Origin of the sequence: Novosphingobium sp. (genome assembly GCF_024642085.1) — a bacterium.
Lineage (GTDB): Bacteria > Pseudomonadota > Alphaproteobacteria > Sphingomonadales > Sphingomonadaceae > Novosphingobium.
This window is the reverse complement of the sequence record NZ_JAHEBV010000004.1, coordinates 56,459-113,125: the sequence shown is the minus strand read 5'-3', so window position 1 is coordinate 113,125 and position 56,667 is coordinate 56,459. Positions and strand designations below refer to the sequence as shown.

General features: G+C 58.8%; 53 protein-coding genes and 1 pseudogene (2 of these 54 only partly in view). 31 read left to right on the top strand and 23 right to left on the bottom strand.

Annotated features, from left to right (window positions below):
• On the top strand, window positions 1-179 hold the 3' portion of the coding sequence (gene ppdK, locus Q0L62_RS03090) for a pyruvate, phosphate dikinase (RefSeq protein WP_296676249.1). It extends 2,506 nt beyond the left edge of the window; only the last 179 of its 2,685 coding nucleotides appear in the window; its start codon lies beyond the left edge, outside the window; the stop codon is at window positions 177-179.
• Here the strand turns inward: ppdK and Q0L62_RS03085 are convergent.
• Entirely contained in the window at window positions 176-919 is a 744-nt protein-coding gene (locus Q0L62_RS03085) for a methyltransferase domain-containing protein (RefSeq protein ID WP_296676247.1), read from the bottom strand. The two genes, ppdK and Q0L62_RS03085, sit on opposite strands and share 4 nt — an antisense overlap.
• Between Q0L62_RS03085 and Q0L62_RS14425 the strand changes: the two are divergent.
• From Q0L62_RS14425 to Q0L62_RS03060, 6 genes and pseudogenes are all read left to right on the top strand, one after another.
• Window positions 894-1,166, top strand: a pseudogene (locus Q0L62_RS14425) (double zinc ribbon domain-containing protein); the annotation flags it as partial. The gene Q0L62_RS03085 and the pseudogene Q0L62_RS14425 overlap by 26 nt on opposite strands.
• Before the next feature lie 9 nt (window positions 1,167-1,175).
• Entirely contained in the window at window positions 1,176-1,724 is a 549-nt protein-coding gene (locus Q0L62_RS03080) for a ComF family protein (RefSeq protein WP_367183247.1), read from the top strand.
• A gap of 287 nt (window positions 1,725-2,011) precedes the next feature.
• Window positions 2,012-2,386, top strand: coding sequence for a phosphoribosyl-AMP cyclohydrolase (hisI, locus tag Q0L62_RS03075; protein WP_296676330.1), 375 nt, complete (start codon window positions 2,012-2,014; stop codon window positions 2,384-2,386).
• Between the two features lie 33 nt (window positions 2,387-2,419).
• On the top strand, window positions 2,420-2,866 hold the full coding sequence (locus Q0L62_RS03070) for a MerR family DNA-binding transcriptional regulator (protein WP_296676242.1): 447 nt from the start codon (window positions 2,420-2,422) through the stop codon (window positions 2,864-2,866).
• Between the two features lie 27 nt (window positions 2,867-2,893).
• Entirely contained in the window at window positions 2,894-4,696 is a 1,803-nt protein-coding gene (locus Q0L62_RS03065) for an acyl-CoA dehydrogenase C-terminal domain-containing protein (RefSeq protein WP_296676240.1), read from the top strand.
• 146 nt (window positions 4,697-4,842) lie between these two features.
• On the top strand, window positions 4,843-5,130 hold the full coding sequence (locus tag Q0L62_RS03060) for a hypothetical protein (protein ID WP_296676237.1): 288 nt from the start codon (window positions 4,843-4,845) through the stop codon (window positions 5,128-5,130).
• Between the two features lie 77 nt (window positions 5,131-5,207).
• Here Q0L62_RS03060 and cysK read toward each other — a convergent pair whose 3' ends face one another.
• The 4 genes from cysK to tyrS form a co-directional block, all read right to left on the bottom strand.
• Window positions 5,208-6,125, bottom strand: a complete 918-nt coding sequence (cysK, locus tag Q0L62_RS03055) for a cysteine synthase A (protein ID WP_296676234.1) — start codon at window positions 6,123-6,125, stop codon at window positions 5,208-5,210.
• Entirely contained in the window at window positions 6,122-7,393 is a 1,272-nt protein-coding gene (locus tag Q0L62_RS03050; protein WP_296676232.1) for an MFS transporter, read from the bottom strand. The genes cysK and Q0L62_RS03050 overlap by 4 nt, the downstream gene beginning before the upstream one ends.
• A gap of 88 nt (window positions 7,394-7,481) precedes the next feature.
• Window positions 7,482-7,820 (bottom strand): PilZ domain-containing protein, encoded by a 339-nt coding sequence (locus Q0L62_RS03045; protein ID WP_296676229.1) that lies wholly within the window; start codon window positions 7,818-7,820, stop codon window positions 7,482-7,484.
• 90 nt (window positions 7,821-7,910) lie between these two features.
• On the bottom strand, window positions 7,911-9,137 hold the full coding sequence (gene tyrS / locus Q0L62_RS03040; RefSeq protein ID WP_296676227.1) for a tyrosine--tRNA ligase: 1,227 nt from the start codon (window positions 9,135-9,137) through the stop codon (window positions 7,911-7,913).
• Between the two features lie 46 nt (window positions 9,138-9,183).
• On the opposite strand from tyrS, the gene Q0L62_RS03035 reads away from it, so the two are divergent.
• Both Q0L62_RS03035 and Q0L62_RS03030 read left to right on the top strand, forming a co-directional pair.
• Window positions 9,184-9,726 carry a DOMON-like domain-containing protein gene (locus Q0L62_RS03035; protein ID WP_296676224.1) on the top strand — a complete coding sequence of 181 codons (543 nt, stop codon included), beginning with the start codon at window positions 9,184-9,186 and terminating at the stop codon, window positions 9,724-9,726.
• Window positions 9,723-10,925 carry a DUF1343 domain-containing protein gene (locus Q0L62_RS03030; protein WP_296676221.1) on the top strand — a complete coding sequence of 401 codons (1,203 nt, stop codon included), beginning with the start codon at window positions 9,723-9,725 and terminating at the stop codon, window positions 10,923-10,925. The genes Q0L62_RS03035 and Q0L62_RS03030 overlap by 4 nt, the downstream gene beginning before the upstream one ends.
• Window positions 10,926-10,935: 10 nt before the next feature.
• On the opposite strand, the gene Q0L62_RS03025 is transcribed toward Q0L62_RS03030, so the two are convergent.
• The 4 genes from Q0L62_RS03025 to Q0L62_RS03010 all read right to left on the bottom strand — a co-directional run bounded on the left by Q0L62_RS03025 (window position 10,936) and on the right by Q0L62_RS03010 (window position 14,445).
• Window positions 10,936-12,117: a VWA domain-containing protein gene (locus Q0L62_RS03025; RefSeq protein WP_296676219.1), complete on the bottom strand. Its 1,182-nt coding sequence runs from the start codon at window positions 12,115-12,117 to the stop codon at window positions 10,936-10,938.
• 206 nt (window positions 12,118-12,323) lie between these two features.
• Entirely contained in the window at window positions 12,324-13,172 is an 849-nt protein-coding gene (locus tag Q0L62_RS03020; RefSeq protein WP_296676216.1) for a DUF817 domain-containing protein, read from the bottom strand.
• A 2-nt stretch (window positions 13,173-13,174) separates the two neighbouring features.
• Complete coding sequence (locus tag Q0L62_RS03015) at window positions 13,175-13,600, bottom strand: GFA family protein (RefSeq protein WP_296676213.1); 426 nt, start codon at window positions 13,598-13,600, stop codon at window positions 13,175-13,177.
• 2 nt (window positions 13,601-13,602) lie between these two features.
• Window positions 13,603-14,445 (bottom strand): MoxR family ATPase, encoded by an 843-nt coding sequence (locus Q0L62_RS03010; protein ID WP_296676210.1) that lies wholly within the window; start codon window positions 14,443-14,445, stop codon window positions 13,603-13,605.
• 167 nt (window positions 14,446-14,612) lie between these two features.
• Here Q0L62_RS03010 and Q0L62_RS03005 point away from each other — a divergent pair, with 167 nt between their 5' ends.
• Both Q0L62_RS03005 and Q0L62_RS03000 read left to right on the top strand, forming a co-directional pair.
• Entirely contained in the window at window positions 14,613-17,417 is a 2,805-nt protein-coding gene (locus Q0L62_RS03005) for an ATP-binding protein (protein ID WP_296676207.1), read from the top strand.
• A gap of 71 nt (window positions 17,418-17,488) precedes the next feature.
• On the top strand, window positions 17,489-17,920 hold the full coding sequence (locus Q0L62_RS03000) for a response regulator (protein ID WP_296676204.1): 432 nt from the start codon (window positions 17,489-17,491) through the stop codon (window positions 17,918-17,920).
• Between the two features lie 17 nt (window positions 17,921-17,937).
• On the opposite strand, the gene parE is transcribed toward Q0L62_RS03000, so the two are convergent.
• Window positions 17,938-19,935 carry a DNA topoisomerase IV subunit B gene (gene parE, locus Q0L62_RS02995; protein WP_296676201.1) on the bottom strand — a complete coding sequence of 666 codons (1,998 nt, stop codon included), beginning with the start codon at window positions 19,933-19,935 and terminating at the stop codon, window positions 17,938-17,940.
• A gap of 57 nt (window positions 19,936-19,992) precedes the next feature.
• Window positions 19,993-21,135: a penicillin-binding protein activator gene (locus Q0L62_RS02990; RefSeq protein ID WP_296676196.1), complete on the bottom strand. Its 1,143-nt coding sequence runs from the start codon at window positions 21,133-21,135 to the stop codon at window positions 19,993-19,995.
• Between the two features lie 39 nt (window positions 21,136-21,174).
• Here Q0L62_RS02990 and rsmI point away from each other — a divergent pair, with 39 nt between their 5' ends.
• The 3 genes from rsmI to gshB are packed head-to-tail and all read left to right on the top strand — an operon-like array spanning window position 21,175 to window position 23,333.
• Window positions 21,175-22,002: a 16S rRNA (cytidine(1402)-2'-O)-methyltransferase gene (rsmI, locus tag Q0L62_RS02985; protein WP_296676194.1), complete on the top strand. Its 828-nt coding sequence runs from the start codon at window positions 21,175-21,177 to the stop codon at window positions 22,000-22,002.
• On the top strand, window positions 21,999-22,352 hold the full coding sequence (locus Q0L62_RS02980; RefSeq protein WP_296676191.1) for a YraN family protein: 354 nt from the start codon (window positions 21,999-22,001) through the stop codon (window positions 22,350-22,352). The genes rsmI and Q0L62_RS02980 overlap by 4 nt, the downstream gene beginning before the upstream one ends.
• A gap of 18 nt (window positions 22,353-22,370) precedes the next feature.
• Window positions 22,371-23,333, top strand: a complete 963-nt coding sequence (gene gshB, locus Q0L62_RS02975; RefSeq protein ID WP_296676186.1) for a glutathione synthase — start codon at window positions 22,371-22,373, stop codon at window positions 23,331-23,333.
• Here the strand turns inward: gshB and Q0L62_RS02970 are convergent, their stop codons facing one another.
• From Q0L62_RS02970 to rph, 5 genes are all read right to left on the bottom strand, one after another.
• Complete coding sequence (locus Q0L62_RS02970; protein WP_296676184.1) at window positions 23,334-24,068, bottom strand: SIMPL domain-containing protein; 735 nt, start codon at window positions 24,066-24,068, stop codon at window positions 23,334-23,336.
• 157 nt (window positions 24,069-24,225) lie between these two features.
• The gene (locus tag Q0L62_RS02965; protein WP_296676181.1) at window positions 24,226-25,119 is read right to left on the bottom strand and encodes a tyrosine recombinase XerC; all 894 of its coding nucleotides are present in this window, start codon (window positions 25,117-25,119) and stop codon (window positions 24,226-24,228) included.
• Window positions 25,116-26,267: a radical SAM family heme chaperone HemW gene (hemW, locus tag Q0L62_RS02960; protein WP_296676177.1), complete on the bottom strand. Its 1,152-nt coding sequence runs from the start codon at window positions 26,265-26,267 to the stop codon at window positions 25,116-25,118. The genes Q0L62_RS02965 and hemW overlap by 4 nt, the downstream gene beginning before the upstream one ends.
• A 9-nt stretch (window positions 26,268-26,276) precedes the next feature.
• Entirely contained in the window at window positions 26,277-26,906 is a 630-nt protein-coding gene (gene rdgB, locus Q0L62_RS02955; protein WP_296676175.1) for an RdgB/HAM1 family non-canonical purine NTP pyrophosphatase, read from the bottom strand.
• Window positions 26,903-27,619 (bottom strand): ribonuclease PH, encoded by a 717-nt coding sequence (gene rph / locus Q0L62_RS02950; RefSeq protein WP_296676328.1) that lies wholly within the window; start codon window positions 27,617-27,619, stop codon window positions 26,903-26,905. The genes rdgB and rph overlap by 4 nt, the downstream gene beginning before the upstream one ends.
• 79 nt (window positions 27,620-27,698) lie before the next feature.
• Between rph and hrcA the strand changes: the two genes are divergently transcribed.
• Both hrcA and grpE read left to right on the top strand, forming a co-directional pair.
• Complete coding sequence (gene hrcA / locus Q0L62_RS02945) at window positions 27,699-28,742, top strand: heat-inducible transcriptional repressor HrcA (protein WP_296676172.1); 1,044 nt, start codon at window positions 27,699-27,701, stop codon at window positions 28,740-28,742.
• A 16-nt stretch (window positions 28,743-28,758) separates the two neighbouring features.
• Window positions 28,759-29,319 (top strand): nucleotide exchange factor GrpE, encoded by a 561-nt coding sequence (gene grpE / locus Q0L62_RS02940; RefSeq protein ID WP_296676169.1) that lies wholly within the window; start codon window positions 28,759-28,761, stop codon window positions 29,317-29,319.
• Here grpE and Q0L62_RS02935 read toward each other — a convergent pair.
• Genes Q0L62_RS02935 through Q0L62_RS02925 form a run of 3 tightly spaced genes read right to left on the bottom strand, consistent with a single transcriptional unit; the run spans window position 29,264 to window position 30,840 of the window.
• A complete protein-coding gene (locus Q0L62_RS02935; RefSeq protein WP_296676163.1) occupies window positions 29,264-29,773 on the bottom strand; it encodes a hypothetical protein in 510 nt (169 codons plus the stop codon). The genes grpE and Q0L62_RS02935 overlap by 56 nt on opposite strands.
• Before the next feature lie 60 nt (window positions 29,774-29,833).
• Window positions 29,834-30,322: a vgr related protein gene (locus Q0L62_RS02930; protein ID WP_296676326.1), complete on the bottom strand. Its 489-nt coding sequence runs from the start codon at window positions 30,320-30,322 to the stop codon at window positions 29,834-29,836.
• Window positions 30,319-30,840: a copper chaperone PCu(A)C gene (locus Q0L62_RS02925; RefSeq protein WP_296676160.1), complete on the bottom strand. Its 522-nt coding sequence runs from the start codon at window positions 30,838-30,840 to the stop codon at window positions 30,319-30,321. Before Q0L62_RS02925 ends, Q0L62_RS02930 begins: the two co-directional genes overlap by 4 nt.
• A gap of 177 nt (window positions 30,841-31,017) precedes the next feature.
• On the opposite strand from Q0L62_RS02925, the gene dnaK reads away from it, so the two are divergent.
• The 3 genes from dnaK to Q0L62_RS02910 all read left to right on the top strand — a co-directional run bounded on the left by dnaK (window position 31,018) and on the right by Q0L62_RS02910 (window position 35,361).
• A complete protein-coding gene (dnaK, locus tag Q0L62_RS02920; protein WP_296676157.1) occupies window positions 31,018-32,934 on the top strand; it encodes a molecular chaperone DnaK in 1,917 nt (638 codons plus the stop codon).
• 133 nt (window positions 32,935-33,067) lie between these two features.
• A complete protein-coding gene (gene dnaJ, locus Q0L62_RS02915; protein WP_296676154.1) occupies window positions 33,068-34,204 on the top strand; it encodes a molecular chaperone DnaJ in 1,137 nt (378 codons plus the stop codon).
• A 95-nt stretch (window positions 34,205-34,299) separates the two neighbouring features.
• Window positions 34,300-35,361: a methyltransferase domain-containing protein gene (locus Q0L62_RS02910; RefSeq protein WP_296676151.1), complete on the top strand. Its 1,062-nt coding sequence runs from the start codon at window positions 34,300-34,302 to the stop codon at window positions 35,359-35,361.
• Here the strand turns inward: Q0L62_RS02910 and Q0L62_RS02905 are convergent.
• The gene (locus Q0L62_RS02905) at window positions 35,358-37,697 is read right to left on the bottom strand and encodes a patatin-like protein (protein ID WP_296676148.1); all 2,340 of its coding nucleotides are present in this window, start codon (window positions 37,695-37,697) and stop codon (window positions 35,358-35,360) included. The two genes, Q0L62_RS02910 and Q0L62_RS02905, sit on opposite strands and share 4 nt — an antisense overlap.
• A gap of 70 nt (window positions 37,698-37,767) precedes the next feature.
• On the opposite strand from Q0L62_RS02905, the gene radA reads away from it, so the two are divergent.
• The 8 genes from radA to Q0L62_RS02865 all read left to right on the top strand — a co-directional run bounded on the left by radA (window position 37,768) and on the right by Q0L62_RS02865 (window position 47,325).
• The gene (gene radA / locus Q0L62_RS02900) at window positions 37,768-39,135 is read left to right on the top strand and encodes a DNA repair protein RadA (protein WP_296676143.1); all 1,368 of its coding nucleotides are present in this window, start codon (window positions 37,768-37,770) and stop codon (window positions 39,133-39,135) included.
• A gap of 12 nt (window positions 39,136-39,147) precedes the next feature.
• Window positions 39,148-39,705 (top strand): CvpA family protein, encoded by a 558-nt coding sequence (locus Q0L62_RS02895; RefSeq protein WP_296676139.1) that lies wholly within the window; start codon window positions 39,148-39,150, stop codon window positions 39,703-39,705.
• Between the two features lie 3 nt (window positions 39,706-39,708).
• Window positions 39,709-40,143: an iron-sulfur cluster assembly scaffold protein gene (locus Q0L62_RS02890; protein ID WP_296676136.1), complete on the top strand. Its 435-nt coding sequence runs from the start codon at window positions 39,709-39,711 to the stop codon at window positions 40,141-40,143.
• Between the two features lie 38 nt (window positions 40,144-40,181).
• On the top strand, window positions 40,182-41,798 hold the full coding sequence (locus Q0L62_RS02885) for an MFS transporter (RefSeq protein ID WP_296676133.1): 1,617 nt from the start codon (window positions 40,182-40,184) through the stop codon (window positions 41,796-41,798).
• The gene (alr, locus tag Q0L62_RS02880; protein WP_296676130.1) at window positions 41,788-42,831 is read left to right on the top strand and encodes an alanine racemase; all 1,044 of its coding nucleotides are present in this window, start codon (window positions 41,788-41,790) and stop codon (window positions 42,829-42,831) included. The genes Q0L62_RS02885 and alr overlap by 11 nt, the downstream gene beginning before the upstream one ends.
• Before the next feature lie 90 nt (window positions 42,832-42,921).
• Window positions 42,922-43,473 carry a polyhydroxyalkanoate synthesis repressor PhaR gene (gene phaR / locus Q0L62_RS02875; protein ID WP_296676127.1) on the top strand — a complete coding sequence of 184 codons (552 nt, stop codon included), beginning with the start codon at window positions 42,922-42,924 and terminating at the stop codon, window positions 43,471-43,473.
• A gap of 44 nt (window positions 43,474-43,517) precedes the next feature.
• Complete coding sequence (locus Q0L62_RS02870) at window positions 43,518-45,068, top strand: aminoacyl--tRNA ligase-related protein (RefSeq protein ID WP_296676124.1); 1,551 nt, start codon at window positions 43,518-43,520, stop codon at window positions 45,066-45,068.
• Between the two features lies 1 nt (window position 45,069).
• Complete coding sequence (locus Q0L62_RS02865; protein WP_296676121.1) at window positions 45,070-47,325, top strand: ribonuclease R family protein; 2,256 nt, start codon at window positions 45,070-45,072, stop codon at window positions 47,323-47,325.
• Here the strand turns inward: Q0L62_RS02865 and Q0L62_RS02860 are convergent, their stop codons facing one another.
• Window positions 47,326-47,778 (bottom strand): universal stress protein, encoded by a 453-nt coding sequence (locus Q0L62_RS02860; RefSeq protein ID WP_296676324.1) that lies wholly within the window; start codon window positions 47,776-47,778, stop codon window positions 47,326-47,328.
• 130 nt (window positions 47,779-47,908) lie between these two features.
• Here Q0L62_RS02860 and Q0L62_RS02855 point away from each other — a divergent pair, with 130 nt between their 5' ends.
• From Q0L62_RS02855 to Q0L62_RS02840, 4 genes are all read left to right on the top strand, one after another.
• Window positions 47,909-49,189, top strand: coding sequence for a pyruvate dehydrogenase complex dihydrolipoamide acetyltransferase (locus tag Q0L62_RS02855; protein WP_296676119.1), 1,281 nt, complete (start codon window positions 47,909-47,911; stop codon window positions 49,187-49,189).
• Window positions 49,190-49,195: 6 nt separating this feature from the next.
• Window positions 49,196-49,567 carry a hotdog domain-containing protein gene (locus Q0L62_RS02850; RefSeq protein WP_296676116.1) on the top strand — a complete coding sequence of 124 codons (372 nt, stop codon included), beginning with the start codon at window positions 49,196-49,198 and terminating at the stop codon, window positions 49,565-49,567.
• A 3-nt stretch (window positions 49,568-49,570) separates the two neighbouring features.
• Window positions 49,571-50,983, top strand: a complete 1,413-nt coding sequence (lpdA, locus tag Q0L62_RS02845; protein ID WP_296676114.1) for a dihydrolipoyl dehydrogenase — start codon at window positions 49,571-49,573, stop codon at window positions 50,981-50,983.
• Window positions 50,984-51,077: 94 nt separating this feature from the next.
• Window positions 51,078-51,599 (top strand): hypothetical protein, encoded by a 522-nt coding sequence (locus Q0L62_RS02840; protein WP_296676108.1) that lies wholly within the window; start codon window positions 51,078-51,080, stop codon window positions 51,597-51,599.
• A 147-nt stretch (window positions 51,600-51,746) separates the two neighbouring features.
• On the opposite strand, the gene Q0L62_RS02835 is transcribed toward Q0L62_RS02840, so the two are convergent.
• Window positions 51,747-53,393: a GEVED domain-containing protein gene (locus tag Q0L62_RS02835; protein WP_296676105.1), complete on the bottom strand. Its 1,647-nt coding sequence runs from the start codon at window positions 53,391-53,393 to the stop codon at window positions 51,747-51,749.
• Between the two features lie 26 nt (window positions 53,394-53,419).
• Window positions 53,420-56,667, bottom strand: partial view of a hypothetical protein gene (locus Q0L62_RS02830; RefSeq protein WP_296676102.1) — the 3' portion only. The gene runs 1,807 nt beyond the window's last position; 3,248 of the gene's 5,055 nt are visible here — the last part of the coding sequence; its start codon lies off the right edge, out of view — the gene reads right to left on this strand; its stop codon occupies window positions 53,420-53,422.

The window sequence follows — 56,667 nt, the reverse complement described above, 5'->3', positions numbered from 1 at the left end:
TGGCAGCAGAACGCGGACGCAGGACCCGCCCTGACATCAAGCTGGGTATCTGCGGCGAACACGGCGGCGATCCTGCCAGCATTGCGTTCTGCGAAAAGGTCGGGCTCGATTATGTCAGCGCCTCGCCATTCCGCGTGCCGATCGCGCGGTTGGCAGCGGCGCAGGCGGCGCTCGCCTAAGATTTCCAGCCGGTCAGGGTCAGCACTTCAAAGGTCTCAGTGGTACCGTGGCCGAAAGCGGCAGCAGCGATAGCAAGCTGATCGCGCGATAGCGCAGGGCCAGGCCGGGCCAGACAATTGCCCAGAGCCTGGGCGCGCAGATCTGCAACCAGGCTGGACAGATCGGAAAAGCGCACGTTCAGGCTTCGGGTATCGACTACAGGATTGGCCCAACCGGCACGCTGTAACAGCTGCGCCCCGGCGCGAACATCGATCATCGGGTGCAGGCGGGGGGCAGGGCGATCGCCATCGGCGGTCAGCATTGCCCGGCGCAGGCCGTCCAAGCTGCCCGCGCCGACCAGACTGGCCAGGGCCAGGCCTCCTGGTGCCAAGGCGCCGCGCATGTGGATAAGCGCGCCGACAGGGTCGTTCACGCAATCGAGCGCGCAAAGACTGGCCACGAAGTCGTACTCCGAGGCCGGGAAAGGGTGTTCTTCGGCAAAGCCCGACGCGGCATCTACAGCCAATACGGTGCAGCCCGAACCACGAAGAAACCCGCCAAGGGCGCCCGTCCGATCACCGATCAGCAGGGCATTACGCGGCGCATGGCGCAAAAAGGATAGCCTCTCGATGACATCTTCGACCATATCATCGAGGACATACCGGGCGGCATCCGGACGCTCGCCAAGCCGCTGGGCACGCCGGCGGGCGGCCACCCTTCGGGCAGGATCAAAGATGCGGGAGGGAACGGAACGGGCCATTGCCGCCGCGATGCCTTGCCTACGACCACGGCGCAAGCGATACGCGCTGGCAATGCAGGCTCACCCGTTCATCGCGTCCATCATTGATTTGGTCTTTCCGCCGCGCTGCCCGCTTTGCGGAGAAGGCTTGGCAGCGCAATCAGGCCTTTGCGCGGGATGCTGGAGCGCGCTTGTCATCCCTGGCGAACCATGTTGCTGCAGTTGTCAAAGACCCTTTGCTGATAACGTGGCCGATGGCGCGACCTGCGCGGTTTGCATGGCTGATCCCCCGCGCCATGACGGGATTGCCGCCGGCACGCTTTACAACGAAGCGTCGCGGAAACTGGTTTTGGCGTTTAAACACGGCCACCGCATTGCCTTGGCGCCAATGCTGGCCCGGCTCGTCAGCGCAAAGCTGCCTGTGGCGGTGGGAGAGAATTGGTTGGCGGTTCCGGTCCCGCTGCACCGCTGGCGTTTATGGAGCCGGGGCTTCAACCAATCAGCATTGCTGGCGCGCGAACTGGCTAGTCTGCGGGGCTGCCAATTACTGGTAGACGGGCTTGTTCGCACCAAGATTACACCGCCTTTGGGCGGCCTTGGCAAAAAGGCACGGGCGCGGGTGCTGTCGGGGGCGATTGCCGTCAATCCGCGGCGCGCAGGGGTGTTGCAAGGCGCCAATGTCGTTCTGGTCGATGATGTGCTGACCAGCGGCGCAACAACCGATGCTTGCGTGCGGATTTTACGGCGCGCAGGAGCGCAGCAGATTGTCATCGCGTGTTTCGCCAGAGTGCTGGATGAGGCGCTGGACCTTCCACGCGCGACATAAACGAAAACGCCCGGAGCCAGGCTCCGGGCGTTCTCGTGACGAAACTCGTGAGCGCCTTTCGGTTCAGCGATGCCCCCTTGCATCGCTTCGCTCAATCCCTCATGCGGCGGTCCTTTTCGGACCTTTCCCTGAACCTGGGCCGCTGCGCCTTTTGGCACTGCTGCTTTGGTGGGCGGATCATCACCGCAGCGCCTCAATCTGCGAATCGACCTCAAAATGGAAGCACCATGTGGCCTCTCACCAGTTTTTGGTCGACAGATGTGGCACTCATGCAACAAGAAGCGGGGATGACAGACGCTCTAAATAGTCGCGAGCAAGGCCAAACATTCGCGCCCAGGTTCGATGCGCAAGGGCTGCTTACTGCAGTGGTCGTCAACAGCGCGGACAGCACGGTGCTGATGGTAGCGTTCATGGATGAAGAAGCATTGGAGGCTACGCGCAACTCAGGCTTTGCACACTTTCATTCGCGGTCGCGCGGAAGGCTATGGAAGAAGGGCGAAACATCAGGTCACGTCTTGGCAGTGGACCGGATATTGGTTGATTGCGATCAGGACACGCTGGTCCTTTTTTGCAATCCGGCTGGCCCCACTTGCCACACCGGCGCGCGTTCATGTTTTTATCGTGAACTCAAGGGCGCGACTTTGCATCCAGTGACGAGTTGACGCTTACGTAAAGGTAAGCTAAATGATGAGGCTATGGACAGCCTTGGCAAACCATCGAACCAATATGACGGCGCTCATCTTGATCGGCCAGATGCGCTGCAGCGCGAACAGTTTACGATATCTGACTTAACGGCGGAGTTCGACGCTACGGCACGAGCGCTTCGTTTTTATGAAGACGAAGGACTGATCTCACCGGCGCGCGTAGGCCTTACCCGGATATACTCCAAGCGCGACCGCGCCCGGCTTGCTTGGATCATGCGCGCCAAGAACGTCGGGTTCAGTCTGACCGAGATCAAGGAAATGATCGACCTTTACGACCTGGGAGATGGCCGGGTCGAGCAGCGCCGCGTTACGATAGAACGCTGCCGCGATCAAATCGATAGGATGCGCCAGCAGCGGGACGATATCGAGGCCGCAATCGAAGAATTGTCTCAATTTGTCGCAACGATCGAGAACCTCGATCTGCATCCCAAATCCTGATTCCCACCCTTTACAGGAACCGCAAAAATGCCCGTATTCAAGGCCCCCACTCGCGACACCCGCTTCATCATCAACGAGGTCCTTAACCTCGAGAAATACTCGAACTTGCCGGGCTTTGAAAACGCGTCAACGGACATGATAGACGCGGTGATCGAGGAAGGCGGCAGGTTTACGTCTGAAGTGCTGGCCCCGCTTAACCTGGCTGGCGACCAGCAAGGTTGCACTCGCCATGCGGATGGCAGTGTGACCACACCGGACGGCTTCAAGGCGGCGCATGCTCAATTCCGCGAAGCAGGCTGGGGAACGCTTTCGGCACCTGAGCAGTTCGGCGGTCAGGGGCTGCCACATGTGCTTGGCTTTGCAATGGAGGAGTTCGTCTCCGGCGCCAACCAGGCCTGGGGAATGTATCCCGGCCTTACCAACGGGGCTGTTTCGGCCATCATTGCCAAAGGTTCACCAGAGCAGCAGGCTAAGTATTTGCCCAAAATGATTTCTAACGAATGGTTGGGCACCATGAACTTGACCGAGCCGCATTGCGGTACCGATCTGGGGCTCATACGGACACGTGCCGTTCCAATGGCTGATGGATCCTACAGCATCACGGGAACCAAGATTTTCATTTCAGCAGGCGAGAACGACTTTACCGATAATATCATCCATCTGGTGCTAGCCAAGACGCCTGATGCGCCTGACAGCACCAAGGGCATCTCCTTGTTCATCGTGCCCAAGGTGCTGGTCAACGAAGACGGATCCCTCGGTGATCGAAACGCCGTTTCGTGCGGCAGCCTTGAACACAAGATGGGGATTCACGGCAACGCCACTTGCGTGATGAATTACGACGGCGCCACCGGCTGGATGGTCGGCGAGGAAAACAAGGGATTGGCCGCGATGTTCATTATGATGAATGCTGCCCGTCTGGGCGTCGGCATACAGGGTTTGTCACAGGCTGAGGCCGCTTATCAGAACGCCGTACAGTACGCACAAGATCGCCGACAAGGCCGCGCGCTGACTGGTGCGGCAGAACCAGAGCAGAAGGCAGATACACTGTTCGTCCATCCCGATGTGCGCCGCATGCTGATGGATGCCAAGGCGTTCACCGAAGGGATGCGCGCGCTGTGTCTGTGGGGCGCTTTGCAGGTTGACCTGACCCACAAGGCCGCGAGCGACGATGATCGCCAGATTGCAGACGACCTCATCAGCCTGTTGACCCCGGTGATCAAGGGTTACGGAACGGACAAGGGCTTTGATGTGGCCGTGACCATGCAGCAGGTCTTTGGCGGGCACGGTTATATCGAGGAATGGGGGATGAGCCAGTTTGTCCGCGATGCCCGCATCACCCAGATCTATGAGGGCGCCAACGGTGTTCAGGCAATGGATCTGGTCGGACGCAAACTTGCGCAAAACGGCGGTCGCGCGGTGCAGGCGCTTTTCGCACTGGTTGATTCCGAGGCCGCTTTGGCCAAGGCCAAGCCTGAGTTGGCTAGCCTGGCTGAAAAGGTCGAAAAGGCTAATGGAGAGCTGAAAGCAGCTACAATGTGGTTTATGCAGAACGGCATTGCAAATCCCAACAATGTCGGTGCTGGCGCGCATCATTACATGCATATGATGGGCATCGTGGCACTCGGCCTGATGTGGCTGCGCATGGGCGAAGTGGCGGTGAAAACTTTGGCTGCCGGAACCAGCGACGGCGCGTTCTATGAAGCTAAGCTGGTGACAGCCCGCTATTTCGGCGAACGTTTCATGCCTGACGTGGGCGCGCTTCGCCGCAAGATCGAAGGGGGGGCAGAGGCCATTATGCAACTTCCGATTGAGGCGTTTGCAACGGCTTGAGCGACAGGACGATTGTTTGCAGCGACTGGCCGCGTGCCCGCTTCCGTCAGGCGGAACGGGCGCCCGTCTTATCGCACAAGGGTAGCGCGGAAACTGTGCTGGGCCGAGAATCCGTCATGGCAGGGGAGTAAAAGACGGAGTTTGATATGAAAATTGGTTTCCCTCTGCGCATTGCGGCGATTGCCACGATCATGATTATGGTTGCGCCGTCCGCATCCCAAGCTGGACCCAAAAGCAAAAAAGTAACTAAGCCGGAGCAGACCGCCCAGCCAGTTGCGGCACCTGACCCACAACCCACTATGGCCTCAGAACCCCCGGCAGCACCGGAATCGCCATCAACTCCTCCGGCGGTGCAACCGGCCGATCCGGTGGCGCCGGTTTCACCTGGCATTCCTCCCACTTCCGAAAGCGGTTCAAAATCCGATCCGCATTGAACCGGTGGGCGGGCGGCGCGCGAAATGCCGCCGCCCGGCTCTTCGTGTGCCCGGCTTATATAAGAGGACAGCCTAGCCTATTCGGGTAGAAAATCCGGCACAGACAGATAGCGTTCGCCCGTATCATAGTTGAAACCTAGCACACGACTTCCAGCGGGAAGGTCAGCCAGCTTCTGAGAGATGGCTGCAAGTGTTGCGCCCGAGCTTATTCCAACCAGCATGCCTTCCTCTCGGGCGCAGCGACGGGCCATTTCCTTGGCATCGCCGGCATCCACCTGGATCGCGCCGTCAATTGCCTGGGTATGAAGATTGCCGGGTATAAAGCCCGCGCCGATACCCTGGATCGGGTGCGGCGCGGGCTGCCCTCCAGAAATTACAGGCGACAGAGTTGGCTCGACCGCAAAAGCCTTCATCTGTGGCCAGTGACGCTTCAATTCTTCAGCGCAGCCCGTCAGATGCCCGCCGGTGCCAACCCCCGTGATGAGCGCATCGATTGGGGCATCAGCAAAATCGGCAAGAATTTCCTGTGCGGTGGTACGGACGTGAACAGCAATGTTTGCTGCATTTTCGAACTGCTGCGGCATCCACGCCCCCGGGGTCGACTGCACGAGCTCGTGCGCGCGCTCCAAGGCGCCCTTCATCCCCTTTTCGCGGGGTGTCAGATCGAAAGTCGCACCATAGGCCAACATCAGGCGGCGTCGTTCGATCGACATCGATTCGGGCATCACCAGCACCAGCTTGTAGCCCTTTACGGCCGCCGCCATGGCAAGACCAATTCCCGTGTTGCCGCTGGTCGGCTCGATAATCGTGCCGCCAGATTTCAGGCTCCCATCAGCCTCTGCAGCTTCGATCATAGCTAGGCCGATACGGTCCTTGATTGAACCTCCTGGATTGGCGCGTTCAGCCTTCACCCACACCTCATGATCAGGAAACATCCGTCCCAAGCGGACGTGTGGGGTATTGCCGATCGTAGCGAGGATGCTGTCAGCCTTCATTTTACAGGCTCCTTCCGTGGTTCTCGATATTGCGGCGCAAAGGTTTTGGCTCGGCGCAGCTCGGGGAATAGAATGGACCATACTGCTGTCACCACGATAGCTCCCGCACCGCCAAGGGCAACTGCTCCGATGGGGCCTAGCAGCGCCGCAGCCAATCCGGACTGCATTTCGCCAAGCTCGTTCGACGCTGAAATTGCCAAGCCTGAAATTGACGAAACACGGCCGCGCTTGTCATCGGGTGTATTAAGCTGGATCAACGTGTTGCGAATGAACACCGAAATGCCGTCAGCCGCACCAAGCACAGCCAGCATCCCCAGCGATAGCGCAAAGTTTTTGGACAGCCCGAAAACCAATGTAGCCAAGCCATAAAGCGCTACGGACCAAAGCATCTTCGAGCCGACTTGGCGAGAGATTGGCGCAATCGACAGGCCTAACGCGACTACGCTGGCTCCAAGCGCAGGTGCTGCGCGAAGGAGGCCCAGTCCTTCGTCTCCGACATGCAGGACATCGTAAGCGAATGCGGGCAACATCGCAGTCGCGCCGCCAAGCAAAACGGCAAAGAGATCTAGTGACACGCAGCCCAGCAGGAACCGTTCGTGCCAAACGTATCGCGCACCCTCAGCGATGAGTTTCAAAGGCGCATCCTTGGCCACGGACGGCCGAGGAATTGGTCGTATTGCAAGGATCGCGGCGATGCTGAGGGCCAACAGTATCGCTCCGTACCAATAGGGCAAAGACGAACCACGCGCCAGCAGCAAGCCGCCGAGCGCAGGACCGATCACCGAGGCACTTTGCCAGGCGATCGAACTGAAAGCGATCGCCCGTGGAAGCTGTTCGGCCGCCACGACATTTGGAACAATCGCGCTGAGCGACGGACCGATAAACACTCGGGCCGCGCCGTGCGCTGCCGCCAGCGCAAACAGCAGCGGCAAGGTCACGGCGCCCATGGCATTTGCCCATCCAAGTACCAGTGCAATCGCAAAGTCGATTCCCGTTGCCGCCGCGATGACAAAACGCCGGTCAAGCTTGTCTGCGATCAGTCCAGCAACTGGAGTGAGCAGGGCAAAGGGTATAAATTGAACGAGACCGAGAATGCCCAGCAGGAAAGCGGCCTGATCGGGTGCCATACCGTTGACGGTTCGCGCGACCTGATAGACCTGCGCGCCCAAAACCACGACCAGCGCACTTGTGGCATTGACGGATAGGAACCGCGCCAGCCAGACAAGGCGATAGTCACGGATGCGCAGGGGATGGATCGGTTCGCTCACCAATGCCGCATGGCAGTGCCGGTGCGCCTTGCCAAGCGATCAGATTCTTGCATGCATGAAATCCAGCCTTCGCGGCTGGTGAGCATGATCAGCGCGGCCGGCGCAGCCGCGGATTGGGTTGCAGTGTGTCTATCATCTTCATGAAATCTTCAAGCCGGATGATCCGTTCGAACTGGAAGCCTGCACGTTCTCCGGTGGCCCAAATCAGGTGAGCTTCGATACGACCAATATCGGGCAAGCGAATGCTGACCCGTTCGCCGCGGTCGATTTCAGTGACCCCCTCGGCCATGAAGCCATGTGCCGATATGTTGATGATATGCAGGTGTACGTCGCCCAGACGGCGATGCTCACCGATAACCTTATGATCTACCGGATGCCGCGCAGCGCGTCGCATATCCGTTACCGTCAATTGCGCACCGACGCCCATGATCCGGTCCTTCCTCCGCACACAGCTGCTCCTGTTCACGGTGTAGTCTCACATTGGCGAATATTCGGTAAACTTGACTGACGATATTTTTCAGGCGGGGCGAAGGATGCCGTGCTTCTTTTTGCCAGAGGAAATACGCAGGTCGCCACTATTACCTTCAATTACGTGGTTTTCATCGGTGATAGTCTGGCCTTCAATGCGCGCTCCCCCGCCGCTTACCAGACGTTTAGCCTCGCTCCTGCTGGCGGCAAAGCCGATGCCAACAAGGGCATCGACGATGCCAATACCATCTGACGGCACAGGTAGAACGGGCAACTCTGCCCCCAATCCCGCTCCGGAGAAGGTCTGCGCAGCGGTATCTTCGGCCGATCTGGCCGCGTTTTCCCCGCGGCACAGGCGCGTCACTTCGTTGGCGAGGACAGCTTTGGCCGCGTTGATATCGCTGCCTTGAAGGAATTCGAGCCGCACGACTTCTTCCAACGGCAGATCAGTGAACAAGCGCATGAAACGCCCGACGTCGCGATCATCAACATTGCGCCAGTATTGCCAAAAATCATAAGCTGGCAGTGCTTCCTCGTTTAGCCACACAGCTCCTGCCGCAGTCTTGCCCATCTTGGCGCCGTCAGCTGTCGTCAACAGCGGGGTGGTTACGCCGAATACTTCGATACCGTTCATGCGCCGTGACAACTCGATCCCGTTGACAATATTGCCCCACTGGTCAGAACCGCCCATCTGAAGACGGCATCCCCGGTGCAGCGCCAGCTCCCGAAAATCATAGGCTTGCAGAATCATGTAGTTGAATTCAAGGAACGTCAGCGGCTGTTCGCGTTCCAGACGCAGCTTTACCGAATCGAAAGTCAGCATCCGGTTGATGGTGAAATGAGGTCCTACGTCGCGCAACAAATCGACATAGCCAAGCTCGCTCAGCCATTCGTCATTGTTGACCATCACCGCGTCAGTAGGGCCTTCGCCAAAGGTCAGAAAACGTTCAAATATTGTCCGGATCGATGCGATGTTGTCATCAATGTCTTTGGCAGTCAAAAGCCGGCGACTTTCATCCTTACCCGAAGGATCGCCGACCTTGGTGGTACCGCCGCCCATCAGCACGATCGGCTTGTGGCCGGCTTGCTGCAAGCGGCGCAGCAGCATGATCTGGACCAATGAGCCAACGTGGAGCGATGGCGCTGTGGCGTCGAAGCCGATATAGCCGGGAATGATCTGCTTTGCGGCAAGGTCATCGAGACCCCTCGCGTCGGTCATCTGGTGGATGTAGCCGCGTTCATCAAGCAGGCGGAGAAGGGTCGAGTTATAGGTCATGCGCGCTTTCCGGTTTCGGGCGCGCGCCTAGCATGGAGTTGCGCGATTGGAAACGTTCCGCCTGCTTTGCCATGCCGAAACGCCCCCAATCGGCGTGACCGGCGTGCGTGCGCGGATTGTATCTTTTGACGCGAACTGGCTGATGCTGCGTTGGCGGATCGAAAGCGCGGCGGCGATAGTGGCGCCGCCTCTTGCAGGGAAGGGCAGGACGGCCGGGCTGTGGCAAAAAACTTGCTTTGAACTGTTCGTGCGATCGAATGACACGGCAGGCTATTGCGAGTTTAACCTGTCTCCATCCGAGCGCTGGGCTGCTTACGATTTCTCTGGTTATCGTGACGGAATGCAGGATCGGCCAGTGCTGCCAGATCCGGTCTGTACCTTTCGCGCAGGTTCAGCCTATGCTTTATTCGATGCAGCCATCCCGGCCTCTGCTCTGCCCGCGAAGCCGTGGCATTATTCGTTGACGGCCGTGATTGAGGAGGCAGGGTCCGCAAAAAGCTATTGGGCCATTGCGCACCCACTTGGAAAACCCGATTTCCACCATCCGGCTTGCTTTGCTGCAACGCTTGCGGCACCCGGCGAGCAATGACAGTTCTTTATGGTATCGACCGGCTGCTTGCCGATCCCGTCCTGCGCCGGCCATTGCAAGGCAAGCGGGTCGCACTTGTTGCCCATCCCGCCAGTGTGACGGCCAAACTTAAGCATTCGCTCGACGCCCTGATTGATTGCGGGCTTAACGTCACAAGCGCTTTTGGCCCGCAACATGGGCTCAAGGGCGATAAACAGGACAATATGGTCGAGACTGAGGATGAGGTTGATCCGGTCTACAAGATCCCGGTCTTCAGCCTCTACGGTCAGGTCCGCCGCCCAAGCGGCCAGATGCTGAGTACCGCCGATGTGTTCCTATTCGATTTGCAGGACCTGGGTTGCCGCATTTACACCTTTGTGACCACGCTGCTTTACCTGCTCGAAGCAGCGCACGGCACGGGCAAGGCGGTCTGGGTGCTCGACCGGCCCAACCCGGTGGGCCGCCCAATCGAAGGCACGAGCTTGCTTGCTGGACAGGAAAGCTTCGTCGGAGCAGGTCCGATGCCGATGCGACACGGGTTGACCTTGGGCGAAATGGGCCACTGGTTCATTAAGCACTTCAATCTCGACGTTGATTACCGCGTGATCGAAATGCAGGGTTGGCAGCCGGAAGATGAGGGACACGGCTGGCCGCTTTCGCGCATTTGGATCAACCCCAGCCCGAACGCTGCCAATGTCAATATGGCGCGCGCCTATGCTGGAACCGTCATGCTTGAAGGGGCAACGCTGTCCGAAGGTCGCGGAACAACTCGCCCGCTTGAGGTGCTGTTTGGCGCCCCCGATATCGAAGCGAAGGCCGTGCTGGCCGAAATGAAGCGATCCGCACCCGCGTGGCTGCATGGTTGTGCGTTGCGGGAATGCTGGTTTACCCCGACTTTTCACAAGCACGCCGGGACGCTTTGCAGCGGTTTGATGATTCATGCCGAGGGCACCTTCTACAAGCATCACGCGTTCCGCCCGTGGCGGCTTCAGGCACTGGCTTTCAAGGCGATCCGAAACCTCTATCCGGACTACGAAATCTGGCGCGACTTCCCCTATGAATATGAGTTTGAGCGGCTTGCCATCGACGTCATAAATGGCGGCCCGGCGTTGCGCGAATGGGTGGATGACAATTCCGCCATGCCCGCTGATCTTGAGGCTTTTGCAAGCGCGGACGAGGCTGTCTGGGCAGCAACGATCAAGCCCTTCCTGCTTTACTAGCGCAGCAGATCTAATGCTTTTTGCGGGTAAGCTCGCGCATCGCATCGTCAAGGCCGGAAAGTGTTAGCGGGAACATCGACCCGCCAACCAGCTCCTTGATCATCTTGGTTGACTGCGAATAGCTCCACTGCTTTTCAGGCACTGGATTAAACCAAACTGTGGCTGGATAGACGTGGGCCACGCGTTTCAGCCATTCCGCACCGGATTCCTCGTTGAAGTGTTCGACAGATCCGCCCGGGTGGGTGATTTCATAGGGGCTCATCGCCGCATCTCCGACGAAGACCACTTTATAGTCATGGCCGTACTTGTGGAGAATGTCCCACGTGTTGGTCCGCTCGGAAAAACGGCGGCGGTTATCCTTCCATACGCCTTCGTAGATGCAATTGTGAAAGTAGAAGAACTCAAGGTTCTTGAACTCGGTCGTGGCGGCGCTGAATAGCTCTTCGACCAGCTTGATGAAGGGATCCATTGATCCTCCGACATCCAGGAACAGCAGCAGTTTGACCGCATTGTGCCGTTCGGGACGCATCTTGATGTCGAGCCAGCCTTGCCGCGCGGTGCCTTCGATGGTGCCGTCCAGATCCAACTCGTCTGGCGATCCTTCGCGGGCAAAGCGGCGCAAACGACGCAGGGCTATTTTGATGTTGCGGGTGCCCAGCTCTCGGGTGTTGTCCAGATTCTGGAACTCACGCTTTTCCCACACCTTCAGGGCGCGCTTATGTTTGCTTTCGCCGCCAATACGGACGCCTTCGGGGTTATAGCCGTTGTTGCCGAAGGGGCTGGTGCCCCCAGTGCCGATCCATTTGCTTCCGCCTTCGTGCCGTTTCTGTTGTTCGGCGAGACGCTCTTTCAGCGTCTCCATGATCTCGTCCCAAGTGCCAAGCTTTTCAATTGCGGCCATTTCCTCGGGCGTCAGGAATTTCTCGGCGACCGCTTTCAGCCAGTCTTCGGGTATGTCCACGGGGTTCTGGCCATAGTCGGTGAGCAGGCCCTTGAAAACCTTGTTAAACACCTGGTCGAACCGATCGAGCAGGCCCTCATCCTTCACGAACACTGCGCGGCTCAAGTAATAGAACTGCTCGGGCGTTTGCTCGATCACATCCTTGTCCAGCGCTTCCAAAAGCATGAGATGCTCCTTGAAGCTGGCCTTGATACCGGCGGTGCGCAGTTCATCGACGAAATTGAAAAACATCGGATCGGGCTTTCATGACTCGAATATTCACAGAACGTATGGTTTTGAAATCGCTCCATCCCTTATCATAAGTATTTAAACTTACACACTTAACGGATATTTCTCGATACAAAATGTGACTTTCCGGAACCGGAAAATGCCTATTTCTGGCCGGGTCTGCTGTTGCAAGATTATTGCACGGTCTGGAGGAGAAGCGAAACGCGTCGTCACGCCTCCCTTACGCGCGGTGTATGCACTGCGGCGACCAGAATGAACGAGATATACATCAGCAAATACCACGCGCCTAGCTTGGCTGGGCTAACCAGGGCCCATGCATCGCGCTGGCTCGGATAGAGCCAGGCACGGCTAAAGGTACCAATGTTTTCGGCAAACCAGATGAACAGGGCGACCAGCAGCCAGCCAAGCAGCAGAGGCATCCAGCGGTCTTCGCGCCACACCCGGAACCACACTCGGGTGCGCCAGAACAGCAATCCCAGGGCAGCAAACAAGGCCGCCCTTAGGTCCGGCAGCCAGTGATGAGCAAAAAAATTGACGTAGATTGCAGCTGCCAGCAACCCTGCCAGCACCCTGCTGGGATAGTGCGAAAAACGGAAGTCGAAGATCCGGCTGACCCGGGCCAGATAGCTGCCCACCGCGGCATACATGAAGCCCGAAAAAAGAGGCACACCGGCAATCCGCAGCACACTTGGTTCGGGGTAGAGCCACGATCCCCAGGCGGTTTTGAACAGTTCCATCACGGTGCCAACCACGTGGAACGCCAGAATCACTTTGGCCTCATCCAGCGTTTCCAGCCGGATGGCCAGCATGCCTAGTTGGATTGCAGCGGCGCCCAAGGTGAGGAAATCATAGCGCGCTAATGGCGCATCGGCCGGGTAAACCATATGAGTGCCGAGCAGCAGCGCCAGCATCAGGCCGCCAAACAGGCAGGCCCACGCCTGCTTGAAACCGAACAGCAAGAACTCGTAAAACCAGGCACGCCAGCCAGGAGGCGGCTCAAGCGCCTCTAGCCGCGCCCGAATTGACGCGAAGCGAGTATTAGATCGTGCAATTGCCAAGTTCAGTTCGCCGTGGGCGGCGGCGGCTGCCGTGCAAACTGTTTCAGGCCCGGGTCGAATATGGCCCAATTTGGCGCTTCATCGGTCCAGATAATCGCCTGTGGCTGCAGATCATGCGGCTCTTCGATAACGCCCAGGCGCACAGTCTTGAAAGCAGGGCGTGCCGACGACTGCGCAAATATCTGCGTTCCGCAGTGCGGACAAAAGGTGTGCGTCAACGTGTTGCCGCTAGCCGCAATCCACGACGACGATGCGAGGGGTCCAGAAATCGTCACTGCCTCGGCCGGAAAAACCGCATTGTTGGTGGGACTTCCCGCTGCGATTGTCTGGCATTGCCGACACCAGCACTGGCGAATTGCTAACGGTTCTGCTTGGATTTGCAGTGAAACAGCTTCACATGCACAGCGCCCGTTAAAAGGAGCCGTCACGATCAGTTTTGCCGGCGAGCCATGAAGGCAAGGCGTTCGAACAGCATGACGTCCTGCTCGTTCTTGAGCAGCGCCCCGTGGAGCGGCGGGATCGCCTTGGTCGGATCTTTGTTTTGCAATACGTCGAGCGGCATGTCTTCGTTTAGCAGCAGCTTAAGCCAGTCGAGCAGTTCCGAAGTCGATGGCTTTTTCTTCAGCCCCGGCACGTCGCGCACTTCGTAGAATACGTCCATCGCTTTGGTCACCAGCGTTTTCTGAATGCCGGGGAAGTGGACGTCGATAATTGCCTGCATCGTATCGCGGTCGGGGAACTTGATGTAGTGGAAAAAGCAGCGCCGCAGAAAAGCGTCGGGCAGTTCCTTTTCGTTGTTTGAAGTGATGACGACGATCGGGCGTTCCTTAGCCGCAATGCGTTCCTTGGTTTCGTAGACATCGAAGCTCATGCGGTCGAGCTCCTGCAGCAGATCGTTGGGAAACTCGATGTCGGCCTTGTCGATTTCGTCGATCAGAAGCACGGGTAGCTGCGGGGATATGAAGGCATCCCAAAGCTTGCCCTTCTTGATGTAGTTGGCGATGTCATGGACGCGCTCGTCACCCAGCTGGCCGTCGCGCAGCCGCGCAACTGCATCATACTCATACAGGCCCTGCTGCGCCTTGGTGGTCGATTTTACGTTCCACTCGATCAGCGGCGCGCCGACGGCCTGAGCAATTTCGTGGGCAAGCACGGTTTTGCCGGTGCCAGGCTCGCCCTTGACCAGCAACGGACGGCGCAGCAGCACCGCGGCGTTGACGGCTACCTTAAGATCATCGGTAGCCACGTAATTGCTGGTGCCTTCAAAACGCATGGGCTCTTCCCGTTCAAGTTAATTGCTCGATTAAGCCGATAAGCGAGCAGCAGGCCGAGTGCAAGCGCGCCTCGCGCCCAATGCGCCCGCGCTAAGCAAAGCTGCGTAGCTTAACGTCAATACGGCTTTCCCATCATGGCGATAGGTTGATTTCTGAGGAGATCGTCATGGTTATCACAGACAAAGCCCGCCGTCCCTTTTCAGTTGCCTTTGAAATTGCTGCAATGGCTGCGGTGTTTTTCGTCATGGCCGTGATTAGCCTAGCCATTGCGCGGGGTGAAGGGAGGGTAGCGGCACTGTGGCTACCCAACGCGGTGATGTTTATTTGGTTGATGTGGCGACCCGCCCTTGCGCGCCTAGATACCTTTCTAGTCACGTGGGCCGCAAACACCGCGGCCGGGCTGCTGTTCGGGGATGACCTGTTTCTTGCCGGCGTTTTGGCGCTGAGTAACATGGTCGAAGTATCCGTTGCTTTGGCACTGGCTTGGCGGGCCGGAGTCAAAATCAGCAATCTTGGGACGTTGGAGCAACAGCTTCGCCTGTTTGCGTGTTCTGGCATTCTTTCGCCTGCGATATCGGCGGCAATCGCCAGCATTGCTCTGGGTTTGAGCATCGGTGAGCGTGCCGCGCCAATTTGGCTGAGCTGGTTCGTGACCGACAGCCTTGGCATGATGCTGGTAGCATCCACTTTGGGAGTAATCCTGCAACATGCGAACAAACCGCGCCGGATCACCCGACGCGAGATTGCCGAATGGAGTGTTTTGACCGTGGTGGGCACATCTGTGACCTTATCGGTCTTCGCGCAAAGCAAGTTTCCTTTGCTTTTTCTCGTAACCCCGGTGGTCATCATCCATGCGGTTCGCCACGGATTAATGGGAACGGCAGTTTCAACGCTGAAGATTGCGATCATCGCCGTGTCTGCCACCGTACTAGGTCGCGGGCCGATCATGCTGACCCCCGATCCGTGGATGCGCATAGTCATTCTTCAATTGTTTCTGGTCAGCATCTTCATGATGGGGATTCCCATCGCCGCACTGCTTCGTCGGCAGCAACGAACTGCCGATTCGCTGATTGACAGGGAGGCACAATTTTCGATGCTGGCAGCCAGCATGTCCGATGCCGTCTTGGCCTTTGATGCGCAGGGGCGGTGTACATTTTCGGCAGGTTCAGCTCACCAGCTGCTGGCCATGCCATCCGATCGAATAGTCGGAAGCTATGTGTCCGATCTGGTGGAAGCAGCTGACCGGCCGAGATTTGAAGGCGCCATAGACCGCATACTTGCACGAAGTAGTTTCGCTGAAACAGTAACTTACCGCAGTCCTCGGTCATACAACGAAAATTTTGAGACATTTATCGAAGCTAAGCTGGCGCCAACGGTAGATGCATCGCATTCGCGCAAACTGGTGATTATCGCTACGCTGCGTGACGTAACTGATCGGGTTGCGCTCGAGCGCGAACTGGTAGACGCCCGTGAACGGGCCGAGCTTGCGGTTCTAGCCAAATCGCAGTTCCTGGCCAACATGAGCCACGAAATTCGAACACCCATGAATGGCGTCCTTGGCTTTGCCGAGCTGCTTGAGCAGCAATTGACCGAGCCGGAACAGCGCCGCCGCGCCAAGCTGATCGTCGAGTCCGGTCAATCGATGATGCATTTGCTAAACGACATTCTGGATCTGTCGAAAGCCGAAGTCGGCCTGGTTACGATCTGCGAAGAACCGATGGATTTGCGCGGAGTGATTGAAGAATGCATTTCGCTCAACAGCGCGCAGGCCGCGAACAAGTCGATTTCCCTGAAAATGGCGATTGCTCCAAGCCTTCCGCCGAAAGTATGGTGTGATCCGTTGCGGTTACGGCAGATCGTTTTGAATCTGCTGGGTAATGCAATTAAGTTCACTGACGAGGGCTGCGTGACCTTGTCTGTTGCAGAGATCGGAAGTCGGCTCAGGATCCTGATCCGTGATACCGGAGTAGGTATCCCGCGAGACCGGCTCCACGCGATCTTCCAGCCGTTCGAGCAGGCCGACAATGCTACCTCTCGCCGTTTTGGCGGGACGGGCCTGGGACTGACGATCAGCCGGCAGCTAGCCGAACTGATGGATGGTTCGCTTGAGGTTACGAGTGAACTTGGCAAGGGTTCTTGTTTTGCGCTTGACCTGCCGCTGCGCGCTGTCGACGTGAGCCACGGTAATGGACCGTTAATATCGCCGAACGCTGCCACGCAGCACGGGTCGGCCCGAAGATCGCATATTCTTCTGGTCGACGATCAAGAGATCAACCGCGAGCTTGCAAAAGCGATGCTTGAACAACTTGGTCAGACAGTCAGCCTCGTCACAAATGGTGAAGAGGCCGTCGCGGCCGTTATCGCGTCCAAGGCTGACGGTGCGCTGTATGATCTGGTTTTTATGGATATCCAGATGCCGGTTTGTGATGGCTATCAAGCCACACGAGCAATCAGAAACAGCGGGGTCATGCCGCATAGCCTGCCGATAGTCGCGATGACGGCCAACGCCTATCCCGAGGATGTGCGCATGGCGCTCGACAACGGGATGCAGGATCATTTGGCCAAACCAATCACGCTCGCACGTCTAGATGCTTTGCTGGTCCGTTGGCTCATCGAACGGCCACAGGAAATGCCCAGCGGAGAGGCGACATTTATTGATGATCAACGGATGGCGCAGATGTGGCAGGACACGCGGTCAATCGCGCTAATCAAGGCGCAGGATTGGCTTGAATGTGGTCACGCGCATCCAGAGATTACCCGCGGACTGCAAGACTGCATGCACCGTATTGCCGGAACGGCGCTGCATTTTGGTGAAGGGCCGTTTGGTCAGGCTGCAGCTACTGTCGATCGCGCAATCGAACGAGGCGCGCCGGATCCAGAGCTGCAGACAGCCGTGCGATTGCTACTGATCGTTGCCCGTGGCGAGGAGGAACCTGAACAGGCAGAGAGCCGCCTCCGCAAGATTGCGTAAACCGCTGTTCACCGCAGCTGAGGGCATTTCCGGTAACACTGCCGCTAGAAAAATGGTTTGGATACAGGTAAATGGCCCACATAATAATTGCCGACGACGATCCTTTGGTTCCACAGATTTTCGGCAAAGCCTTTCGCGAGGCCGGCCATTCGACCGGCTGGGTGGACGATGGCGATCAGGTTCTGAACGTCCTGCGGGCGCGTCATGTCGATGCCCTTGTCCTGGACTGCAACATGCCCCGGCAAAGCGGGTTTGAGGTTCTGTGGCAGATCCGCGCGTCGCAATTTGCACGGCTTCCGGTGATAATGTTGACCGGGCGGACTTCTAACGGCGATCGCGACCTTGCCCATAATGCCCGTGTCGATCTGTTCTGCACTAAGAGCAGCGATCCGGACTGGCTGGTCTATCAGGTCGAAGTGTTGATCGCGGACAAATCAAAAGTGGTCAACGGCGGGCCGGCTAATCCCTGGATCAACACGCGCGGGCCAATTCATCACTGTTGAATGGCTACTTGGCCAATTCAGGCATCGATCATTTCGGGATCAATTTCGCCGGCGCGGTTCTGAATAAACATGAACCGTTGGGCCGGGTCGCGACCCATCAGCTTGTCGACAAGGTCCTTTACCGCCGCACGCCCTTCGTATTCGGGAGGCAACGTAATGCGCAGCAGGTTGCGGCTTGCTGGCGCCATAGTGGTTTCGCGCAGCTGCTGCGGGTTCATTTCACCAAGGCCTTTGAAGCGGCCGACCTCGACCTTCTTTCCCTTGAATACAGTTGCTTCCAGTTCGGCGCGGTGGCTGTCGTCGCGAGCATAAGCACTCTCCTTGCCGGCGGTAAGCCGGTAAAGTGGGGGCTGCGCCAGATAAAGGTGCCCGCGCCGAACAATATCGGGCATTTCCTGGAAGAAAAAGGTCATCAGCAAGGTCGCGATATGCGCTCCATCGACATCAGCATCGGTCATGATGATGATCCGGTCATAGCGCAGGTTATCGGCGTTGCAGTCCTTGCGCATCCCGCAGCCCAACGCCAACCCAAGGTCGGCGATTTCGCTGTTGGCCCGGATTTTGTCTGCGGTCGCCGATGCAACGTTGAGGATCTTGCCGCGGATCGGCAAAATCGCCTGACTTTTGCGGTCACGCGCCTGCTTGGCACTGCCGCCCGCGCTGTCCCCTTCAACGATGAAAAGTTCAGTTTCGGCATTGCCTTCGCCGGAACAGTCAGTCAGTTTTCCAGGCAGGCGCAGCTTGCGGGCGTTGGTTGCGGTCTTGCGTTTAACCTCGCGCTCGGCCTTGCGGCGCAGCCGATCGTCCATCCGCTCCATGACATGACCAAGTAGCGCCTTGCCGCGCTCCAGATTGTCCGCCAGAAAATGATCGAAATGGTCTCGCACCGCATTTTCGACCATCCGTGCCGCTTCCGGACTGGTAAGGCGGTCCTTGGTCTGGCTCTGGAACTGGGGATCGCGGACAAAGACCGAAAGCATCACTTCGCTGCCCGTGATGATATCCTCGGGCGCGATGTCCTTGGCCTTTTTCTGCCCGATCAAGTCGGCAAAGGCGCGGATGCCTTTGGTCAAGGCCGCTCGCAGTCCCTGCTCATGCGTTCCGCCATCGGGTGTTGGGATAGTGTTACAGTAATAGCTGTATGCGCCGTCCGACCACAGCGGCCAGGCGATCGCCCACTCCACCCGCCCCTGTTCTTCGCCTGGGAAGTCCTGCGATCCGGCGAAGAATTGCGTGGTCACGCATTCACGGGCGCCAATTTGTTCCTTGAGGTGGTCCGCAAGGCCGCCCGGAAATTGGAACACGGCTTCGGCTGGTACATCATCACTCGTCAGGCTGGGTGAGCATTTCCAACGGATTTCTACTCCGGCAAACAGGTAGGCTTTGGACCGAACCAGACGGAACAAGCGTGCCGGTTTGAACTTGGCGTCCTCGCCGAAAATCTCGGTATCGGGGATAAAGCTTACACTGGTTCCGCGCCGATTGGGTGTCCCGCCCAAGTGCTGAAGCTTCCCTATCGTTTCCCCGCGCGAAAACTCCTGCGCAAAAAGCTGCTTCTCACGGGCCACTTCGACCCGCGTAAGAACAGACAACGCATTTACTACGCTGATCCCTACACCGTGTAGCCCGCCGCTGGTGGCATAGGCCTTGCCCGAAAATTTGCCGCCCGAATGTAGAGTAGACAGGATTACCTCTAACGCCGACTTGCCTGGATATCGCGGATGTTCGTCCACCGGAATACCGCGGCCGTTGTCAACGATAGTCAAGCGGCCCGGCGCACCAGCAACCTCTTCCAGCAAGACTTCGATCCTGTTCGCATGCCCAGCGACGGCTTCGTCCATCGCATTGTCAAGCACTTCGGCGGCCAGATGGTGCAGTGCGCGCTCGTCCGTGCCGCCGATATACATGCCTGGGCGGCGGCGAACCGGCTCCAGCCCCTCAAGCACTTCGATTGCTGACCCGTCGTAGGGATCGCCGCTACTTGCGGGCAGCTTGTCAAACAGGTCTTCGGCCATGCGTAAGGCTATAGGCTGGCGTGATTCCGCCGCGCAAGCGCTGCTTGCAGGTTATCGTCAGTCAGCGAAGCGAGCAGGTGCCGCGCTGACCACAGAGACCGTTCCGGCGCGGGCTTCACGGACTTCTAGTGCGCGTTCGATGATCCCGTTGGCCCCGAAACGGAATGGACCATCAAGCCCAAGAAAGCCGTCCCGGTCAATCAGCCGGGCGGTGGGGAAAGGGGTGCCCACTTTCCAGTCGCGCGCAATCCTTACGGTTAGAAGGACACTGTCATACCCCATGGTCGCCATGCGATAGGGCGCACTACCAAACCGGGTCTTGTAACTATCGGCAAACTGCCGAAACCTGTTGTCTGCAACGGCTGCAAACCACGCTCCGCGCAGCGATGGAGTTTTGGCGACGCCGCTTTCCCCGCTCCACAATTCGGTGCCCAGTAGGCGAGGGGAAGCCGCAGCGCCGGATTTAAGATTGGGCGCTGCTAGGACTGCAAAGCGCGTACCATCGGCAATCAGGATCGCGTCAAATGTTCCGCGTTGTCGAAGCCGCTGGGCCGCACTGATAACCGAGGTGTTCGAACGGTCATAGCTGGTGCTGGCAATCAGTGTCCCGCCGCTTGCCCTGACCGCCGAAGTGAAAGCGGCCGTTGCGCGGCTGCCGTAATCGCCACTAGGGGCAAGCAAGCCAAAGCGCATCGCCCCGCGCCCCCGGGCATAGCTGACGGTACGATTGATCGAGTTTACCGGTGTGGTGCCCAGCTGGAATACGTCACGCGAGGCAACGCCTTCGTCGCTGCTATACGTTATAACCGGGATACGGGCCGCCCGCGCGACGCCGGCTATTGGAGCAACATCTTCGGCCTGTAACGGCCCCAGGATGAGCCGTGCGCCTTCGCTGATTGCCCTCTTGGCTGCTGCCCCCGCTCCATTTGCGGTATCGTAGGTGGTGATCCGGATAGACTTGGCGTTAGTATCCAGCAAGGCCATGGTCGTGGCGTTTGCTATCGCCTGACCGATACCGGCATTGGCTCCAGTCATCGGGACCAACAATGCGATGCGGTGGCGTTGCTGATCGTTCGGCAATGCATCGACCGGCGGAGGCGGGATGTCTTTAGGTGCGGTAGGGATCACCTTGCAGCCGGCGACCAGCAATGCGGCAGTGAAAGCGGCAAGATGCCGTTTTGGTAAGCGACCTTCGAACATACTTGTAGCTCTCCTCCGCGCAGTCCATTGGGCGAGACGATGGACGCGCCGCTTTCCCCTGGTCTGTATATTGTTGCGACGCCAATTGGCAATCTGGGCGACATGACGCTGCGGGGCGCCGAGATACTCCGTGGTGTTGCTGCGATAGCCTGTGAAGACACCCGTGTCACCGGCAAGCTGCTCCATCACCTCGGGATTAAGGCGCGGATGATCCGTTATGACGATCACGCAAGCGATACCCAACGCGATGGGATCCTCGCGCTCGCCGCACAGCAGCCGGTCGCGCTGGTCAGCGATGCGGGAACGCCCCTTGTTTCCGATCCGGGCTTCAAATTGGTGCGCGAGGCCAAGGCGTGCGGCATCACCGTTACCAGTCTTCCAGGCGCCAGTGCCGCAATTGTGGCATTGACGGTCTCGGGCTTGCCAAGCGACCGGTTTCTGTTCGCAGGGTTCCTGCCAAACAAGGCTAAAGCGAGGTTAGAATTGCTGACTGAGTTAGCCCAGGTTCCAGCCACCTTGGTGTTCTATGAAACTGCCCCGCGGCTTATCGCGGCGTTGAGAGCGATCGAAGACTCGTTGCCGGGCCGCGAAGTTGCAGTGGCGCGTGAACTCACCAAGAAGTTCGAGGAATGCCGCACAGGAACGCCTGCAGAATTGTCGGACCATTATGTAGCTCACCCGCCCAGGGGGGAGATAGTTCTGGTGATCGCTCCGCCGCTTCCACCATCGGCTGACAATTTTGACCTGGACGGGCTGCTTCGCGCCGCCTTGCAACACAGTAAGGCATCGCAGGCCGCGGCGGAAGTGGCACGAATGACCGGCCTTGATCGCAAAGCGCTTTACACCCGGGCGCTGCAACTCAAATGAAGGACCGCGAGCGCCGTGAACGCGACGGGCGGCGGGGAGAGGCATTGGCTGCATGGTACCTTCGGTTGAAAGGCTGGCGGATCCTCGCTCGACGGGTAAAGACGCCGCGCGGCGAGATAGACCTGATAGCCAAGCGTGGCGGCATGATTTGCTTTGTCGAGGTAAAATGGCGCGCCAGTGCAGCCGAGGCGGATCAGGCGATTGATCAATGGCGGCTGAGGCGGGTAATTGATGCAGCGCAGGCCGTATCCGCACAATATGCCCGGCAAGGTGAGGATATCCGTGTCGACGTGCTGCTTCTTGCGCCGGGACGCTTGCCGCGCCACATCGTCAACGCCTCGCTGGCCTGAACCGGAGTACCGAGCCCCATGTCCCTGCGCGTTGCTGTCCAGATGGATCCCCTTGAAACTATAAACATCGACGGCGATTCAAGCTTTGCGCTCATGCTGGCGGCGCAAACGCGCGGACACAGCGTGATGCATTACAAAGTGGAATCGCTCGCGTACGAAAGTGGCCGGCTGACAGCGTGGGCAGCGCCGGTGACGGTAAAACGCGTAGCTGGCGACCATTTCACGCGCGACGGCCACCGCCGTATAGATCTGGTCAAGGATGTCGATATTGTCCTGATGCGGCAGGATCCGCCGTTTGATCTTAGCTATATCACCGCGACCCATCTGCTTGAGCGGCTTGAGGGTCAGACACTGGTTGTCAACGACCCGGCGAGCGTTCGCAACGCGCCGGAAAAGATCTTTGTGCTGGACTTTGCGCAATACATGCCGCCCACGCTGATCGCCCGGCGGATCGAAGACGTAAAGGACTTCCATGCCCGCCATCCCGGCGATCTGGTTATGAAGCCGCTGCACGGGAATGGGGGCAAGGCGGTGGTTCGCATCCCGGCCGATGGATCGAACCTGGGCGCACTGATAGAGCTGTTCGACAGTGCGTGGGTGGAACCGCACATGTTTCAGCCATTCCTTTCCGACATCTCTCTTGGCGACAAGCGTATTGTGCTGGTCGATGGCGAAGTGGCCGGCGCGATTAATCGACGACCGGGAGAAGGGGAGTTTCGCTCAAACCTGGCGCAGGGTGGATATGCCGAAGCCACCGCGCTGACCACGCGCGAAGAGGAAATCTGCGCCGCATTGGGCCCTGCGCTGAAAGAGCGCGGACTTGTTTTCGTAGGCATCGACGTTATCGGAGGCCAGTGGTTGACCGAGATAAACGTCACCTCTCCAACAGGAATCCAATCTATCGACCGTTTTAACGGGACCGACACGCCAGCGCTAATCTGGGAAGCGATCGAGCGCCGGCATGCAGCACTGCCTTGCTGATCATCCCAGGTCGTAGACAATCGTCGTTACGACGCGGACTTTCTGGAACGGAGTGCTACCCCCGCCCGATCCACAATCGTCGCAATCATCGCCGTCGCGCGCACCGACCGAGAAATAGCCCTGGCTGGCGCTTTTCATGGCGCCTACATCCGCGCCGCTGTCTTTGGCAAACTGTTCAGCGCTGCGCCGCGCGTTCCGGTTCGCTTCGGCGATCATCTCGGGCTTCAGGACATTCAAACCAGTGAAAGAGTAGCTGACCGAATTGCTGGTCATTTCTACCCCGCCGCGGAGCAGATCGGCCTGACTAGAATATGCTCTGCGGGCGCGCATAACATCAGCCGTCCTTACCTGAACGGTACGCGACACCGTAAAGCGTTCAGGACGGTTGTCGTTGTAGCTGGGTGCCTCACGAGATAAGGAGACATCGCTGTCTGCTACATCGGCGCTCTCGATCCCGGCGCTGGCAAGAAAGGCACGGACCGACTTGGCCTGTTGATCGACTGAGCGCTGAGCCGATGCGAAGTCTGCCGCCGTGTGCGAAAATTGTATCGTCCACGTCGCAAGGTTTGCAGTAACATCGCGCTCAGAGACGCCGCGTACCGTAACCTCCCGCTCCGCCGCCTTGGCCCGGCGCAGTCCGTCGCCTAACAAATAGCCGCTGGCTACTAAGCCGGCCGCACCGATCGCTACCGAACCAAGGACCAGCGCGCGGTTATCATTGAGGATGTTCATCATGGCTATAAAGCCCTCGTGCGTTCGTCCGCTATGCGTGCAGCCACCGGACATTATTGCCGGTCACGACTGCGACGAACTGTGCATTAATAGCGATGAAACGAATACGAGACCAGACAGGCATGCAAACTTTCCAAATCTGATGCACTGGTGCAACATCTTACCTGTCGCGTGGATGGGCGTGGCGGTAGGCATCAAGCAATGTAGCTGCATCGACCTTCGTATATATTTGGGTTGATCCCAGGCTGGCATGACCAAGCAATTCTTGAAGGCTGCGCAGATCTGCACCAGCCCCAAGCAAGTGCGTGGCAAAAGAATGGCGCAAGGCATGCGGTGTTGCAGTTGCTGGTAAACCAAGACCTATCCGCGCCCGGGCCATAGCCTTTTGCACAACGCCCTGCGATAGTGGCCCACCCTTGGCACCGCGAAATAGAGGCTTGTCCTTTTCCAGCGGCCATGGGCACTTGATAGCGTAGTCTGCCACGGCATCGCGCACCAAAGGCAGGATCGGCACTGGGCGCTGCTTAGCGCCTTTACCGGTGACCACCAGGACATCACCAAGCGGCAAGGATGCTCCGGTCAAAGACAAGGCCTCAGCAATTCGCATCCCCGCGCCGTAAAGCAGCAGCAGTACCGCACGGTCTCGTGATCCGATCCAATCATCGGCGGCGCCATCTTCGACTGCGGCAGCAAGGCTGACGGCTTCGTCCGGAGTGACGGGGCGCGGAATTCCCTTTTTCACCCGGGGTCCGCGCATCCGGGGCGGGGCCGTATCAATCATCCCGGCGCGTTCTCGCGCAAATGCGATGAAGGCTTTAAGCGCCGACAACTCTCGCGCTGCTGATGCATTAGTCAGGCCTTCTGCGCGGCGCCGGGCCAGCTGTCCGCGCAAGGCATGGGCGTCGATCCTGGCAAGGCCTGGCCAATCGGTGTCACCCAGACCATCCAGTAACCGCGCGGCAGCTGCGACATAGGCTCTCACGGTGTGGGGGCTTCGCCGCCGGGCCACAGCAAGATGGTCATGCCATGCCTCAAGCAGATTAGCGCGCGTCACGCTGCGAGCAGCCCCGCTGGTACAAGTTCCGCCAGCAAGCCATCAAGCAAGGGAATACCAGTGTCTGTCACGCCGACCCGCGTGCCATTTTTCCAGCACATTCCCCGGGCGGTGTAGAAATCCAGCTTGGCGCTCTCGCAAAGTGCGGCAACCGGCAAGCCAAACCGCGAGGACAGCGCGCCGAGATCGATCCCCTCGGTCAGCCGCAGACCCATCAGCAGCGCTTCGCTTGCTTGTTCCCGCAGCCCCAGCAATCGCTGTTCGGCAATCCCGTGATTGTCCCTTGCAACCGCTTCAAGCCAATTCTCCGGCTTCTTGTGACGTACCGTTGCCAGACCGACAGCCCGGGCGTGGGCGCCAGGACCGACGCCCGCGGTATCGTGATATCGCCAATAGGCCATGTTATGGCGGCTTTCCTCTCCTTTGCGGGCATGGTTGCTGACCTCGTACCGCGGCAGCCCGGCCGCTGCCGTCATCTCCTGCGTTACGCCAAATAGGTCAGCGGCGGCGTCATCTTCTAGTGGCTCGAACTGGCGCCTGCGGACCATAGTGGCAAAGCGGGTTCCCGGCTCAATGGTGAGTTGGTACAGCGACAAGTGACCAGTTCCAAACGACAGCGCCCGGCTAAGCTCGGCCTGCCATTGGGCAATCGTTTGCCCTGGCCGCGCATAGATCAGATCAAAACTTACCCGTTCAAAATGCCGCTGCGCAATTTCCAGTGCAGCCAGACCTTCGCCCGCGTCGTGAAGGCGGCCCAAAAAGCGCAACGTTTCGTTGTCGAGTGCTTGAAGCCCGAGCGACGCACGGTTGATACCGGCTGAAGCAAGCTGGGCATAGTTGGCCGCTTCAACCGATGACGGATTGCCTTCCAGGGTAATCTCTATCCCGTCGGCAAGGCCCCACAGCCGCTCGGCTTCGACTAGCAGCCGCTCAACAAGCGCCGGTGGCATCAGCGATGGTGTGCCGCCACCAAAGAAAACGCTATCCAGCGGCTCGCCGCCGGCGATTTTGGCTTCATGCCGCATGTCGGCAAGCATTGCTGCCTCCCAGTGCGCATGGTCAACCCTTTCGCGGACATGGCTATTGAAGTCGCAATAAGGACATTTTGCGAGGCAGAACGGCCAATGAATGTATAGCGCGCGGGCCATTGCCGATCTTTAGCTGCCGAATTGCTCCGCGACCAGCTTGGCGAAGGCGTCAGCGCGGTGGCTGATGCGGTGTTTTTCGTCCGCGCCAATTTCGGCAAAGCTCTCGTTGCGACCTTGGGGTACGAACACTGGGTCATAACCAAATCCCAACGTGCCGCGGGGCGGCCAGGTCAAGCTGCCGCGGACTGACCCTTCATAGACCGCGCTATCGCCATCCGGCCATGCGATCGCCAATACGCAGACAAAGTGACCCGATCGATCGACATCATTGCCTCGCTCGCACAAAAGGCCTTCGACCTTGCCCATAGCCATGTACCAATCGCGACCGACTGGACCCTCGAACCATTGCCGCTCAGCCCAATCGGCGGTGTAAACGCCAGGACGTCCTCCCAGCGCATCTACACAAAGTCCAGAATCGTCCGCCAGTGCGGGTAGACCTGACCCTTCTGCGGCCGCGCGCGCCTTGATCAGGGCGTTTTCGACGAAGGTCTTGCCGGTTTCGGCGGGCTCGGGAAGACCGAGCGACCCGGCCGAAATGCAACGAATGCCAAAAGGCGCAAGCAAAGCCGAAATCTCTTTCAGCTTGCCCGCGTTGTGGGTGGCGATCACCAGCGTTTCAGAGCCGATCTGGCGGCTCATTCCTTTGCAGCATTGCCTTGCGCCGCAAAGATGCGGTCGCAACCGATCCGCGCCAGGCGGAGCAGACGCAGCAGCGCTTCCTCGTCATAGGTCGCACCTTCGGCCGTTGCTTGGACTTCGGCGATCTGGCCACCTTCGATCAGGACGAAGTTCGCATCGGCGTCGGCGCTGCTATCCTCGTCATAATCCAGGTCGAGCACCGGGTTGCCCATAACGATGCCGCAGCTTACCGCTGCAACTTTGCGGGTCAGGGGATCTTCGGCGATCATCCCCTGCGCCATCAGTTTATCGATTGCGATTCGCAGTGCCACCCATGCGCCGGAAATAGCTGCAGTCCGGGTGCCACCATCGGCCTGAATTACATCGCAGTCCAAGGTGATCTGACGCTCACCTAATTTTTTCATGTCGCATACAGCGCGTAAACTACGGCCGATAAGTCGCTGAATTTCCTGAGTACGGCCGCTCTGCTTGCCCTTGGCGGCCTCACGCTGCCCTCTTGTATGCGTGGCTCGTGGCAACATGGAATATTCGGCCGTCACCCAGCCTTCGCCTTTGCCACGCAGCCATGGTGGCAGGCGCTCCTCGATGCTGGCAGTGCAGATGACCTTGGTATGACCGAAACTGACCAGCACCGATCCCTCTGCATGCTTAGTATAGTGGGGTTCAAAGTTGATAACGCGCATCTCGTCGGGCGCGCGGCCGGAAGGTCGCATGAAAGTTCCTTTAGAAGTTTCTGCCGCGTTAGGCGCATTGCACTTGAGCCTGCAAGCCCGGTGCGTAAATTGGCAGGCGATGGCCAGCTCTCCGATCAATGAACTCAGCACCCGTGCGCGCGACATTTTTCGCCTGGTGGTCGAAGGCTATCTTGGCAGCGGGCAGCCGGTGGGCTCCAAAACCCTTGCCGGGGCAGGGGGACTTAATCTGTCGCCTGCCTCGATCCGCTCAGTCCTGCACGAGCTTGAAGGTCTGGGGCTCTTGGCCGCGCCCCATACTAGCGCGGGTCGCATGCCGACCGAGCAAGGCCTTCGCCTCTTTGTTGATGGAATGATGCAGGTAGCCCAGCCCAGCATGGAGGAACGAGCAGCGATCGAGCGCCACGTCTCGCGGCCCGGCCCCATAGAGGCAGCTCTTGCCGCAGCAAGCGCGGTTTTGTCTGATCTTTCTGCCTGCGCTGGCGTAGTCATGGTTCCGCGCCGTGAGCCGCAACTTAGCCAATTACAGCTTGTCCCGCTGTCGGCAACACGCGCCTTGGCGATCCTGGTCGGAGTGGATGGAGGGGTTGAAAACCGCGTGATCGAACTGGGCGGGGGGTATGATGCCAGCGCGCTTGAACAGGCTTCCAATTACCTTACCGCGCGCCTGGCCGGACGCACCTTGGCCCAGGCCGTGCAAACCATCCGCGCCGAAATTGCCAGCGGCCGGACTGCGCTGGATTCGGCAAGCCGCGATCTGGTAGAACGCGGCCTTGCTGTTTGGAGCGAGGATGCGGCGCGCCGACCCGTTCTGATCGTGCGCGGGCAGGCCAACCTATTGGATGAGAACGCCGTGACCGACCTAGAACGGGTCCGTTTGTTGCTCGATGATCTCGAAAACAAGCAATCCGTGGCCGACCTCCTGGATTCGGCGCGAGAGGCTCAAGCAACCCGGATTTTCATTGGTGCAGAAAACCGGCTTTTCGCATTGTCCGGATCGTCGGTTATCGCTTCGCCCTATCGCGACGGAGACGGCCGCGTGGTCGGAGTGGTGGGGGTTATCGGCCCAACTCGGTTGAATTATGCGCGAGTCGTCCCCATGGTGGATTTCACGGCCCAATCGCTGGGCAAATTGATCGGATAACGGGTTAAAAATAGACATGAGCAACGATACCAAACCGCAGGGCGATCCGGCGGTAGAAGCCGAATTGGCAGGCGTTCCTGAAGATCTCCTGGACAAGGATGGAGGCGACGATCTTCTTGCACTTCTTCGCATGGATCTTGAGGCGGCCAAGCAGGACGTCCTTTATGCCAAGGCAGAGACGCAGAACGTCCGTCGCCGGCTGGAAAAGGACGTAGCCGATGCGCGGGCTTACGCAGCAACCGGATTCGCCCGCGATATCCTGTCGGTATCTGATAATCTTTCCCGTGCGCTGGATGCCGTCCCTCAAGACTTACGCGAGGATGAACGGCTCAAAAACCTGATCGCAGGGATCGAGGCTACATCCCGTGAAATCGACAAGGTATTTGGCTTGCACGGTATCAGCCGTATCGCAGCCGTAGGCTTGCCGCTTGATCCCAATCAGCATCAGGCGATGCTGGAAGTCCCGTCGGCTGATGCCGCGCCGGGCACTGTGCTGCAGGAACTGCAGGCTGGCTACATGATCAAGGACCGACTGCTACGCCCGGCGATGGTGGCGGTGGCGAAGAAGCCGGATTGATCGGCTTTCTCAGCAAATCGAGGGTTTTCGCATGATTGACCAACTTGGCGCTCAATTGCTTGATGCGCTGGAGCGACAAGATACGCGCGGGCGCGTCCGGATCATGCGTCAAAAGCGAATTGACGAACAAGGCAACCGGCATGCCATCAAGTTGAGCAATGTGCATCCGGCTATGAACGATATCTGCACGAAGCGGCAGGATTTTGGCCAGCGAATCGGCCAACTGATTGCGCTGGGAAATCCTGCATTTCGCCACTAATGTGGTGTTCTGAACCTCGCGGAAAGCCTTCAGTCGATTCCCGAATGGTTCTTTGTTTATTTGAGGAGTGCCGTTCTTTTGCAGAATCTTGCAAATCGCACCTTCAACATCAGCAAAGTGATCGAGGAAATCGTTTCGTGCCAGAGCAAATTCAATCAGCGCAGTCGATTCCGCTAAAAATTCTCTTTCTTCCATCTATTTAGTAATAATAAGTAGATGCAAATAATCGGTGAACGACTCTACAATTAGTTGGGCTTAATAAAATCCCACTAAACAGTCGTAGGCGTTTGCGTCGGCAACGCCCGCGATCTGCGCACCTTTTCGTAGCAGAAAGGCGTGACGGACAATCTCCGCTTGCTGCTCAAGCCCGTACTTTTTCAGCGGTACCCCGGGGCGCAGTGCATAATCGTAACGGCAAAATGGATGCCGCATCAGCACCAGGTACCAGCGGCCATGGGTCTGAGCCTGCCAAACATGGGTCATTTCGTGGATAAAATGGCCTTGCAGCGACAAGCCGGCTTTTGAAAAGTCATCGCAATAGCTGTGCGAGTGGGGGTGGAAGTGCATGTGCCCCATGGGTGCCATGGTCACGTTGCGGGGTTGAAACGGAAACCAGCGCCGGCGACGGATCGTGACTTTCGCGCAGTCGACAGAAGAACCGAAAACGGACCCCACCAGAGCCGTTTCGCCTTCCGTCAGTGACCGCGATCCCCCTACCGGGCAGCTTTGACTATCGGCGCTCAGTGGACCATCCCCTCGTGCGCGCTTCCCATCGCGGCGTCTCCAGCGGCTATGATCTGCATAGGCGCGGCAAGATTTCCTCCGGACGCGAAACTGATCGTGATTTTCGTGGTGTCTCCCGGCTTCATTGTTGACGATACGTCATAGACCATCACGTGCAGGTTACCCGGCTTGAATGTCATGGTGGTGGCAGGGGCAATTTCCACACGGTCAACCGCGTTCATGGCCGTGCCCATCGTCTGATGAACCTCTGTTCGGCCGGTGCCGTCGATGGCAATGCTCGAAATGACCCGTGTGCCGCTGGATTGGTTGGCTATGCTGAGGTAAGCCGCGCCGGGATTGCCTTTGACTGCAGGCAAGACAAGCCTGGCATCGGTTATTTCCATATCGGTCGGTTGATCGCTTGTCTGCGTGGCCTTTACCGCTTGGGTCTGTTCACCAGCTTGCTGCTGACAGCCGGAAAGCATCGCAAACCCAGCAAAAAGTGGCAGAGCGACGGTGGCGAAGCGGATAAAGGACACAGCGTGATCTTCCTTCTAGCATCATTGCGGGACAGCCGCTTCGCTAATCCGCCGGAGCCCTTGTGCCAAGCAAAACCACTCTTATATCGGCGCCCATAAGGAGCCGCCCAGAAGCTTTGCCGATTAACGGGAAGCGAATGATGCGGCGTCACGACATTGACCTAAGGATGGGGTTTCATGGCTAAAGTAATTGGTATCGACCTTGGCACCACGAACAGCTGCGTTGCAGTGATGGACGGCGGCAAGCCCAAGGTAATTGAAAATGCCGAAGGTGCGCGCACAACGCCCTCGATCGTTGCCTTCACCAAGGACGGCGAACGCCTCATTGGACAGCCGGCTAAGCGCCAGGCCGTGACCAACGGCGATAACACTATTTTCGCGGTAAAGCGCCTGATTGGCCGCCGCTTCGATGATCCGGTGACCAAAAAAGACACCGAACTTGTCCCCTACACGATCTCCAAGGGTAAAAACGGCGACGCGTGGGTCAAGGCCGGCGGCGAAGACTACTCGCCCAGCCAGATCAGCGCTTTTATCCTGCAGAAGATGAAGGAAACCGCCGAATCGTACCTGGGCGAAACCGTTACCCAGGCAGTTATTACCGTTCCTGCCTACTTCAACGATGCCCAGCGTCAGGCGACCAAAGATGCAGGCCAGATTGCCGGACTCGAAGTGCTGCGCATTATCAACGAGCCGACCGCAGCTGCTCTTGCCTATGGCCTTGAAAAGAACGACGGCAAGACCATTGCTGTCTACGATCTTGGCGGCGGCACTTTTGACGTCTCGATCCTCGAAATCGGTGATGGCGTCTTTGAGGTGAAGTCGACCAACGGCGACACGTTCCTGGGCGGTGAGGACTTCGACAGCAAGCTGGTCGAATGGCTGGCTGACAAGTTCAAGTCCAAGGAAAACATGGACCTGAAGACCGACAAGCTCGCGCTTCAGCGCTTGAAAGAAGCGGCTGAAAAGGCCAAGATTGAATTGTCGAGCACGGCTTCGACTGAGATCAACCTGCCCTTTATCACAGCTCGCATGGAAGGCGGCAGTACGACCCCGCTTCATCTGGTGGAAACTGTCACCCGCGCTGACCTGGAAAAGATGGTCGCGGACCTGATCGAACGCACCAAGGAACCGATGAAAAAGGCGCTGGCCGATGCCGGCCTCAAAGCTTCCGACATCGATGACGTGGTGTTGGTGGGCGGTATGACCCGCATGCCGCGCGTGCGTGAAGTGGTGAAGGATTTCTTCGGCAAGGAACCGCACACTGGTGTTAATCCGGACGAAGTCGTCGCAATGGGTGCGGCAATTCAAGCCGGTGTGCTGCAGGGCGACGTCAAGGATGTGCTGCTGCTCGATGTGACCCCGCTTTCACTGGGAATCGAGACACTAGGCGGCGTGTTCACCCGGATGATTGACCGCAACACCACGATCCCGACCAAGAAGAGCCAGGTGTTCTCGACCGCTGAGGATAACCAGCAGGCGGTGACGATCCGCGTGTTCCAGGGCGAGCGTGAAATGGCGAGCGACAACAAGATGCTTGGCCAGTTCGATCTGGTCGGTATCCCGGCCGCACGGCGCGGCGTGCCGCAAATTGAGGTGACGTTCGACATCGATGCCAATGGCATCGTCAACGTAAGTGCCAAAGACAAGGGTACTGGCAAGGAACAGCAGATCAAGATCCAGGCATCTGGCGGCTTGTCCGACACGGACATCGACCAGATGGTCAAAGACGCTGAGAAGTTTGCTGACGAAGACAAGAAGCGGCGTGAAGCAGCTGAAGCCAAAAACAATGCGGACAGTCTGGTCCATGCAACCGAGCAGCAGTTGGCCGAACATAGCGACAAGATCGATGCCGAGCTGAAGGCGGAAATCGAGACAGCAATAGCCGAAGCCAAGACTGCGATTGAGAGCGGCGATGGTGATGAAATGACAGCCAAGACCCAGGCGCTCACCGAAAAGGCCATGAAGATGGGCCAGGTGATTTACGAAAAAGAACAATCAGCGGCGGCATCGCCCGGTACGGAAGAACCGGCTGAAGGCGGTGAAGAAGTGGTCGATGCCGAGTTTTCGGAAGTCGACGAAAACAACAAAGGCTGAACCAGGAAGGTAAACCGATAACCGTTACTCCCGCGCAAGCGGGAGTCCATCTCGCAGACCGTGCCGCTCGACGCGGCGGCATAAGATGGACCTCTGCACCGGCAGAGGTAACGGTATGGTTGGGGATTGAAAGATGGCGAGCGTCGAAGCCGACTATTACGAACTGCTGGAATGCGAACGCACCGCCGATGACGCGACTATCAAGTCATCATACCGGCGGCTCGCCATGCGCTGGCACCCAGATCGCAATCCCGGCGATTCAGCGGCCGAACATCAGTTCAAGGCAATCAGTGAGGCGTACGAGTGTCTGAAAGACCCCCAAAAACGCGCCGCCTATGATCGATTTGGGCACGAAGCATTCAAGCAGGGCATGAGTGGTGGCGGCCAAGGCGGAATGGGCGGCGGCGGTTTCTCCGACATCGGCGATATCTTCGAAACGATCTTTGGCAGCGCCTTTGGGGGAGGGGGCAGGCAGCAGCAACGCCGCGGCGCCGACCTGCGTTACGATCTTGAAATCGGCCTAGATGAGGCGTTTCATGGCAAGCAATCCGAGATCGAAATTGAAGTCGCAGCAAAGTGCGAACCTTGTGACGGCTCCGGGGCAGAGCCTGGCACCGGGACACGGCGCTGCAATCTGTGCGGCGGTCATGGACAGGTCCGCGCGCAGCAAGGCTTTTTCATGGTCGAGCGTACTTGCCCGACATGCCACGGCCGGGGCGAGGTCATTGAGAAACCATGCCGTTTGTGCCGCGGCGAAGGACGGGTCGATACGCCGCAAAAGCTGGACGTATCGGTTCCTCCCGGCGTTGATACCGGGACGCGGATACGGCTTGCCGGACGGGGGGAAGCGGGGCCATTCGGTGCGCCAGCGGGTGATCTCTACATCTTCATCCACATCCGGCGTCACGGTGTGTTCGAACGCGACGGGACGAATCTGGTCACACGGGTTCCCATCGCATTCACAACGGCCGCTCTGGGCGGGACTATCGCCATTCCGGGGCTCGACGGAAAGAGCATAGAAGTCGAGATCCCGGCGGGTATCCAAACCGGCAAGCAGCTTCGCAAACGCGGTGAGGGAATGCCAGTACTGCAAGGGCGCGGGCGCGGTGATCTGGTGGTAGATATCATGGTCGAAACCCCGACTAAGCTGAGCACACGCCAAAAGGAATTGCTGCGCGAGCTGCAGTCTACCGAGACCGGCGAAGAGACTCCCCAATCAAAGGGCTTTTTCGATCGTATCAAAGAAGCCTGGGAAGATCTGACCGAATAATGCCTCCACAGCGTGCTGCTTTCGTCCGGTTCTTAAGCCTGATACAACAGTTCTCGCAGTCAGCCCTCCGGGTCGCATAACTCGGGAGAACGGACATGGCGCAGGCACTTGATGAAACAAGGCTGAACGATTTTGTAGGCAAGATGCTCGGCGATCTGGGCGGCGCGATGAGCGTACCGACAGCGCGCCTTGGCTTTCGGTTAGGCTTGTTCGATGCCTTGGCCAAGGGTCCTGCAAGCGCGGGGGAACTGGCAGCGCGAGCAGGCGGACTGCATGAACGCTACGTCCGCGAATGGAGCCTTGCTCAAAGCGCCAATGGCTTCATCAATTACGATCCTGCCAGTGAAACGTTTTCGATTTCACCCGAGCAGGCGATGGTCTTTTGCGTCGAAGACAGCCCGGTTTACCTGCGTGGCGCTTTCGAACTGATCGCAGCCATGATCGAAGCTGAGGCCAAAGTCGAAGAATGCTTCCGCAACGGGCGCGGTGTCCGGTGGGGCGATCATGCCGGTTGCCTGTTTTGCGCGACAGGGGCATTTTTCAGGCCTGGCTATGTCAACAGCATCGTTCAGCAATGGATCCCGTCGCTCAATGGGGTAGAGGACGTGTTGCGGAAGGGCGGCACAGTAGCCGACGTTGGCTGCGGGGTAGGATTTTCCACGCTGCTGATGGCCGAAGCGTTTCCAAATTCCAACTTTATCGGTTTCGACTTCCATCAGCCATCAGTTGAGGAGGCCCGCCGCCATGCCGCCTCACACGGTTTGAGTGATCGTGTCAGGTTTGAGGTGGCGGCCGCAAAGGAAATCACTCAAACCGGCTTTGACCTGATCACGATGTACGATTGTTTGCATGACATGGGTGATCCGGCGGGATGCGCGGCTCACATGCGTCGCATCCTCGCATCTGGCGGGACCTGGATGGTGGTTGAACCCAACGCAGCGGATACGCCCATTGCGAACATGAATCCGGTCGGGCGGATGTTTTACAATGCCTCGACCATGATTTGTGTGCCTACTTCGCTGGACCAGGAGGTGGGCGCCGCGATGGGAGCCCAGGCAGGCGAGGCCAAGTTGACCCAAGTAATTCGCAGCGGAGGCTTCACCGAGATCCGCCGTGCGACTGAGGGTCCTTTCAACATGGTGCTTGAAGCTCGTTAGGCTCCGCTTTCGGCCGAACGGCGCTGGACTTCTACTTCGCGTACAAGCCCTGGAATAAGCCCGGGATCAGCCACAAGGCGATGCTTTTCTTCATCAAGGACAGCAGAAAAAGCGTCGAACTTGAATCGGACTATTTCCTCGTGCGGCAAGCGCATCTCTGACGGAAGCGCAGAGATGACCAGATCGACCAGGCGTTCCACCCCGTGCAGCCGTCCCCACAAATAGTCATTTTCTCGGTAAGCGCGGCTGAAAAACGCACCAAAGTTGTAAAACTCTGCCCCGCGCAATGTGGCACGCGTGCCACCGGGGCGTATGGCGCTGCAATCCTCCGGCGAAATGCGGTCAACCTTTGCAGCGTCGAACTCGCTAGTGCCCTCTCCGCGCAGCAACGGGAGGGTGACCATGTCATAAAACGGAAAGCCCAGATAGGTCAGCAGGATCCGGCGGCGCAGTTCGCGCGGTAGCCCCGCCATTCCCGAAACCAGCATTGCATCGACAACCAGATCTGTTGCCGGTAATTGACGGCGGTCGGCAATCGCCTGCAGCACAGTCCCCGGATCGCTGAAAACATGCCGGGCGATAGCAGGAAAATCACCGCCCATTGAGTGTTGCCCTTCCCGGTCGAAATAAAGCGACAGCGCGCGGTAAACCACATCACGGGCTTTCTGCCGGGCATCCGGGGCAACTTGATCGATATCGTCCCAGTCTTCCGACAACCGGCGCGCAAGGAGCCGCAAGCGGCGCATGCGAAAGCCGATATCGTGATCGCGAAAGAACCTTATAGATGCATCGCTGGCTCCGCCCCGATCGCCCCCGATGTGGTGAAGACCATTCGCCGTCAGGTAATTGGACAGGGTGAAAGCAACATCGATCCCAAAGCTGCGATCCATTTCCGGAGCAGCTTTGGCAACGACATCTGCAATGGCCTGGACAATGGCATTCAACTTGACCTGACCGTAAGCCTGATAGGCATAGCCTGCCTGAAGCGCAGCGGCCTGCTGTGCCTTGGCTCGCCATGCCGTGAGCCTTGAGACGGTCGGTCGATCAAAAAAAAGTGTCCGTCCAAAAAGCTTTTCGACCGCTTGTTCGACTTCGGGGCGCAAGGTATCGACGATCTGTTTCAAGCGCACCCGTTCACGGGACTGGTGTTCAATGGCTTCCAGATTGTCGCGTACCGGCTGTTCGCGCGGAATCGAGGAAAGCGACCCGAATATTACCGAGAAAAATCCTGGCGGACGCGGATCGCCGCGTGCAATCCCACCAACTTGATCAGGGTGAGGATCGATATAGACAAACCGTCGATCGACTTCACGCTGGGCCGGACGCTGCGCAATGGCCCCAATGGCTTTCGCAAAGGGCGCATTGACCAGAACCGAACCGTCAATGAACGAAACATTTTCCGCATCGCCGCGATGACTGTGTTCGGGCATTACCCGTTCGATAAAAGCTGTTCGACTAGGCCAGCCACGGGTGTGTTCCTTTGCCAATTTGTCGATTTCTGCCAACTGCAGGGCCGGAAAAGCGCCTGGAAAACTTGCTGTGGCACGGGCTGCAAAAGCCAGTTCGAGCGGAAACGCCAACGAATGACCACCCGTTTCGGGTGTTGCTGCGCCAAAGCCGATCGACAAGCGATGTTCATATTCCTCGACCTCGGGCGGGCTGTTTAACCGTATCCGTTCGCGATGACCTTTGAAATCAGTGGCAGTGACAAACAGGTCGACGGGATGTCCCGGCGGCAGCAGCGGCGCCTCGGGCTCACCCTTGGCCATGGCCCCCAGCGCTTCGCAGAGCAGCCGCGAAAAGCCGATGCCGCTGAACGGCGGTTCGAACCAGCGCGAACGGATAAGGCGTGAAAGCTTGGCGCGCACCTCTGAGCGGGTTTCGGGAGCCACGCTGTCGCTTACAACATTACCCCGGCGCTTCAGCATCCAGTAAACCAGCGGCATCGCCCAAAACTTGCTGATGCGTGACCATGGACGAGCGTCGGGATCGAGTAGAACATCCACATCGGCGCGTTCCAGCCACAACTCCGTAAGCGGCTCAAGGCTTTGTCCCGAATGGACGGCTTGGGCCAGGAACACAGCATTGATGCCGCCAGCGCTTGCTCCGGTTAGTATATCGGGGAGCACGCGCAGACGTAGCTTGTGCAGTTCTTCGACCCGTTCAAGCAGCCGCTGATACACTGCGTCTGTACCGCCGCGAGTTGCCGTGCCGGCGTGATAAGCGCGGCTTGCCCTGGCAAGCTTCCACACTTCCTTGGTAACGCCGTGCATGTAAACGGCCAGGCTGACACCGCCGTAACAGACCAGCGCAATGCGAAGCTCTTTTTGCCGCATGCACGCTTAATCACACGCCATGCGCCAGTTGGCAATTGCGTTCTCATTACGTTCCATTTAGTGCGGCTTGATGGCCAAGCCCAAACGCCGCTACGTCTGTGCCGCTTGCGGCAGTGTCACTACCCGTTGGCAGGGGCAGTGCGCCGATTGCGGTGAATGGAACACGTTGGCGGAAGAGGCGCCGCAGACCGTGTTTTCCCAAAAGCACCACCTATCAACGGGCGGACGTCCGATCCTGTTCGAAGCACTTGATTCGAACACCCCTTTGCCCCAGCGGCGCGGGACAGGACTGGCAGAGTTCGACCGGGCGCTGGGCGGTGGGCTAGTGCCTGGATCGGCCATCTTGATGGGCGGCGATCCTGGTATCGGAAAATCGACCCTGCTGCTTCAGGCCGCCGCCAAAGTAGCACTGAGCGGCGCTTCGGCAATTTACATCAGCGGAGAAGAAGCAGCCGGACAGGTCCGCCTGCGGGCAGAGCGACTGGGCCTTGCCGGCGCCCCGATCAGCCTTGCGGCCGCTACGTCCGTCCGGGACATTCTGACCACATTGGGGTCAACGCAAGCCCCAGCGTTGCTGGTGATCGATTCGATCCAGACCATGCATTCCGACCAGATCGAGGGAGCGCCAGGAACGGTCAGTCAGGTCAGGGGCTGTGCCTTCGAATTGATCCGGTATGCCAAGGAAAACGATGTCTCCCTGGTGTTGGTCGGCCATGTAACCAAAGACGGGTCGATTGCCGGACCACGTGTGCTGGAACACATGGTCGACGTGGTAATGAGTTTTGAGGGAGAGCGGAGCCACCAATACCGCATTCTGCGGTCACTGAAGAACCGCTTCGGCCCCGTCGATGAAATCGGGGTTTTTGCTATGGCCGGCGCCGGACTGGAAGAAGTCGGCAATCCGTCGATGTTGTTTCTTTCGGGCCGGGATCAGCCGGTAGCCGGGAGCGCGGTTTTTCCAGCTATTGAAGGCACGCGGCCTGTATTGGTCGAAGTCCAGGCTTTGATTGTGCGGCTGGCGAGCGGTGCTACGCCGCGGCGCGCCGTGGTTGGCTGGGATAGCGGCCGGCTGGCAATGTTGCTTGCTGTGCTTGAAGCACGCTGCGGCCTCAATTTTTCGTCTGCGGAAGTCTATCTGAATGTCGCTGGGGGATATCGGCTCGGTGATCCTGCTGCCGATCTGGCAGTGGCGGCGGCTTTGATATCAGCCCTGGCGGACAAACCGCTGGCAGCGGATTCGGTTTGGTTCGGCGAAGTGTCGCTCGCCGGAGAGATCCGCAACGTTGCCCATGCTGGCGTGCGATTGCGCGAATCGGCCAAGTTGGGCTTCCGTGACGCCTTCGGACCACCCGATCTGCCTGCCAAACACGATGAAGCGCGCTTTCACCCGTTAAGCATGCTGCCAAATCTCGTTGACCGCATCATGGGCGACGAATAGTTTCCGCAGCATATGACCGGATTTGATATCGCTGTTCTATTGCTGGTGGGCCTTGGTGCTGTCACCGGTTTCATGCGCGGTTTTGTGCAGGAAGTGCTGACTCTCGCCGCCTGGGTGCTGTCAGTCTTTGCAATTCATTCGCTTCATACGCCACTGTCTGAATGGCTCGGCCCGCGTGTTGGCACCGAATCCGGCGCGGCGGTACTTGGCTTCGCCATGCTGCTGCTGATCCCTTATGCCATCGTAAAGCTGCTTGCTTCGCGGCTCGGCTCAGCCAGTCGGGATTCCGCGCTTGGCCCGATCGACCGCGTTCTAGGCTTTGGCTTCGGCACGCTGAAAGGCGTTCTTATTGCAGTGATGGCGTTTTCTGTTTTGGTCCTGGGCTATGATACGGTGTGGGGCGCCAACGGGCGGCCCGACTGGATCAGCCAGTCCCGCTCGTATCCTTTCATCGATGCCGCCAGCCGCGAAATGGTACAGATATTGGCGCAGCGACGGCAAGAAGCGCTGGACGCCGACACCAAGGCGCAGGCAGCGAAAAAGTCCGGCAAGAAACACAAGCAGGACTAGGCTGTGAACACCTCGACGGTGCTGTACACGCCGCAGGTTCTGGCCCTGGCAACCAGTTTGGCAAGCTATCCTCCTGACCCTGCGCTGCCGCATGCGGGTGATGCCCGTTCGCCGGCATGTGGCTCAACTCTTTCCGTTCAGCTGGGCACTGACGGGATGGGCAGGATTACCGCAGTTGGCCTTCGAACACATGCGTGCGCAATCGGACAAGCTTCTGCTGCGATCTTTGCCGAAGCAGCCATAGGCCGTAATGCGGACGACCTTGTCTCTTTCTTTCAGCAGATCGAAGCCTGGCTGCGCGGCGATGCGGTATTGCCCGAATGGCCCGGCCTTGCCGCGATAGCCGCCGCGCAGGCCTATCCTGGGAGGCACGGGGCGATCCTGTTGCCGTGGAAGGCTGCAATCGCTGCGCTTTCCAGCAACGATCCATCCAGCTAGAGCGCGAAGCAGGCGACGTAAGGATCGGGAGAATAGCATTGAATGAGCAAGGTGTTGTGACCGCGGCCGAGCCTAGTGCCAGCGAAATCCGCCTTGTCATTGCGGCATCGTCGATGGGGACGGTGTTCGAATGGTATGATTTCTTCATTTACGGTGCCTTGGGCTCAATTCTCGCGAAGGCATTTTTTCCGAGTGGCAACGCAACGCTTGAAACGCTGCTTTTCTGGCTCGTCTTCGCCGTCGGTTTTGGCTTCCGGCCCTTGGGTGCGATCCTGTTTGGTTACCTGGGCGACCGGCTGGGGCGCAAGTACACCTTCCTCGTCACCGTCACCTTGATGGGGATAGCTACTGCGGGGGTCGGCCTGGTGCCATCGGCCGCTACCATCGGTTGGGCAGCACCCGCCCTCGTCATTCTGCTGCGGATCCTGCAGGGTCTTGCACTGGGCGGAGAATACGGCGGAGCAGCGATCTATGTGGCCGAGCATTCTCCGCCAGGTAGGCGCGGTTTCTTCACCAGCTTCATTCAGGCCAGCGTCGTCGGCGGGTTTGTGCTGAGCCTGCTGGTAGTATTGACATGCAAGACCATGCTTTCGGCCGATCAATGGGCGGCCTGGGGCTGGCGTGTGCCCTTTATCCTTAGTCTCGGCCTGCTGGCCGTTTCGCTCTGGATGCGCATGAAACTCTCTGAAAGTCCTGTATTCAAGGCGATGAAAGAAGCTGGCGAAGTGGCGGTAAACCCCTTTGTCGAAAGCTTCACTTACCCTGGCAACAAACGACGGATATTCGTGGCGTTATTTGGGGTGGCTGCTGGCCTCACCGTAATCTTCTACACCGCGATGTTTTCGGGCCTCGCCTTTGTCAAAAACGCGCTGCATGTACAGGACACTTATGCCGAAGGAATCGTCGGACTCGGTGCAGCGCTAGGCATGGTGTTTTACCTGATGGCGGGTTCGTGGTCTGATCGGGTTGGCCGCAAAAAGCCAATCGTGATCGGTTATGTGCTGACCCTGCTGCTGCTGTTTCCTGCGTTCTGGTTAATGGGATCGACGACACGCACATCTGCCACGCAGACCGAATGGACCATACGCGGACCTGATTGCAGCTATAGCCCGTTTGCCAAGGAACAACCGACTCGTTGCGGCAAAGTTCTCGGTGACTTTGCGTCGGCAGGCATTCCCTACAATGTCGAAGTGGCGGCGGAACTGCAGATGGGTCGCGGCGATGGTGCTGTTTCGCTGGCGGATGTCGATCTGGCGGACCCCAAGACGCGCAAGGCTAATCTCGAAGCGGTCATGGGCAAGCCTATCTTTGCTATCCCCAAGATTGTGCCGTCCCTGACACAGGGCCTGATTATACTGGTCGCGATTTTGGTGCTGATGGCGCTGTCTGGCGCGACCTACGGTTCGGTCGCAGCGTTGCTGGCAGAGATGTTTCCGCCCAAAGTGCGCTATTCGTCGATGTCGATCCCATACCATATCGGATCGGGTTATTTCGGTGGCTTTCTTCCGCTGATTTCCAGCTATATCGTGGCCAAAACCGGAAACCCCTATTCCGGTCTATGGTACACCTGGGTCGTGGTGCTGATGGCCTTGATTGTAGGATGGTGGGGCCTGCGCGGCGGACCCCCGAGCGATTTTGCCGACGATGCAACCTAAGGAACCGTCACCAGCGTTGCGCCTGACAGTTGATTCCCGCGCATTGGTGGCGAACTGGAATACGCTGAACCGCTTATCAGGAGCCGCCGAAGCCGGCGCTGCAGTCAAGGCCAATGCTTATGGACTTGGAATTGGCAAAACGGTTCCAGCGCTTTGGGAGGCAGGCTGCCGTGATTTTTTCGTGGCGCACTGGTCAGAAGCCGGGCCAGTCGCAGCGCACGTGCCGGCGGCTTCTGTATCGGTGCTGCACGGTCCGCTAACGGAGCAAGACGCGATCTATGCGCGGCATCTTGGCGTCAAACCGGTCATCAACTCGCTGGCCCAGGCGCGGCGCTGGATTGATGCGGGCGGGGGGCAGTGTGACGTTATGGTCGATACCGGGATCAACCGTATCGGTTTGCCTTTGACCGACCTTGGCGATTCGCTGATCTTGCAGCTCAGCATTGATATTTTGCACTCTCACCTTGCCTCGGCAGACGAGGTCTCGCACCTCAACGCGTTGCAACTCGAGCGGTGGAACGATGCGCGCGGCCAGGTCGCTCACCGCCGGGCCAGCCTTGCAAACAGCGCAGGTATCACCTTGGGCTCTGCCTATCACGGTGACCTTACCCGGCCAGGCATTGCGATATACGGCGGCACACCGTGCGCTGCGCTAGACGGCAAGATTGCGCAGGTTGCCCGTCTGGAAGCTGCGATCATTCAGGTGCGTGAACTGAAATCCGGAGACAGCGTCGGCTACAACGCGACCTATGTTGCATCCCGCCAGATGCGGGTCGGGGTGGTCAGCCTAGGCTATGCCGATGGCTATTTTCGCGTGTGGTCAAACGCCGGGACGATGATCCATCAGGGTCAAGCCTTACCGGTGATTGGCCGTGTGTCGATGGACATGACCGTTATTGATCTGAGCAATGCGCCAACGTTGGCAGAAGGGGACTGGGTCGAGGTGGTTTATGATTTGCCAGACGCAGCTGCGAAAACCGGGTTGTCACAATATGAACTGTTGACCGGGTTGGGCCGCAGATTTGCGAGCTGATGCTGCGCAGCAAGGTTTTGTTGCAATGCCGTTGCTGCAAGTGCTAACGCTACGGCCAGCGCGGGAGACACATCCTGCAGGGGACAGGTTATGAGCGAAGCTAGCGGCGAGACCGTTATCATCAAGAAATATGCCAACCGGCGGCTCTACAACACCAAGTCGTCAAGCTACATTACACTTGATCATCTTTCCAAGATGACGCGCGAGGGAATCGATTTCAAAGTCCTCGACGCGAAAAGCGGTGCGGACATCACGCATTCGATATTGACCCAGATCATCATGGAAGAAGAAAGCGCTGGTGGTGAACAGATGCTGCCTGTCAGCTTCCTGCGCCAGCTAATCGGCATGTATGGCAATTCGATGCAAAGCCTGGTGCCGCATTATCTTGAAGCCTCGATGGACAATTTCCGGTCCAACCAGGCGAAACTGCGCGAAGCGTTTGAGGCCAGCCTTGGTGCCAACCCACTGGCAAAACTTGCGCAGCAGAACCTGGCCATGTTCAAGGCCGCCGCATCAGCCTTCGTTCCGGGGCTAGGTGATGAAAAACCCACCAGCAAGGATGATAGCCGCGATGATGAAATCGCCGCGCTGCGATCCCAGATGGCCGCAATGCAGGAAAAGCTCGACAAGCTTGGCAAATGATCGCGGGTTTGAACCTGCGACAATAACCGGCTAACGGCGCGGGCATGAGTCAACAGCCCGCCATTCGCCACGCCTTGAACGTCACCCGTGACGCCGATTTCGCCGCCTGGTACCAAGACGTCATTGCTGAGGCCGAAATGGCTGAGGAAAGCGGTGTGCGCGGCTGTATGGTGATTCGCCCTTGGGGCTACGGGATCTGGGAACGCATCCAAAAGCTGATGGACGCCCGGATCAAAGCCGCCGGGGTCGACAACTGCTACTTTCCGCTGTTCATCCCCTTGAGCTACTTTGCCAAAGAGGCCGAGCATGTCGACGGTTTTGCCAAGGAAATGGCAGTCGTAACCCACCATCGCCTCATTCAGGATGGCAAGGGCGGGTTGATACCAGACCCCGAGGCCAAGCTGGAAGAACCGCTGATCGTTCGCCCTACTTCCGAAACAGTGATCGGTCAGGCCATGGCGCGCTGGATCCAGTCGTGGCGCGATTTGCCATTGATGACCAACCAATGGGCCAATGTCGTGCGCTGGGAAATGCGCACCCGCATGTTCCTGCGCACAAGCGAGTTTCTGTGGCAGGAAGGCCATACCGCTCACGCCGACAAAGCTGACGCGATGGCAGAAACACTGCGCGCGCTGGAAATGTATCGGCAGGTGGCAGAAGACGACCTGGCGATCCCTGTGATTGTCGGCGAAAAGCCCGAGAATGAGCGCTTCCCCGGCGCGGTTGCAACCTATTCAATTGAAGCGATGATGCAGGATGGCAAGGCGCTGCAAGCTGGCACGTCACATTACCTTGGAACTGGCTTCGCCGAAGCAGCGGGCATCCGCTATCAGGACAAGGAAGGGCAGCAGGCGCTGTGCCATACGACCAGTTGGGGCGTTTCGACCCGGATGATCGGCGGGCTTATCATGGTTCACGGTGACGATGATGGCCTGCGCGTGCCGCCCCGCGTCGCGCCGCAGCAGATTGTCATCCTTCCAATGCTGCGCGATGATGACGGCGACGAGGCATTGCTGGCCTATTGCGAAGAAATCAGATGTAGTTTGGCTGCACTAAATGCGCTTGGGGAACCGATCCGCGTCCTGCTCGACAAGCGCGCCGGCAAGGCCACGCAAAAGCGCTGGGCTTGGGTCAAAAAGGGCGTTCCGCTGATCCTTGAAATCGGCGGACGGGACGCTGCTGGCGGCCAAATTTCAGTTGTCCGCCGGGATCGACTGTGGCGGCCCGATGGTAGAGTCAATTTTACCGCCCAGACCAGGGACGAGTTTCTTGGGCAGGCCGTGGCTGAACTTGAGGATGTGCAGCGTTCGCTTCACGCCGATGCGACCGCTCGTCGTGACGGACAAATCCACCGTGGAATCACGGAACTGGCTGGCCTCGAAACGTTCTTCAGCGAAGACAAGCGCTATCCTGGCTGGGTTGAACTGGAATGGGCACGGCCGACCGGCGCCGCGCTTGATGCGGTGGTTCAAAAGCTAAAAGCGCTGAAGCTGACTATCCGCAACACCCCGATTGGCGGCTCTCCGGTGTTGGGCAAATGCCTGTTCACCGGCGAGCCAGCGGTTGAGCGCATTTACGTAGCGCGGGCCTACTGACTTGGCCAAGGCACAGCGTCCTCAGCCCGGTCTTCCCACCCGCCAGCAGATCCTCGATTTTATCGCTTCCAGCTCCGATCCCGCAGGTAAACGCGAGATTGCCCGCGCATTTGGCTTGAAGGGGCAAGAAAAGATCGCGCTCAAGTCGCTGCTCAAGGACATGGCTGAAGAGGGACTGATCGACGGCAATCGCACTGCATTCCACCGGATGGGCGGTGTCGCGAAGGTCGCCGTGCTGCGGGTCGTGGATGTTGACGACGGCGAACCGGTGGCAGTACCCGATAGCTGGACGCCAGACGACGCCACTCCGCCTCCGCGTCTGCGTATCCGCGAGAAGGGCAGGAATTCAGCACTGCGCAAGGGCGATCGGGTGTTGGCCCGGACCGAGGAGACCGCGACGGGCTGGATCGCCCACCCGATGAAGAAGCTGCCAACCATGGCCGATCAGATCATGGGCGTGGTCGAAATCGATAAGGCGGGCAAAGGCTGGCTAGCCCCGGTCGACAAGCGAGAGCGCAGCGCCGCCCCGATTGCCGATCTTGGCGGCGCCGAAGCGGGGCAACTGGTGCTGGCCGAACCTGCAGGTAAATCGCCGCGCTCGGGCGTGAAGGTCACAGAGATTCTCGGCGATCCGCTTGCGCCCAAGGCGTTCAGTCTGATCGCGATCCACAAGCACGGCATTCCCTTTGCGTTCCATCCGGAGACGGTGGCGGAAGCCGAACTGGCGGCGAAGCTGCCGGTCGGGACCGACGCGCGCGAAGACCTGCGCCACTTGCCGATCGTTGCGATTGATCCCAGTGACGCGCGCGACCATGACGATGCCATCTGGGCCGAACCCGACGGCAACGGGGGCTTCCGCGCGGTCGTGGCGATTGCCGATGTTAGCTACTATGTCAGACCAGGCGGTGCTCTTGACCGCGAAGCCCGCAAACGCGGAAACTCTGTCTATTTTCCGGACCGTGTCGTGCCAATGTTGCCGGAAGTGCTTAGTGCCGATGTCTGCTCGCTGCGCGCAGGGGAGCCGCGCGCGGCCATGGTCTGCCATATGGAGATCGCAGCGACAGGCAAGGTCACCGGATGGCGATTTACACGGGCAGTAGTGCAGATTGCCGAAGTCATCGCCTATGAAGAAGCTCAGCGACGGATCGAAGCGGGCGACGCAGCAAAGAGCCTGAGCGACCTGTGGGGAGCGTGGCGCGCTTTGGAAAAAGCACGAAGTGACCGCGACCCACTGGCGCTCGAATTACCCGAACGCCGCGTCGTGCTGAACGAGGCCGGCAAGATTGAGGAGATTGCCGTGCGCGAACGGCTCGACGCTCACCGGGTGGTCGAGGACTTCATGATCGCGGCCAATGTCGCCGCAGCCAAAGCTTTGGAAAGCAAGGTCGCACCTGTTGTCTACCGCATACACGAGCCGCCCAGCCGCGAGAAACTAGTCGCGTTAAAGGACTATCTTGCCACGTTTGAACGCAAGCTGGCGCTGGGGCAAGTGGTGACGCCAACACTTTTTAACCGCTTGATCAAGGATGTCAGCGACGAAAGCGAAAAGGCCCTAATCATGGAGGCAGTACTGCGCAGCCAGACCCAGGCCTATTACGGGCCGCGCAATGCCGGACACTTTGGCCTGTCGCTGGCCAGCTATGCGCACTTTACCTCACCGATCCGGCGCTATGCCGATCTGCTGGTCCACCGGGCCCTGGTGGACGGGTTTAGTTTGGAACAGCCTGAACCAAAATCCGACATTCCGGCCACGTCCGGCTTATCCGAGCGCGACCGCGCCGATCTGACGCGGGTGAGCGAGGCGATCAGCGCCGCCGAGCGCCGCGCCATGATGGCTGAACGCGAAACAACCGACCGTTATGTCGCTGCATGGCTGTCATCCCGTGTGGGTGAGGTGTTCGAAACCCGGATTACCGGGGTGCAGCGCTTTGGCCTGTTTGCGACCATCATCGGTCTGGGCGGAGACGGCCTGGTGCCGGTATCGGTGCTAGGCGATGAACGGTTTTTCCACGATGAGAAGGCCCAGGTTCTGCAAGGCGAAAGTACCGGCATCCGCTTTGCCATGGGCCAGAGAATGCGGCTCAAGCTGGCTGAGGCAAACCCACTTACCGGCGCGCTTAAGTTTGAACCGGAAGGAGGAACCGGAACGCGCATCGAACCGCGCGGTCGGCCGCTTCCGCTCAAGAAGAAAGGTACTCACTTCTCCGGGCAACGAGGCCGGCCCGGCAATATCCGTCATCAGGGCAAGCGGCGCTGATCAAACCAGGCGTTCAAGGTCCGTGTCCGTTAGCCCGCCAGGAATGACGTATACCGGGCAGGGCAGCTGCCCCGCCATGGCCGTGAAGTGCGACACCAGCGGTCCCGGCCCGCCATTTGCCGCCGCGCCCAGAACCAACGCCGAAACCTCGGGATGGTCAGAAAGGTATTCGCGCACTACCTGTTCACCATTGCCGGTTTTTACCGCGATGGCCGGCATTTGGCCGCCCTTGCTGAGCAGGTTACCAGCGGCCGTCGTGACTAGCGCCTCGGCCCGTGCGCGGGACTCTTCTTCAATGGTTGCCTGGATGCTTCCCAAAGCGACGAAGGGTTCGCGCGGCACCAACGCAAGCAGGTGAACCTGACCGCCGGTTTGCGCAGCGCGCCCCGCTGCAAAGCGCAGTGCAGTGCTCGCCTCGTCAGTTTCATCCATGATCACTAGATAGACGCGCATGCGTGGTTTTCCCCGTTCTTCGGGCATATCGGGCACAATCGTATTCGAAGCAAGGACCTTGCCGAACGGCGCAGATTTGGCCAAGGACATAGCGTTAGCAGCGCCTTGGAATGAGGACCGGACAGCACCAATGCCCATCAACATCAAGATGCCCGCCCTGTCTCCCACGATGGAGGAGGGTACGCTTGCCAAGTGGCTTGTCAAAGTCGGAGACACGGTATCGTCCGGCGACATCATGGCCGAGATCGAAACCGACAAGGCCACGATGGAGTTCGAAGCGGTCGACGAAGGCGTAATCACTTCGATATCCGTGCCTGAAGGCAGCGAAGGCGTGAAAGTCGGCACCGTGATTGCGACGATTGCGGGTGAGGACGATGATGCAAGCCCCGTGCCCCAAGCCAATATGCCGCCGCCGGTTGCTGCAGTGGCGTCCGCGCCAGTTGCGTCAAACGTTCCGCCTTCACCCGCTGCTGCCCCTGCACGACCTGCGGCAGCAGCGCTTGGGGACGGTGACCGTATCATCGCCTCGCCGCTCGCCAAACGCCTTGCCGAGCAGAAGGGGATCGATCTCAGCAGCGTCAAAGGCTCTGGACCAAATGGGCGCATCGTGAAGTCAGACGTTGACGCAGCGCAACCTGGCACTGCTGCGTTGGCGACAATCGCTGTTTCTGAGCCTGCTGCCGCTTCGGCACCTTCGCCCGCAGCCGTTTCCGATTTTGGCATCCCCTATGAAGCCGAAAAGCTCAATAATATCCGTAAGGTTATTGCCCGCCGCCTGACAGAGGCCAAGCAGACCATCCCGCACATTTACCTGACAGTCGATATGCGGCTCGATGCATTGCTCAAGCTGCGCAGCGAACTGAATAAGGCACTGGAGCCCGATGGCGTCAAGTTGTCGGTCAACGATCTGTTGATCAAGGCGCTGGGCAAAGCTCTGATCCGCGCGCCCAAGTGCAACGTCAGCTTTGCCGGCGAGGAACTGCGCAAGTATACCCGCGCCGATGTATCCGTGGCGGTTGCGGCGCCCTCTGGCTTGATCACCCCAATCATTGTCGATGCTGCCAGCAAGGGCGTGGCCCAGATCAGCACCGAAATGAAGGCGCTGGCCGATAAGGCCAAGCAAGGAAAATTGCAGCCTCACGAATACCAGGGCGGAACGGCCAGCCTGTCAAACCTGGGCATGTTCGGGATCAAACAGTTCGACGCCGTGATCAACCCGCCCCAGGCCATGATCATGGCGGTCGGCGCGGGCGAACAGCGTCCCTATGTGATTGATGGCGCGCTGGCCGTGGCAACGGTTATGTCTGCCACCGGAAGTTTCGATCACCGCGCGATCGACGGAGCCGACGGGGCAGCGCTGATGCAAGCGTTCAAGGATCTGGTCGAGGCGCCGCTGGGTTTGGTGGCGTGATCTGCCATGGCTGAGGATCTGGTTATCAGAGTTACTGCCATGCCGACTGACCTCAACCCCTACGGCGGAGTGTTCGGCGGCTGGCTAATGAGCCAGTTGGCGCTGGGCGCCGGGTCGCTAGCGTCACGCCAGGGGAAGGGCAAGGCGGTGGTCGTCCTTGCAACTGACTTCACCTTTCCCGGCACGATGGCGGTGGGAGATGAATTGTCGATCTTCGCAGAAATTATCGCGCAAGGCCGCACTTCGCTGACTGTCGCCGCGCGGGGCGAGGGGCGAGAGCGCCATGGCGAGAAACTGACCGAAGTCGCCAAAGGGCAATTCAAGTTCGTGTTGCTGGATGAGAATGGCCTTCCGCGCGCACTCAATGGAGCTGATTGAAACATGGCAGACCAATACGACGTCATCGTGCTCGGTTCAGGCCCCGGCGGCTATGTCGCGGCGATCCGGGCGGCGCAGTTGGGGCTGAAAGTCGCGATTGTCGAGCGAGAACTGCTCGGCGGGATATGCCTTAACTGGGGCTGCATCCCGACCAAGGCGCTGCTGCGCTCTGCCGAGATCTTTCACTATATGCAGCACGCCAAGGATTATGGCCTGGCCGCCGAAAAGATCAGCGCCGATCTGAACGCAGTGGTCGCGCGCAGCCGTGGGGTGGCCAAGCAACTTAATCAGGGCGTGACCCACCTGATGAAAAAGAACAAGATCGCGGTCCATCTGGGGACTGGCGTCATGACAGGCGCGGGCAAAATGGAAGTGGCCGGTGAAAAGGGCCCCGAAACGATCAGCGCCAAACACATCATCGTTGCAACTGGGGCGCGAGCGCGCGATCTGCCTTTCGCCAAGGCTGATGGCGAACGGGTGTGGACCTATCGCCATGCGATGACGCCCAAGGAAATGCCCAGCAAGTTGCTGGTTATCGGATCTGGCGCCATCGGGATTGAGTTTGCCAGCTTTTACAACGATATGGGCGCGGACGTGACCGTTATCGAAATGATGGACCGCATAGTCCCGGTTGAAGATGCGGACGTATCCGCATTCCTCGAAAAGGCCTTGAAAAAACAGGGTATGCAGATTCTGACCGGCGCCGGGGTAGAAAAGATCGATGTGTCAGCAACAGGCGTCAAGGCTGCGATCAAGGGCAGGGACGGCAAGGTTGCTACATCAGATTTCAGCCATGTCATTGTGGCGGTGGGCATCACGCCGAATACCGAGAACATTGGGCTGGAAGCGCTTGGCATAGCAGCGGACCGCGGGATTATTGCCATTGACGGAATGGGCCGCACCAATGTCCCGGGCGTCTGGGCAATCGGCGATGTTACGCCTGGCCCCTGGCTGGCGCACAAGGCCAGCCACGAAGGCGTGATAGCGGCTGAGGCGATTGCACAGGAATTGGGCAACACGGACGTTCATCCCCATGCGATGGACAAACGCAACATACCGGGCTGCACCTATTGCCACCCACAGATTGCCAGCGTCGGCCTGACCGAGGCCAGGGCAAAGGAAGAAGGTTACGAAGTGAAGGCGGGAGCTTTCCCGTTCATCGGCAACGGCAAGGCAATCGCCCTGGGCGAAGCGGAAGGGTTCATCAAGACGGTGTTCGACGCCAAGACTGGCGAACTGCTGGGCGCACACATGATCGGCGCAGAGGTTACCGAACTGATCCAAGGCTATGTCGTCGGCAAGACGCTGGAGACGACCGAGGCCGAATTGATGGCGACGGTATTTCCACACCCGACCTTGTCGGAGATGATGCACGAAAGCGTGCTGGCCGCATACGGCCGCGCGATCCACATCTGACCGTCCATAACAATTTGCTGGATAGAACCTGCGCGATGCGTTCTAACTCTGGGTCGAGACGGCGAAAGGCCGCTTAATCAGGGGAGGGACACACATGGAAGACTCGAATGCAGCACCGCCGCAGGTGCCACCGCCAACCCCGATTGCAGGTCTGGCCATATTAGCCATCGTTGTGGTTCTGCTGGTTGCTTACATGGCCGTCGCACTTCAATTTGTGGCAGACACGGCACTGGTCGGCGCATTCATGCTGCTATGGTATTGGGCCAACAACGGCGAACTCGAAATCAGTCGTTTTCCCGCCGCATTGGTCGGATCGGTGGTCGGAATAGCAGTTGCCTGGTTTCTGGCTTATGGTCCGACCCATATGGGCGGGCTCGGCATGGCGCTTTCGCTGGTAGCGCTGCTGCTTGCGCTGTATCTCGACATTATCAAGGCGATCCCGAAAATCGTGAATAACGCAACCATGCTTTTCGTCACTCTGGCCGCAGCCCCACTGGTGCAGCTGCATGTCAATTGGGGACAGCTGCTGGCCACTACGGTCCTGGGCGGCTTGTTCTTTGCCGCCGCTGTCGAAGGACTGAAGCGCGTGGCAGCGCGTTTCGCCCCTGCGGACTGAAAGAAAATTGGCAGACTGGGCGGTCGCGATACGAGGCGTCCAGGGCGTTATAACGTGGTTGGATTTCGGAAGGCCCGCCCCGTGCGTTCTTCAATCATGACCCGCTTGCCGTCGTGGATGACGAGGCCTCACCATTTCAGCAAGTCACTATTTTATCCGTGCCCGGAACTGCACCGTGAACGTCGGAGAAGGGGAACCAAAGCCCAACGATTGCTTTGGGTTAAGGCAAATATGGCGGATTGCAGTGTCGTAAGTGCCCGACACCGTGGGGGTATACGTGCATGCGGCAAAGCTTGCCGGTGCCGCCACGAGGTTGGAATACTTTAGATCGGTCGATGGGGTAAACGTCAGTGCGGCGCCATTCGACTGCGTGAATAAGATCGTGCCAGTGGCTGGGCCGGCACCATCGAAATCCCCAACAAACGCATCAATTTGCGCGGGAAGCGAATCCACGATGAACACGCTGCCGCTATCGGTAGCCGCCGACCCCAAGTTCGATGTGGTGATTGTGTAAAGCACGTCGTTTCCGGGGACGCTGTAGCCGTTGAAGGTCGTGGTAGTGTAAACCACGCTCGTCTTGGATGTGGTCAAGAGCGGTGCCCCAAGCACCGTTACCGCATAGTCCTCAACCTCGCCGTCCCGGCCCACCAATGTGGTCGCATCCAGGCCTGACTGACTTGACCAGCGAAAACGCGCAAAGGTCTGGCCGAGCGCGACGGATGCCGGCACCGCTACTGACAGGCGGATCGTGCCCACAGTAGCACTGGTATCTCCGGTACCGTTGTCGGTAATGTTAGTGGCGACCTGCTCGCCCGGATCGAGGAAGTCGCCATCTTGATTCCAGTCGAACCAGGCCTGTAACCGCCCGGCTGTGCCCAGAACAGTAACGGTGATCGTTGCGATATTGTTTGGCCGTATGACGCTGAACGTTACTCCATCGTCGCCCGAGTCCGCGCTTGCATTGGCGCTGTTGTAAGGGCCTGTCTCGCCAGTGATCGCCGCGCCAAGCCGGTATCCTGCAATTATGTCGTGGCGCGGGTTTCCGTACGAGCTGGGCGCATCACCAAAGTCCTGCGAAACAGGATTGCCGGTAGGGGCGGGCAAATTGGGGCAGGTGAACTGAAGCGAGGTCAGACGGACAGTTGCCCCGGTGCCCAGCGCACCGATCCGGTAGTTGAAAGCACTCTTCTGCGAATAGAAGGTAGCGGCGATATTCTGGTTTGCGGTCGGGTCGATGCCGGGCGCCGTAAATGTCGTGGCCGATTCAAAACGTGTATTGGCGCCTGCTGCGCTCACGTTGATGTTGGTTGGCGAATTCAGCAGATACTCGGCATAGATATTCTGAAACTCTGCGTACTCGCGCAGTGACACGCTGTCGCCATCAACATCGATGGCGGTTGCAACGAAATCGAACGGTAGAGGCGTGTTCGTGCCCGCCACCACGAAGGTGAATTGGAAATCCACACTTCGCGCATCAGCGCCACCGAGTTCGGGATTGAAGAATGCCCGCAAATCCGGCGCACCAGCTATGGGGGCGGTGTTGTTGTCGATGGTGGCGAGGGAGGCACCGTTATTGAACGCAACCACGCGCACCAGCGCATCAATACCGAAGTTTACGTTCGAGTAGCGGTAAACTGCGCCAGGCTGGAGGGCAGTGCCCGAAACGAGAGTCGGGGTAGCACTGAAATCGAGCGTCGTAATAACTCGGCCCAGGCAAATCTCGGTTGTCTGTGCCGAAACGGGCGCAGCGCCGAGCAGCGACGTGACGACCACGGCACAGATGATCGTCAGCAAGCGCAGTATCCGAGCCACAAGCACTATCATCGACCAAGCCCTAGAAAAGAGAATGTGTCGGCATCGAACTTTAAGCGCACCGCAGCGAACAATCCTTTTTCTGTGTGTCGCGCCTCGGAAAAATCCCGATCGCGGAAGCCGCCGACGTTGTAGCCGATTGTTACCAGGGTGTCCTTGGCGGGCACAAATCCGATCTGCGGACCGATTGAAAAGCTGGTTGTGTGGTCTGAAAGATTGGCTCTCACCGTTGCCGATCCGCCAAGTTCAAGCCGTTCGCCAATGCCGATCCGCAGGTCGAGCCCGCCGAGCAAGGTCGTTCCAGCAAGATCGAAGTCCCCCATCCGGTCGAAGTTGTAGCGACCGCCGAGGAAGACCCCGATTTCCGACCGCCGGACCAGTTGCTCGACGCCGCGTTTCTCGTCAATCCCTCGGGGCGACCAATTGCTCGACAGGCTTGCAACCAATCGCCGTGACTTTGCATCACCGTCGACGGTCAGCGCAGTGCGCCCGGCCGGTCCGGTTTCGCCGGCAACTGCGTTAGTCACTGTGTCACTGCGATAGGCAAGTTTGCCAAGAAGGGCGAAGCTGGATTCTGCGGGTCGATATGCGGCCGAGAATGCCGCATCGAAGATTTCCGTGCGGACGTTTCCGTCTCCCGTTGCCCTGGTCCATGTCAAACCAGAACCGAGCACGATACCGTCATCTAGCTGGCGGATGACGCCGGCCGTAACGCCCACGCGATCGGCATACTCGCCGGCGCGGTACTCAGCGCGCGCAGTCGCCGACCAGCGATCCTTGCGCCACGAAGCGCCAAAGGTTGCGGCCGCAAAATTCTCAAATTGCGCGCCTTCCTGCGAAAGGTGGCCACCTGAGGCAACCGGGTGCAGCGGATTGACGACGTCAAAAGCATTTGCACCGCCCAACTTGTGATTGCCGTCAAGCGTTGCGTCGAACGAAAGTTCAGAAGAAACGGCGAAACTCTGCGAAAGGCCGAACGCCGCGTAGCTGCGTTTGCCCTGTTCGGCGATATCCTGTTGGCCCAGCGTCGTGACAATCCGCGATCCCTGCCACGGGGACAGCTCGAAACCGGCATTAAAAGTGCGCGCATCGATCGTTTCGCCTTTTGCAATCTCGTAAGTGCCCACAAGGCGCAGCCAATCGGTAACGGAATAGCGCGCGCGCAAGCGGTGACGAGCAGGCAGATCGATCGATTCGGCTTTATCCAACGCGATGCTGGAGGTCGCACTCAGTTCAAGCTTGTTGTCGAGCAACCGCTGCGAGATCGCGCCCTCTAGGACGGTGGATGCAGCGCGCGTTCCATCAGCCAGACGATCATCGAGATGCGCAAGTCCTAGTCGCAGTTCGCTGTCGCCCGCCCGGTAGGCACCAGCAACCTGAACCGCACGGCGGTTGGAAGGATCAGTAAGGCTTTCGTCGTACCAGGCGCTTCCTGTTACCGAAAAGTGCTGATCGAACGCATACCGAGCATCGAACCCGAACTTGCGCCGGCCGAGTTCGGCACCGGTTTGCTGGCCAGTGCCGTACGCTGCGTCGATTGAGCGGGCATAGACGAGAACGTCAAGTGCGCCGGTCCGATGCTCTGCTTCAAAAAGCCAGGCAGAAGCATCGCTCGCGGCGGTCCGGCTGATACCGATTTCGCCGCGCAGCTCGGTGCCCCCGCCAAGTCGCGCCCGTACGTCTACAGCACCAAGATTTGTCCGTGCACCGTCACCCTGGTCGGAAACTCCTGTCACGCCAATTCGAACGGCATCTGCACCAATCGTATAGTCGGCCCGCACGCCTGCATTCCAGTTTGCCCGACCGAGCCCGTCCGCCACTTCATAATCAATAACAATAATTTGCGGGTTCAAAGAAAAGTCGCGGCTGAGGATGGGTTCCTTGAAAGCGATCGTCCCTGAAAGAGCGTCGATATCGTAGTCGATAAACCGTGAGAGCTCGCGGCGCTCGACAACAACCTCGGAGCGAAGGCGATCACGCACTTCGATGGCAACAATCTCGCTGTTGGATACGATATCACGCGAGCCGAGACGATAGGGGCCCGACAGGCCGCTGCCCTGGATCTCATCACGGCGGAAGCGGGTTGCAATCTTCGCAGCAAACGCCTGTGCGTGGGCAGCGCCAAACCGGCCTTCGACTTTCACGCCCGTTGCCGCGCGTTCGTACCGCCCTAAAACCGTTTGATCAAATCCGGTGAGGAAATCACCGTAAAGTGCGTAAAACGTTTTGGTTTCTATGCGTAGGTACAGTTTCTCGCGACTGGCAGCGTCAAAGCGTCTGTCGCTGCCATCGGCAAAAACGGTGTAGTATGCGTTCGGATCGATTATGCCGAGCAGACGTTGATCGTCTTTCTGTTTGGCGCTGTCATACGCGATGGTTGCGATGAATTTACCCAGAACATGGCCTTTGGCATACAGCGCTACCCGCGCTTTGCTCCCCAGATCGCTGTCAAAACTTCCGGTCCGCTCCATGTTGTCGGCAATCGTCTTTGCGCCGACAGAGCCTTCGGCCAAGCCGACCACAGTCCATTCCAGATCGCCCGGCAAGATCCAGCTTTCAAGTTCCTGTTCACGCGCCGCTTCGCGATCAGCGAACGAAAACGACAGGTGGAGCGGGCCGCTGATCATCGTCGGCGCAAGTTCGATCAAAGCGATGCCGTCGTCGCCCTCGATAGTCCACGAAGGGGTTGCCGAACCCTGGCCCGAAAGTTGGCGCAACTGCAGTTGATCGAGCAGTGCCGCGCTCTCGTACGGCGCGCCCACCCTGACACTGCCCGTAACGCCAGAATGGACAGGGCGGCCGCTGCGATCAGTCAGACGTATCGCGATGACCGGGCGGGCGCTGCCATCGGCCACAAGGTGGGACCGTTCGCGCACGATTTCAGCGCGCCAGGGGGACGCCACGAAATCGACATCGCGGGTCAGGTCGTCAGTAATCGAGCCATTTTTGTCACGCACAACGGCGCGGAATCTGGTCTTTCCGTCTTCGACTGCCACGCCGCGCCAAATGCTTACCGAGAAGGTTCCGTCGGCAGCGGTTCGCACGCCATCCAGCGCGCGGTCAGCGACCGGCTTTCCATTGGCTGTCAATTCAACCGATTGGCCGGGCCGGTGGCGAATGACCACACGCACGGCGGGAGCGCGGGGGTTGTGGTCGATTTCTGGAAACAGGAAGGCGTTCGGCCCGTCGCCCATTGCCAGCCAATCTCGATCGTTGCCGGCCGCCTCACGCGCAGAAATTTCAGATGCTGCGGGCA

What these genes read in the sequence shown, in the direction of transcription:
- Q0L62_RS03085 (WP_296676247.1), bottom strand. Translation starts at nt 919, where the DNA reads ATGGCCCGTTCCGTTCCCTCCCGCATCTTTGATCCTGCCCGAAGGGTG.
- Q0L62_RS03080 (WP_367183247.1), top strand. Translation starts at nt 1,176, where the DNA reads ATGGCTGATCCCCCGCGCCATGACGGGATTGCCGCCGGCACGCTTTAC.
- hisI (WP_296676330.1), top strand. Translation starts at nt 2,012, where the DNA reads ATGACAGACGCTCTAAATAGTCGCGAGCAAGGCCAAACATTCGCGCCC.
- Q0L62_RS03070 (WP_296676242.1), top strand. Translation starts at nt 2,420, where the DNA reads ATGGACAGCCTTGGCAAACCATCGAACCAATATGACGGCGCTCATCTT.
- Q0L62_RS03065 (WP_296676240.1), top strand. Translation starts at nt 2,894, where the DNA reads ATGCCCGTATTCAAGGCCCCCACTCGCGACACCCGCTTCATCATCAAC.
- Q0L62_RS03060 (WP_296676237.1), top strand. Translation starts at nt 4,843, where the DNA reads ATGAAAATTGGTTTCCCTCTGCGCATTGCGGCGATTGCCACGATCATG.
- cysK (WP_296676234.1), bottom strand. Translation starts at nt 6,125, where the DNA reads ATGAAGGCTGACAGCATCCTCGCTACGATCGGCAATACCCCACACGTC.
- Q0L62_RS03045 (WP_296676229.1), bottom strand. Translation starts at nt 7,820, where the DNA reads ATGGGCGTCGGTGCGCAATTGACGGTAACGGATATGCGACGCGCTGCG.
- tyrS (WP_296676227.1), bottom strand. Translation starts at nt 9,137, where the DNA reads ATGACCTATAACTCGACCCTTCTCCGCCTGCTTGATGAACGCGGCTAC.
- Q0L62_RS03030 (WP_296676221.1), top strand. Translation starts at nt 9,723, where the DNA reads ATGACAGTTCTTTATGGTATCGACCGGCTGCTTGCCGATCCCGTCCTG.
- Q0L62_RS03025 (WP_296676219.1), bottom strand. Translation starts at nt 12,117, where the DNA reads ATGTTTTTCAATTTCGTCGATGAACTGCGCACCGCCGGTATCAAGGCC.
- Q0L62_RS03010 (WP_296676210.1), bottom strand. Translation starts at nt 14,445, where the DNA reads ATGCGTTTTGAAGGCACCAGCAATTACGTGGCTACCGATGATCTTAAG.
- Q0L62_RS03005 (WP_296676207.1), top strand. Translation starts at nt 14,613, where the DNA reads ATGGTTATCACAGACAAAGCCCGCCGTCCCTTTTCAGTTGCCTTTGAA.
- Q0L62_RS03000 (WP_296676204.1), top strand. Translation starts at nt 17,489, where the DNA reads ATGGCCCACATAATAATTGCCGACGACGATCCTTTGGTTCCACAGATT.
- parE (WP_296676201.1), bottom strand. Translation starts at nt 19,935, where the DNA reads ATGGCCGAAGACCTGTTTGACAAGCTGCCCGCAAGTAGCGGCGATCCC.
- Q0L62_RS02990 (WP_296676196.1), bottom strand. Translation starts at nt 21,135, where the DNA reads ATGTTCGAAGGTCGCTTACCAAAACGGCATCTTGCCGCTTTCACTGCC.
- rsmI (WP_296676194.1), top strand. Translation starts at nt 21,175, where the DNA reads ATGGACGCGCCGCTTTCCCCTGGTCTGTATATTGTTGCGACGCCAATT.
- Q0L62_RS02980 (WP_296676191.1), top strand. Translation starts at nt 21,999, where the DNA reads ATGAAGGACCGCGAGCGCCGTGAACGCGACGGGCGGCGGGGAGAGGCA.
- gshB (WP_296676186.1), top strand. Translation starts at nt 22,371, where the DNA reads ATGTCCCTGCGCGTTGCTGTCCAGATGGATCCCCTTGAAACTATAAAC.
- Q0L62_RS02970 (WP_296676184.1), bottom strand. Translation starts at nt 24,068, where the DNA reads ATGATGAACATCCTCAATGATAACCGCGCGCTGGTCCTTGGTTCGGTA.
- hemW (WP_296676177.1), bottom strand. Translation starts at nt 26,267, where the DNA reads ATGGCCCGCGCGCTATACATTCATTGGCCGTTCTGCCTCGCAAAATGT.
- rdgB (WP_296676175.1), bottom strand. Translation starts at nt 26,906, where the DNA reads ATGAGCCGCCAGATCGGCTCTGAAACGCTGGTGATCGCCACCCACAAC.
- rph (WP_296676328.1), bottom strand. Translation starts at nt 27,619, where the DNA reads ATGCGACCTTCCGGCCGCGCGCCCGACGAGATGCGCGTTATCAACTTT.
- hrcA (WP_296676172.1), top strand. Translation starts at nt 27,699, where the DNA reads ATGGCCAGCTCTCCGATCAATGAACTCAGCACCCGTGCGCGCGACATT.
- grpE (WP_296676169.1), top strand. Translation starts at nt 28,759, where the DNA reads ATGAGCAACGATACCAAACCGCAGGGCGATCCGGCGGTAGAAGCCGAA.
- Q0L62_RS02935 (WP_296676163.1), bottom strand. Translation starts at nt 29,773, where the DNA reads ATGGAAGAAAGAGAATTTTTAGCGGAATCGACTGCGCTGATTGAATTT.
- dnaK (WP_296676157.1), top strand. Translation starts at nt 31,018, where the DNA reads ATGGCTAAAGTAATTGGTATCGACCTTGGCACCACGAACAGCTGCGTT.
- dnaJ (WP_296676154.1), top strand. Translation starts at nt 33,068, where the DNA reads ATGGCGAGCGTCGAAGCCGACTATTACGAACTGCTGGAATGCGAACGC.
- Q0L62_RS02910 (WP_296676151.1), top strand. Translation starts at nt 34,300, where the DNA reads ATGGCGCAGGCACTTGATGAAACAAGGCTGAACGATTTTGTAGGCAAG.
- Q0L62_RS02905 (WP_296676148.1), bottom strand. Translation starts at nt 37,697, where the DNA reads ATGCGGCAAAAAGAGCTTCGCATTGCGCTGGTCTGTTACGGCGGTGTC.
- radA (WP_296676143.1), top strand. Translation starts at nt 37,768, where the DNA reads ATGGCCAAGCCCAAACGCCGCTACGTCTGTGCCGCTTGCGGCAGTGTC.
- Q0L62_RS02895 (WP_296676139.1), top strand. Translation starts at nt 39,148, where the DNA reads ATGACCGGATTTGATATCGCTGTTCTATTGCTGGTGGGCCTTGGTGCT.
- alr (WP_296676130.1), top strand. Translation starts at nt 41,788, where the DNA reads ATGCAACCTAAGGAACCGTCACCAGCGTTGCGCCTGACAGTTGATTCC.
- phaR (WP_296676127.1), top strand. Translation starts at nt 42,922, where the DNA reads ATGAGCGAAGCTAGCGGCGAGACCGTTATCATCAAGAAATATGCCAAC.
- Q0L62_RS02870 (WP_296676124.1), top strand. Translation starts at nt 43,518, where the DNA reads ATGAGTCAACAGCCCGCCATTCGCCACGCCTTGAACGTCACCCGTGAC.
- Q0L62_RS02860 (WP_296676324.1), bottom strand. Translation starts at nt 47,778, where the DNA reads ATGCGCGTCTATCTAGTGATCATGGATGAAACTGACGAGGCGAGCACT.
- Q0L62_RS02855 (WP_296676119.1), top strand. Translation starts at nt 47,909, where the DNA reads ATGCCCATCAACATCAAGATGCCCGCCCTGTCTCCCACGATGGAGGAG.
- Q0L62_RS02850 (WP_296676116.1), top strand. Translation starts at nt 49,196, where the DNA reads ATGGCTGAGGATCTGGTTATCAGAGTTACTGCCATGCCGACTGACCTC.
- lpdA (WP_296676114.1), top strand. Translation starts at nt 49,571, where the DNA reads ATGGCAGACCAATACGACGTCATCGTGCTCGGTTCAGGCCCCGGCGGC.
- Q0L62_RS02840 (WP_296676108.1), top strand. Translation starts at nt 51,078, where the DNA reads ATGGAAGACTCGAATGCAGCACCGCCGCAGGTGCCACCGCCAACCCCG.